At 63.1% G+C, this 56,908-nt stretch carries 53 protein-coding genes, 1 other RNA gene and 1 pseudogene (2 of these 55 running past the window's edge); 40 read left to right on the plus strand and 15 right to left on the minus strand.

From position 1 onward, the window contains the following. Together NKJ04_RS03470 and NKJ04_RS03475 are read left to right on the plus strand one after the other, a co-directional pair. Positions 1-35, plus strand: partial view of a hypothetical protein gene (locus NKJ04_RS03470; RefSeq protein ID WP_023811449.1) — the final stretch only. The gene continues 328 nt to the left of window position 1, outside the view; only the last 35 of its 363 coding nucleotides appear in the window; the start codon falls outside the window, past its left edge; it ends in the stop codon at positions 33-35. Between the two features lie 63 nt (positions 36-98). Then, the gene (locus NKJ04_RS03475; RefSeq protein WP_352673530.1) at positions 99-626 is read left to right on the plus strand and encodes a P-loop NTPase family protein; all 528 of its coding nucleotides are present in this window, start codon (positions 99-101) and stop codon (positions 624-626) included. A gap of 11 nt (positions 627-637) precedes the next feature. Here the strand turns inward: NKJ04_RS03475 and NKJ04_RS03480 are convergent, their stop codons facing one another. The 7 genes from NKJ04_RS03480 to NKJ04_RS03510 form a co-directional block, all read right to left on the minus strand. After that, the gene (locus NKJ04_RS03480) at positions 638-1,579 is read right to left on the minus strand and encodes a 2-hydroxyacid dehydrogenase (protein WP_352673532.1); all 942 of its coding nucleotides are present in this window, start codon (positions 1,577-1,579) and stop codon (positions 638-640) included. Between the two features lie 29 nt (positions 1,580-1,608). Beyond that, entirely contained in the window at positions 1,609-3,240 is a 1,632-nt protein-coding gene (locus NKJ04_RS03485) for an ABC transporter ATP-binding protein (protein WP_352556144.1), read from the minus strand. Continuing rightward, positions 3,237-4,382, minus strand: coding sequence for an ABC transporter permease (locus NKJ04_RS03490; RefSeq protein ID WP_352673534.1), 1,146 nt, complete (start codon positions 4,380-4,382; stop codon positions 3,237-3,239). The genes NKJ04_RS03485 and NKJ04_RS03490 overlap by 4 nt, the downstream gene beginning before the upstream one ends. Then, positions 4,382-5,479 (minus strand): microcin C ABC transporter permease YejB, encoded by a 1,098-nt coding sequence (locus NKJ04_RS03495; protein ID WP_013527941.1) that lies wholly within the window; start codon positions 5,477-5,479, stop codon positions 4,382-4,384. Before NKJ04_RS03495 ends, NKJ04_RS03490 begins: the two co-directional genes overlap by 1 nt. A 30-nt stretch (positions 5,480-5,509) precedes the next feature. Beyond that, positions 5,510-7,378: an extracellular solute-binding protein gene (locus NKJ04_RS03500; protein ID WP_352673536.1), complete on the minus strand. Its 1,869-nt coding sequence runs from the start codon at positions 7,376-7,378 to the stop codon at positions 5,510-5,512. Next, entirely contained in the window at positions 7,378-9,255 is a 1,878-nt protein-coding gene (locus NKJ04_RS03505; protein WP_352673537.1) for an extracellular solute-binding protein, read from the minus strand. The genes NKJ04_RS03500 and NKJ04_RS03505 overlap by 1 nt, the downstream gene beginning before the upstream one ends. Positions 9,256-9,411: 156 nt before the next feature. Then, positions 9,412-10,104, minus strand: a complete 693-nt coding sequence (locus NKJ04_RS03510; RefSeq protein ID WP_352439668.1) for a c-type cytochrome — start codon at positions 10,102-10,104, stop codon at positions 9,412-9,414. A 193-nt stretch (positions 10,105-10,297) separates the two neighbouring features. On the opposite strand from NKJ04_RS03510, the gene NKJ04_RS03515 reads away from it, so the two are divergent. Together NKJ04_RS03515 and NKJ04_RS03520 are read left to right on the plus strand one after the other, a co-directional pair. Then, positions 10,298-11,026, plus strand: coding sequence for a 3-deoxy-manno-octulosonate cytidylyltransferase (locus tag NKJ04_RS03515; RefSeq protein WP_128305649.1), 729 nt, complete (start codon positions 10,298-10,300; stop codon positions 11,024-11,026). Positions 11,027-11,035: 9 nt separating this feature from the next. Then, positions 11,036-11,899 carry a prephenate dehydratase gene (locus NKJ04_RS03520; RefSeq protein WP_352673539.1) on the plus strand — a complete coding sequence of 288 codons (864 nt, stop codon included), beginning with the start codon at positions 11,036-11,038 and terminating at the stop codon, positions 11,897-11,899. 56 nt (positions 11,900-11,955) lie between these two features. Here the strand turns inward: NKJ04_RS03520 and NKJ04_RS03525 are convergent, their stop codons facing one another. The 3 genes from NKJ04_RS03525 to NKJ04_RS03535 are packed head-to-tail and all read right to left on the minus strand — an operon-like array spanning position 11,956 to position 13,704. Beyond that, the gene (locus tag NKJ04_RS03525) at positions 11,956-12,261 is read right to left on the minus strand and encodes a Dabb family protein (RefSeq protein WP_127293984.1); all 306 of its coding nucleotides are present in this window, start codon (positions 12,259-12,261) and stop codon (positions 11,956-11,958) included. A gap of 37 nt (positions 12,262-12,298) precedes the next feature. Next, on the minus strand, positions 12,299-13,243 hold the full coding sequence (gene nudC / locus NKJ04_RS03530; protein ID WP_352439667.1) for an NAD(+) diphosphatase: 945 nt from the start codon (positions 13,241-13,243) through the stop codon (positions 12,299-12,301). 41 nt (positions 13,244-13,284) lie between these two features. Beyond that, a complete protein-coding gene (locus NKJ04_RS03535) occupies positions 13,285-13,704 on the minus strand; it encodes an HIT domain-containing protein (protein WP_127807981.1) in 420 nt (139 codons plus the stop codon). 171 nt (positions 13,705-13,875) lie between these two features. On the opposite strand from NKJ04_RS03535, the gene ffs reads away from it, so the two are divergent. The 13 genes from ffs to NKJ04_RS03600 all read left to right on the plus strand — a co-directional run bounded on the left by ffs (position 13,876) and on the right by NKJ04_RS03600 (position 26,237). Next, positions 13,876-13,972: signal recognition particle sRNA small type (gene ffs / locus NKJ04_RS03540), an RNA gene on the plus strand. A gap of 105 nt (positions 13,973-14,077) precedes the next feature. Next, complete coding sequence (locus tag NKJ04_RS03545) at positions 14,078-15,895, plus strand: DNA polymerase III subunit gamma/tau (RefSeq protein ID WP_352673541.1); 1,818 nt, start codon at positions 14,078-14,080, stop codon at positions 15,893-15,895. A gap of 30 nt (positions 15,896-15,925) precedes the next feature. Next, positions 15,926-16,249 carry a YbaB/EbfC family nucleoid-associated protein gene (locus NKJ04_RS03550; RefSeq protein ID WP_013527931.1) on the plus strand — a complete coding sequence of 108 codons (324 nt, stop codon included), beginning with the start codon at positions 15,926-15,928 and terminating at the stop codon, positions 16,247-16,249. An 18-nt stretch (positions 16,250-16,267) separates the two neighbouring features. Then, positions 16,268-16,666 (plus strand): hypothetical protein, encoded by a 399-nt coding sequence (locus NKJ04_RS03555; protein WP_502895825.1) that lies wholly within the window; start codon positions 16,268-16,270, stop codon positions 16,664-16,666. A gap of 271 nt (positions 16,667-16,937) precedes the next feature. Next, positions 16,938-17,870, plus strand: coding sequence for a cell wall hydrolase (locus NKJ04_RS03560; RefSeq protein WP_352631015.1), 933 nt, complete (start codon positions 16,938-16,940; stop codon positions 17,868-17,870). Positions 17,871-17,971: 101 nt separating this feature from the next. Beyond that, a complete protein-coding gene (recR, locus tag NKJ04_RS03565) occupies positions 17,972-18,577 on the plus strand; it encodes a recombination mediator RecR (protein ID WP_013527928.1) in 606 nt (201 codons plus the stop codon). 194 nt (positions 18,578-18,771) lie between these two features. After that, positions 18,772-20,049, plus strand: coding sequence for a lytic murein transglycosylase (locus NKJ04_RS03570; protein ID WP_128304321.1), 1,278 nt, complete (start codon positions 18,772-18,774; stop codon positions 20,047-20,049). A gap of 262 nt (positions 20,050-20,311) precedes the next feature. After that, positions 20,312-21,955, plus strand: a complete 1,644-nt coding sequence (locus NKJ04_RS03575) for an ABC transporter substrate-binding protein (RefSeq protein ID WP_128304322.1) — start codon at positions 20,312-20,314, stop codon at positions 21,953-21,955. Between the two features lie 18 nt (positions 21,956-21,973). Beyond that, positions 21,974-23,041, plus strand: a complete 1,068-nt coding sequence (locus NKJ04_RS03580; RefSeq protein ID WP_128304323.1) for an ABC transporter permease — start codon at positions 21,974-21,976, stop codon at positions 23,039-23,041. Between the two features lie 298 nt (positions 23,042-23,339). After that, entirely contained in the window at positions 23,340-24,266 is a 927-nt protein-coding gene (gene nikC, locus NKJ04_RS03585; protein WP_023811431.1) for a nickel transporter permease, read from the plus strand. Further along, on the plus strand, positions 24,263-25,108 hold the full coding sequence (locus NKJ04_RS03590; RefSeq protein ID WP_031213315.1) for an ABC transporter ATP-binding protein: 846 nt from the start codon (positions 24,263-24,265) through the stop codon (positions 25,106-25,108). The genes nikC and NKJ04_RS03590 overlap by 4 nt, the downstream gene beginning before the upstream one ends. Continuing rightward, the gene (locus tag NKJ04_RS03595) at positions 25,105-25,854 is read left to right on the plus strand and encodes an ABC transporter ATP-binding protein (RefSeq protein ID WP_352554666.1); all 750 of its coding nucleotides are present in this window, start codon (positions 25,105-25,107) and stop codon (positions 25,852-25,854) included. Before NKJ04_RS03590 ends, NKJ04_RS03595 begins: the two co-directional genes overlap by 4 nt. A 44-nt stretch (positions 25,855-25,898) precedes the next feature. After that, the gene (locus tag NKJ04_RS03600) at positions 25,899-26,237 is read left to right on the plus strand and encodes a hypothetical protein (RefSeq protein WP_128304325.1); all 339 of its coding nucleotides are present in this window, start codon (positions 25,899-25,901) and stop codon (positions 26,235-26,237) included. Positions 26,238-26,249: 12 nt separating this feature from the next. On the opposite strand, the gene NKJ04_RS03605 is transcribed toward NKJ04_RS03600, so the two are convergent. The 3 genes from NKJ04_RS03605 to NKJ04_RS03615 are packed head-to-tail and all read right to left on the minus strand — an operon-like array spanning position 26,250 to position 31,557. Then, complete coding sequence (locus NKJ04_RS03605) at positions 26,250-29,345, minus strand: efflux RND transporter permease subunit (protein WP_352673545.1); 3,096 nt, start codon at positions 29,343-29,345, stop codon at positions 26,250-26,252. Further along, entirely contained in the window at positions 29,342-30,421 is a 1,080-nt protein-coding gene (locus tag NKJ04_RS03610; protein WP_023811426.1) for an efflux RND transporter periplasmic adaptor subunit, read from the minus strand. Before NKJ04_RS03610 ends, NKJ04_RS03605 begins: the two co-directional genes overlap by 4 nt. Further along, positions 30,418-31,557 carry an efflux RND transporter periplasmic adaptor subunit gene (locus NKJ04_RS03615; RefSeq protein WP_023811425.1) on the minus strand — a complete coding sequence of 380 codons (1,140 nt, stop codon included), beginning with the start codon at positions 31,555-31,557 and terminating at the stop codon, positions 30,418-30,420. Before NKJ04_RS03615 ends, NKJ04_RS03610 begins: the two co-directional genes overlap by 4 nt. Before the next feature lie 243 nt (positions 31,558-31,800). Between NKJ04_RS03615 and NKJ04_RS03620 the strand changes: the two genes are divergently transcribed. Beyond that, complete coding sequence (locus NKJ04_RS03620; protein WP_352439662.1) at positions 31,801-33,078, plus strand: 4-aminobutyrate--2-oxoglutarate transaminase; 1,278 nt, start codon at positions 31,801-31,803, stop codon at positions 33,076-33,078. A 116-nt stretch (positions 33,079-33,194) separates the two neighbouring features. On the opposite strand, the gene NKJ04_RS03625 is transcribed toward NKJ04_RS03620, so the two are convergent. Beyond that, positions 33,195-34,448 (minus strand): NAD(P)/FAD-dependent oxidoreductase, encoded by a 1,254-nt coding sequence (locus tag NKJ04_RS03625; RefSeq protein ID WP_023811423.1) that lies wholly within the window; start codon positions 34,446-34,448, stop codon positions 33,195-33,197. A gap of 433 nt (positions 34,449-34,881) precedes the next feature. Here NKJ04_RS03625 and NKJ04_RS03630 point away from each other — a divergent pair, with 433 nt between their 5' ends. From NKJ04_RS03630 to trmB, 18 genes and pseudogenes are all read left to right on the plus strand, one after another. Next, a complete protein-coding gene (locus NKJ04_RS03630) occupies positions 34,882-36,171 on the plus strand; it encodes an imelysin family protein (protein WP_023811422.1) in 1,290 nt (429 codons plus the stop codon). A 114-nt stretch (positions 36,172-36,285) separates the two neighbouring features. Then, complete coding sequence (locus NKJ04_RS03635; protein ID WP_023811421.1) at positions 36,286-36,597, plus strand: (2Fe-2S)-binding protein; 312 nt, start codon at positions 36,286-36,288, stop codon at positions 36,595-36,597. After that, positions 36,563-37,048 (plus strand): bacterioferritin, encoded by a 486-nt coding sequence (gene bfr, locus NKJ04_RS03640; protein WP_013527914.1) that lies wholly within the window; start codon positions 36,563-36,565, stop codon positions 37,046-37,048. The genes NKJ04_RS03635 and bfr overlap by 35 nt, the downstream gene beginning before the upstream one ends. Positions 37,049-37,060: 12 nt before the next feature. After that, entirely contained in the window at positions 37,061-38,662 is a 1,602-nt protein-coding gene (locus tag NKJ04_RS03645; RefSeq protein ID WP_352673548.1) for a di-heme oxidoreductase family protein, read from the plus strand. After that, entirely contained in the window at positions 38,662-39,741 is a 1,080-nt protein-coding gene (locus tag NKJ04_RS03650; RefSeq protein WP_352673550.1) for an imelysin family protein, read from the plus strand. The genes NKJ04_RS03645 and NKJ04_RS03650 overlap by 1 nt, the downstream gene beginning before the upstream one ends. 352 nt (positions 39,742-40,093) lie before the next feature. Further along, entirely contained in the window at positions 40,094-41,200 is a 1,107-nt protein-coding gene (locus NKJ04_RS03655) for a DUF1513 domain-containing protein (RefSeq protein WP_352673552.1), read from the plus strand. A gap of 95 nt (positions 41,201-41,295) precedes the next feature. Beyond that, complete coding sequence (tsaB, locus tag NKJ04_RS03660) at positions 41,296-41,973, plus strand: tRNA (adenosine(37)-N6)-threonylcarbamoyltransferase complex dimerization subunit type 1 TsaB (RefSeq protein WP_352673553.1); 678 nt, start codon at positions 41,296-41,298, stop codon at positions 41,971-41,973. Beyond that, complete coding sequence (gene rimI, locus NKJ04_RS03665; protein WP_024503455.1) at positions 41,974-42,468, plus strand: ribosomal protein S18-alanine N-acetyltransferase; 495 nt, start codon at positions 41,974-41,976, stop codon at positions 42,466-42,468. It begins immediately after the preceding gene. A gap of 21 nt (positions 42,469-42,489) precedes the next feature. After that, positions 42,490-43,290, plus strand: a complete 801-nt coding sequence (olsA, locus tag NKJ04_RS03670; RefSeq protein WP_352554676.1) for a lyso-ornithine lipid O-acyltransferase — start codon at positions 42,490-42,492, stop codon at positions 43,288-43,290. A gap of 74 nt (positions 43,291-43,364) precedes the next feature. Then, a complete protein-coding gene (gene miaB / locus NKJ04_RS03675; protein ID WP_023811414.1) occupies positions 43,365-44,786 on the plus strand; it encodes a tRNA (N6-isopentenyl adenosine(37)-C2)-methylthiotransferase MiaB in 1,422 nt (473 codons plus the stop codon). An 83-nt stretch (positions 44,787-44,869) separates the two neighbouring features. Then, positions 44,870-45,862 carry a PhoH family protein gene (locus NKJ04_RS03680; protein ID WP_023758127.1) on the plus strand — a complete coding sequence of 331 codons (993 nt, stop codon included), beginning with the start codon at positions 44,870-44,872 and terminating at the stop codon, positions 45,860-45,862. A gap of 18 nt (positions 45,863-45,880) precedes the next feature. Then, the gene (gene ybeY / locus NKJ04_RS03685) at positions 45,881-46,381 is read left to right on the plus strand and encodes an rRNA maturation RNase YbeY (protein WP_352673555.1); all 501 of its coding nucleotides are present in this window, start codon (positions 45,881-45,883) and stop codon (positions 46,379-46,381) included. A 28-nt stretch (positions 46,382-46,409) separates the two neighbouring features. Next, positions 46,410-47,540 (plus strand): hemolysin family protein, encoded by a 1,131-nt coding sequence (locus NKJ04_RS03690; protein ID WP_352631043.1) that lies wholly within the window; start codon positions 46,410-46,412, stop codon positions 47,538-47,540. Between the two features lie 16 nt (positions 47,541-47,556). After that, positions 47,557-48,026: pseudogene (locus tag NKJ04_RS03695) on the plus strand (VOC family protein). 102 nt (positions 48,027-48,128) lie between these two features. After that, complete coding sequence (gene lnt / locus NKJ04_RS03700) at positions 48,129-49,721, plus strand: apolipoprotein N-acyltransferase (RefSeq protein WP_352673557.1); 1,593 nt, start codon at positions 48,129-48,131, stop codon at positions 49,719-49,721. Positions 49,722-49,862: 141 nt separating this feature from the next. Further along, complete coding sequence (locus NKJ04_RS03705; RefSeq protein ID WP_023811410.1) at positions 49,863-50,282, plus strand: helix-turn-helix domain-containing protein; 420 nt, start codon at positions 49,863-49,865, stop codon at positions 50,280-50,282. Positions 50,283-50,451: 169 nt separating this feature from the next. Further along, on the plus strand, positions 50,452-51,717 hold the full coding sequence (gene metK / locus NKJ04_RS03710) for a methionine adenosyltransferase (RefSeq protein WP_023811409.1): 1,266 nt from the start codon (positions 50,452-50,454) through the stop codon (positions 51,715-51,717). A gap of 23 nt (positions 51,718-51,740) precedes the next feature. Next, positions 51,741-52,442: a tRNA (guanine(46)-N(7))-methyltransferase TrmB gene (trmB, locus tag NKJ04_RS03715; RefSeq protein ID WP_352673560.1), complete on the plus strand. Its 702-nt coding sequence runs from the start codon at positions 51,741-51,743 to the stop codon at positions 52,440-52,442. Positions 52,443-52,508: 66 nt separating this feature from the next. Here trmB and NKJ04_RS03720 read toward each other — a convergent pair whose 3' ends face one another. Continuing rightward, positions 52,509-52,676 (minus strand): hypothetical protein, encoded by a 168-nt coding sequence (locus tag NKJ04_RS03720; protein WP_352673562.1) that lies wholly within the window; start codon positions 52,674-52,676, stop codon positions 52,509-52,511. Positions 52,677-52,975: 299 nt separating this feature from the next. On the opposite strand from NKJ04_RS03720, the gene rimP reads away from it, so the two are divergent. The 4 genes in view from rimP to infB are tightly spaced (at most 49 nt apart) and all read left to right on the plus strand, a layout consistent with a single transcriptional unit that may run on beyond the window. Continuing rightward, entirely contained in the window at positions 52,976-53,620 is a 645-nt protein-coding gene (gene rimP / locus NKJ04_RS03725; protein WP_352673563.1) for a ribosome maturation factor RimP, read from the plus strand. Positions 53,621-53,669: 49 nt separating this feature from the next. Beyond that, positions 53,670-55,265 carry a transcription termination factor NusA gene (nusA, locus tag NKJ04_RS03730; RefSeq protein WP_013527896.1) on the plus strand — a complete coding sequence of 532 codons (1,596 nt, stop codon included), beginning with the start codon at positions 53,670-53,672 and terminating at the stop codon, positions 55,263-55,265. 38 nt (positions 55,266-55,303) lie between these two features. Continuing rightward, positions 55,304-55,954 (plus strand): RNA-binding protein, encoded by a 651-nt coding sequence (locus tag NKJ04_RS03735; protein ID WP_352673565.1) that lies wholly within the window; start codon positions 55,304-55,306, stop codon positions 55,952-55,954. Continuing rightward, positions 55,951-56,908, plus strand: the 5' end (the start) of a protein-coding gene (gene infB, locus NKJ04_RS03740; protein WP_352610752.1) for a translation initiation factor IF-2. The gene runs 1,613 nt beyond the window's last position; only the first 958 of its 2,571 coding nucleotides appear in the window; its start codon is at positions 55,951-55,953; the stop codon falls past the right edge of the window. Before NKJ04_RS03735 ends, infB begins: the two co-directional genes overlap by 4 nt.

Here is a 56,908-nt window from a genome sequence, read left to right on the forward strand (position 1 = left end):
CGGACAAGCAGAAGAAACTCGCCCTGCCTGGCTAAAGATCCGAGGCCGCCACGGGTTGAGAATCGCAGGCAACAAACCACCTCGTAGGGCACGATCGGATGCATCTCTCGGAGCTAGGGGACCGCATATGTATCTTGGGGCCGTCCAACAGCGGCAAGTCGACCCTTGCCGCTGCGATTGCCCGCAAACGTGATCTGGCGACTATTCATCTAGATCAACTCTTCCATCTCCCTAACACGGATTGGGAAGCGCGCCCAAGGGACGAATTCATTGCTTTGCATGACGCCGCTATCGCCGGCGAGCGTTGGGTGATGGATGGAAATTATTCGGTTTGCATGCCCCAACGCTTTCTGCGAGCGACGGGATTGATCTTGTTGGATATATCGACGCCGACAAGCCTGCTGCGCTATATCAGGCGAACACTGTTTGAGATTGAGCGGCGCGGTGCCTTGGAGGGCGGGCACGACAGCATCAAATGGGATATGATCCACCATATCACCGTGGCCACACCGAAAAATCGCAACCGGTACCGGGCAATGTTCGAACAACTCGATCTGCCAAAGGTCCAGTTGTCGTCACTGCGGGCAATCAAGAAATGCTTCCGGGAGTGGGACCTGGCCCGATGAGGCTGTCCTGGCTAGTATCCCGCCTTGCGGTCCACCAGATTGTCGAGCTTTTCACCGCGTTCGAAGGCGTCCATCTGGCGCAGCATGATCGGCGCCAGATGCACCGGGTCGGAGGTCGCTGCCGCGTGCGGCGTCACGAACACTTTTGGATGCCCCCACAGCGGACTGGTCTTCGGCAACGGTTCGACCTCGAACACGTCGAGGCTTGCCTCCTTCAGCGTGCCGTCATCCAGTGCCCGCAAAATGTCGGCATCCTTCTGCAGGCGGCCGCGCCCGGCATTGATCAGCACAGAGCCGCCGAGGCCGTTGCGTTTCCGCAGCTCCTTCAGCACGCCGTAGTTGACAATGCCCTTGGTCTCCGGCGTCAGCGGCAAAAGCACCACCAGGATGTCGGTTGCCTTGAGGAAGGGGATCAGTCCAGCCTCGCCGGAATAGGTCGCGACGCCTTCCATGGCCTTGTCGGTGCGCGACCAGCCATTGACGGCAAAGCCGAGCGACAAAAGCACCGAGGCCGCGGCGCGGCCGAGACTGCCGAGGCCCATGATGCCAACCGAAATGTCACCGGCAGGCCTCTGCTGCGGCTCGTGCCAGATCTTCTTCGGCTGCTGCGACCGGTAGAGCAGGCCCTGGCGGTGATGGTCGAGAACCCGCCAGACGACATATTCGGTCATGTACTGGGTGAGGTTGTCGGCGACGACCTTGACGATCGGCACATCGGGCAGGCCGGGATCGGCGAAGATATGATCGACGCCGGCGCCGATCGAGAAGATGGCGCGCAGATTGGGCAGCGACGACAACAGGTTCGGCTTCTGCTTCCACACCACGGCATAGGTGATCGAGGGGTCGCTGGCGCCGTCGGGCTCCAGCACCACCTCGCGCTCGGCCGACAGGAGCTCGCGCCAGCGCTGCGGATGAAAGCCGGTGACGGCAAGCAGGATACGGCCTTTTTCCATTGCGGTCTTTTAGTCCCTCTCTACGCAAATCACTCGCTGACGATGCCGACCGGTGCCGTCTCGATTTTGAAGGCGGCCGAGATCAGCGCCCGAGTATAGTCGGTTTGCGGATTTTCAAAAATCTGCTGGGAAGGACCGGCTTCGACGATCCGGCCATTGCGCATGACGATGACGTCGTTGGCCAGCGCCCGGATGACTTTCAAATCATGGCTGATGAAGAGATAGGCGAGATCGTGCTTGGCCTGCAGGCTGCGCAGCAGATCGACGACCTGCGCCTGCACGCTCATGTCAAGTGCCGATGTCGGCTCGTCCAGCATGACGAAGCGCGGGTTGAGCACCATGGCGCGTGCGATGGCGACGCGCTGGCGCTGGCCGCCGGAAAACTCGTGCGGATAGCGGTTGCGTGTCGCAGGGTCTAGCCCGACCTCCTTCAGCACGGCGGCCACCTTGTCGTCGCGCTCGTCGGGCGACAGCTTCGGCTCGTGGATCTTGAGGCCTTCTTCGATGATCTCTGCGATCGACATGCGCGGGCTGAGCGAGCCGAACGGATCCTGGAAGACGATCTGCAATTCGCGCCTGAGCGGCCGCATGGCGTTGAAGGTCAGCTGGTTGATATCGCGGCCGTTGAACTGGATGGTCCCGGTCGACGAGATCATGCGTGCCAGCGCCAGGCCGAGCGTCGTCTTGCCGGAGCCGGATTCGCCGACCACGCCAAGCGTCTGGCCGGCGCGCACGGTGACATCGATGCCGTCGACCGCCTTCACATTGTCGACAGTGCGGCGGAAGAAGCCCTGCTTGATCGGGAACCAGACCTTTATGTCCTTGCCGGTCATGACAGGCTTGGCACCGGCATTGGCGGCCGGCGGCTTGCCCTTCGGCTCGGCCGCCAGCAGATGCCGCGTATAGGCATGCTGCGGATTGGCGAAGATCTCCTTGGTCGGCCCGGTCTCGACGATCTTGCCCTTGGTCATCACGCAGACGCGGTCGGCAATCTTGCGCACGATGCCGAGATCATGGGTGATGAACAGCATCGACATGCCCTTGCGGCTCTTCAAGCCGGCCAGCAGTTCGAGGATCTGCGCCTGCACGGTGACGTCGAGTGCCGTCGTCGGCTCGTCGGCGATCAGAAGTTCGGGCTCGTTGGCCAGCGCCATGGCGATCATCACGCGCTGACGCTGGCCGCCGGACAACTGGTGTGGATAGGCATCGAGGCGCTTGTGCGGATCGCGGATGCCGACCTCCTTGAGCAAGGCCAGTGTGCGTTCCTTGGCCGGGCGGTCGGCCATGCCCTGATGCAGCTTCAGGATCTCGACGATCTGCTGCTCGATCGTGTGCAGCGGATTGAGCGAAGTCATCGGCTCCTGAAAAATCATGGTGATCTTGTTGCCGCGCACCTGCCGCAACTGCTTCTCGCTCATCGCCAGCAGGTCGGCGCCCTGGAACAGGATCTTTCCCGAGGGGTGGCTGGCGCTTGGATAGGGCAGCAGCTTCAGCACCGAAAGCGCCGAGACCGATTTGCCGGAGCCGGATTCGCCGACCAGCGCCACCGTCTCGCCCTTGGCGATGTCGAACGAGATGTGGTCGACGGCCGTCGACTGGCTACCGCCCTGGCTGAAGGCGACGCTGAGGTCCTGTACGCTGAGCAAGGGGGCTTCGCTCATCTGAACGTCTTGCGCGGATCGAAGGCATCGCGCGTCGCCTCGCCGACGAAGACCAGCAGCGACAGCATCAGCGAGATGACGACGAAGCCGGAAATGCCGAGCCACGGCGCATTGAGGTTGCGCTGTGCCTGCTTGAGCAGTTCGCCGAGCGAGGCGGAGCCGGGCGGCAGGCCAAAGCCGAGGTAGTCGAGCGAGGTCAGCGTCGAGATCGAGCCTGAGAGCAGGAAGGGCATGAAGGTCAATGTCGCCACCATGGCGTTGGGCAGCAGGTGCCGGAACATGATGGTGCGGTTGGGCACGCCGAGTGCCCGGGCCGCGTTGACATATTCGAAATTGCGGGCGCGCAGGAACTCGGCCCGCACCACGCCGACCAGCGCCACCCAGGAGAACAGCAGCATCAGGCCGAGCAGGATGAAGAAGCCCGGCGGCAGGATGGCGGCGACGATGAGCAGGAGATAGAGCACCGGGATGGCGGACCAGATTTCGATGAAACGCTGGAACAAGAGATCCGTCCAGCCGCCGAAATAGCCTTGCACGGCGCCGGCCGCGACGCCGATCAAAGCCGAGCCGGCGGTCAGGATCAGGCCGAACAGCACCGAAATGCGGAAACCGTAGATGACGCGCGCCAGCACGTCGCGCGCCTGGTCGTCGGTGCCGAGCCAATTCCAGTTGCCGACCATGCAGGCCGGGTCGGCGGCACCCTGCGGATACTGGTTGCAGCGCTTCGTGGCGTCATACTGCCACGACGGCTTGGCCGGCGCTGCTTCCGGAATGGCGTTGTTGACGGTCTGATAGGAGTAGCGCACCGGTGGCCAGATCATCCAGCCATTGGCGTTGATCTCGTCCTGGATGACCGGGTCGCGATAATCGGTGACTGCATAGAAACCGCCGAATTTTTCCTCGGGGTAGGCGACCAGCACCGGAAACAGGATTTCGCCCTTGTAGGAGGCGATGATCGGCTTGTCGTTGGCGATGAACTCGGAAAACAGCGACAGCACGAACAGGACGAGGAAGATCCACAGCGACCAGTAGCCGCGGCGGTTGGCTTTGAAGTTCTGCAGGCGCCGCTTGTTGAGCGGCGACAGAAACGGCCGCTTTATCCGCGCGGGTGCCGCGTCCACGGGGACTGTAGCCTCCGACATCAGACGTCTCTCCGCTCGAAATCGATGCGCGGATCGACCCAGGTGTAGAGCAGGTCGGACAAGAGACCGACGAACAGCCCCAGCAGCGAGAAGATGTAAAGATTGGCGAACACCACGGGATAGTCGCGCTCGACCACCGACCGGAAGCCGAGCAGGCCGAGGCCGTCGAGGGAGAAGATGTTCTCGATCAGCAGCGAGCCGGTGAAGAAGGCCGAGATGAAGGCGCCGGGAAAGCCGGCGATGACGATCAGCATGGCATTGCGGAACACGTGGCCGTAGAGCACCTGCCGTTCCGACAGGCCCTTGGCCCGCGCCGTCACCACATACTGCTTGCGGATTTCTTCGAGGAACGAGTTCTTGGTCAGCAGCGTCGTGGTGGCGAAGGCCGACAGCACCAGCGCGGTCAGCGGCAAGGTCATATGCCAGAAATAGTCGACGATCTTTCCCCACCAGGACAATTGATCCCAATTGTCCGAGGTGAGGCCGCGCAACGGAAACCAGTCCCAGAAAGACCCGCCGGCAAACAGCACCATCAGCATGATGCCGAACAGGAAGCCCGGAATGGCATAGCCGACAATGACGACGCCGCTGGTCCAGACGTCGAAGGGAGTGCCGTCCTTGACCGCCTTGCGGATGCCGAGCGGGATCGAGATCAGGTAGGACAACAGCGTGATCCACAGCCCGATCGAGATCGACACCGGCATTTTCTCCAGGATCAGGTCGAGCACCGAAATGTCGCGGAAATAGCTGTCGCCAAAATCAAAGCGGGCGTAATTCCAAAGCATCATGCCGAAGCGCTCGAGCGGCGGCTTGTCGAAGCCGAACTGTTTCTCCAGCTTCTTGATGAATTCCGGATCGAGCCCCTGCGCACCGCGATATTTCGAACTGACGTCACCGGCGGCGTCGAAATTGCCGCCAGCGCCCGCGTCGCCACCACCGCCGCCGAGGCGGTCGCTGCCGCCCTGATTGGTCAGCCGGGCGATGACCTGTTCGACCGGACCGCCGGGGGCGAACTGGATGACGGCGAAGGATATCGCCATGATGCCGAACAGCGTCGGGATCATCAAAAGGATGCGGCGCAGGATATAGGCGCCCATCAGGCCTTCTGCCCTCGTTGAGCGAACATCTCAGCCTTTGCCAATTCTTGCCGCCTTGCCCTTATCGAACCACCACAGCGTCTCGACCGGAAAGCCGAAATCGGGCTTCTGTTCGACAAAGCCGAACATGTCCCAATAGGCGACGCGGTGATTCGCCAGATAGTATGTTGGAATCCAGTCGAGCCGCGCGCGCAAGACCCGGTCGAGCGCTCTGAGCGCCGTGACGAGTTCTATACGGTCTTTCGCCTTGCCGGCTGCCGCGATCAGGGCGTCGATGGCCTTGCTTTCCGTGCCCGGATAGTTGCGCTGCCCCGGGATTTTAGCCATCCGGGAATTATAGAGCATCTGCAGGCTGTCGTCGGTCGGCGTCGCCCCGATCGACCATGCGAGCACGATGAGGTCGAAGTCGAAATCGCTCTGCCGCTGTTCATATTGCGCCGAATCGACTTGCCGGATCGAGGCGTCGATCCCGATCGCCTTCATACTTTCCGACCATGGGGTGAAGATGCGAACCATGCCGTCGTCTTCGGCCAGCATTTCCACCCGCAGCCGCTCGCCTTTGTCGTTGACGACGAAACTGCCTGTACGCTTCCAGCCGGCTTGCGCAAGCAATCTCGAAGCCTCGCCCAGCAGCTTGCGGTCATGGCCCGAACCGTCGGAAAGGGGCTGCGTCACCGCTTCACCAAAGACCTCTGGCGGCAACTCGGCCCGGAACGGCTCCAGCAGGTTCAATTCGTCAGGTGAGGGCAGGCCTTCGGCCTTGTAATCCGACCGTTCGAAATTCGAATGAGAGCGCTCGTAGGAGCCGTAAAACAGCGCCCGCTTCATCCATTCGAAATCGAAGCATCTGGCGATCGCCCGCCGCACCCGCTCATCGCGGAACTGCGGTCGCCGCTGGTTCACTGCGGCAGCCTGCATGGAGGGCGTTTTTTCGCCGGGAAATTCCCGTTTGACGACCTTGCCGTCCTTCAGCGCCGGAAAGTCGTAGCCGGTCGCCCATACCCGCGAGGTGAATTCCTCGCGAAAATGCGTGTCGCCTTTCTTGAAGGCTTCGAACGCCGCCTGCCGGTCAAGATAGAAGTCGATGCGGATGCGGTCGAAATTGTAGAGGCCGCGGTTCACTGGGAGATTGCGGCCCCAATAGTCGGCCACGCGGTCATATTCGACAGTCTGTCCGGCCGCCACGCGTCCAATCTTGTAGGGACCCGAGCCAAGCGGCGGTGTCATGGTCGAGGCATCGAAATCATTGGCCGTGTAAAACGCCTTGGAGACGATCGGCATCCCCACGATCGCCAGGATGTTTTGCGCTGACTGTTCGCCGTTGAAAGTGAGGTTGACGGTGGCGGGATCGACCGCAACCGTGTCGGTCATGTACCGCAACGCCTGGGAAAGGTTCGGATGGCCCTTGTCTTTGTAAAGCTTCAGCGCGAAGACAACGTCCTCCGCGGTCAGCGGCGAGCCGTCGTGGAAACGCGCTTGCGGTCGAAGCACGAAGCGGAAGCCGTTGCGGTCCGGCGACAGGGAAACGGTTTCTGCAAGCAGGCCATAGACCGCATCCGGCTCATCGAGCGCGCTTGTCATCAGCGAATCGAAACAGAGTTCGGTGCGCGGCGGCGCCTCCCCCTTCAACACCAGTGAGTTCAATGTGTTGAAGGTCAGGAAGCTCTGATTGAGGGTCGAGTTCGGCGGCGCGAAATTCATCTGGCCGCCCTTTGGGGCGTCCGGATTGACGTAGTCGAAATGCGCGAAATCGGGCTTATATTTGAGGTCGCCGAAGGCTGACAGGCCATGCAGCTTGGTGCCGGTCGCAATGTCGGCGAAGGCCCTGCCGGGCAGCAAGGCGGCGGCTGCCGCGGCACTGCCCAGGGCGAGAAAGTCGCGGCGGGCAAGGGCCGCCATCAATTGCCACCCTTGTATTTGGCCGCCAGCGCCTTCTCCTTGTCCGGGTCGATCCACCAGGAATCGATGTCGGCTCCGATATAGGCAGGCTGCTTGTCGGGGAATTTGAACTTGTCCCAATAGGCCAGCCACACCGCCGACCGGTAATATTGCGGCAAGACATAGAAGTTCCACAGCAGGATGCGGTCGAGCGCATGGGTGGCGGCGACGAGATCGTCTCGATCGGTCGCGAAGATAATGCGATCGACCAAGGCGTCGACGGTCGGGTCCTTGATGCCCATCAGATTGCGCGAACCGGGCGAATCGGCAGCTCTAGAGCTCCAGAAGTCGCGCTGCTCGTTGCCCGGCGAATCCGACTGCTGCAGAATCCCGGTCACGACATCGAAATCGAAATTATTGACGCGGTTGATGTACTGCGTCTGGTCGATGATGCGCAAAGTGGCGTCGATACCGATCTTGCGCAGATTGGCGATGTAGGGGCTGGCGATCACCTGGTCTGTGTCGTTCCAGCCGAGGATTTCGAACTTGAACGGCGCGCCGGTCTTGGCATTGACCATCTTGCCGGCCTTGATCACCCAGCCCGCCTTGGCGAAGAGATCGACCGCCTGTTTCAGGTACTTCCGTTCCGCCTGCGGCGAATCATAGACCGGCAGCTTGAATTCCTGGGTGAAAAGTTCGGGCGGCAGCTTGTCGCGGTATTTTTCCAGGATCTCCAGTTCCTTGCCTTGCGGCAATCCGCTCGACGCCAGTTCGGTGCCCTGGAAATAGCTCGACGTTCGGGTGTTGAAGCCGAAGAACAGGGTGCGGTTCATGCTCTCGAAATCGAATGGGATGGTCAGCGCCTCGCGCACCAGCCGGTCCTGGAACAGCGGGCGCCGCTGGTTGAGGACGAAGCCCTGCATCGGTTCCGGCGCCTGGGTCTGGAAATCCTTCTTGATGACATCGCCGGCTTGGAATGCCGGGAAATTGTAAGCCGTCGCCCATTTGCGCGAACTGTATTCGCGGTTGATGTCTTCCAGCCCGCCCTTGGTGAAGGCGAGCCAGGCGGCGTTGTCGTCGAGGATATAGGTGTAGCGCCGCGTGTCGAAGTTCTCGCGGCCGATCTTCACCGGCAGCTTGGCCGCCCAGTAATCCGGCACACGCTGCCAGATGATCTCCGAGCCCGGCTTGAAGCTGGCGATCTTGTAGGCCGCCGAACCGAGCGGGATTTCCAGGGTCGGCTTGGTCACGTCGCGTTTCTTGCCGTTGGCATCGGTGCCTTCCCACCAATGTTTCGGCAGTACGGCGAGGTCGCCGATGATCTTGGGCAGTTCGCGATTGCCCTTCTGGTTGAAATGGAATTCGACCTCGCGATCCGAAATCGCCACCGCATCGGTGACATTCTCGAAATAGCGGCTGTATTGCGGGCTGTTGGCCTTGAGCACCTGGAACGACCAGATCACGTCATCGACGGTGATCGGCTGGCCGTCATGCCATTTGGCGCGCGGATCGAGCCGGTAGGTCGCGGAGGAATAGTCGGCCGGATATTTGTAGGCATCGGCGATCAGCGGATGGCTGGTGCTGCCTTCATCGGTCGCCTGCTCCATCAGCGTGTCGTAGAGCAGACCGCCACCGAACCCGACGAGGCCGGCAGCCGGCGACCCCTGGACGACGTAGGGATTGAAGCTGTCGAATGTGCCGGGCACCACCGAATTCAGCGTGCCGCCCTTGGGCGCGTCGGGGTTGACGTAGTCGTAGTGCTGGAAATTGGCGCCGTATTTGGACTCGCCGATCAGCGATGACGTGGTGCGCCATTCATCGGCGAGGGCAGCCTGCAATCCCGCCGCCAGAAGGGCTGCCGCCAGCAACGACCTGAGAAGCGTTCGGCCAACCGTCATGCACTATCCTCTTCGCAATGCCCGTTCATCGGCAATCTAGATGATTTGGCGCTCGTGAAAACCGCCATGCGCGGCTTTGTCGCCGCCTATGCGGTTTTCCCAACAAAAAAGCCGGGCTGAACCCGGCTTTTTCAAGGTCGTCGAGATGATATCTGGTTATTGGGCAGGCGCCGGTGCGGGTGCGGCCGGAGCCGGGGCGGCAGGAGCGGCCGGTTTCGCGGGCGCGGCACCATCAGCCGGCTTTGCCGGAGCGGCCGCATCGGCAGGCTTGGCGGGCGCGCCTGCATCGGCGGCGGCACCCGGTGCCGGCAGCGGCTTGGGATTGTCGGACAGCGTGCGCAGATAGGCGATGACGTTGGCGCGGTCTTCTTCCTTCGGCAGGCCGGCAAAGCCCATCGCCGTGCCTTTAACGTCCTTCTTGGGCGACGTGATGAAGTGGTTGAGGTTATCGTAGGTCCACTTCTCTGTGCCGCCCTTGGAATATTCCTTCATGCCCGCCGAATAGGCGAAGCCCTCGTGAGAGGCGACCGGACGGTCGACGATGTCCCACAGATCGGGGCCGACCTTGTTAGGACCGCCCTTTTCGCCGGAATGGCAGGCCTGGCACTTCTTGAAGATGGCAGCGCCCTGTTCGGCATTTGCATTGGCCAGAAGATCTGCGATCGGCTTTTCGGCTGCGGCAGGAGCGGCCGGGCCGCCTTCGGCGGGCTCCGCGGCCTCGATGGCGAAGCCGGGCTTTTCCGGCGCAGGCGAGGCAAACAGCGCATCGGACACAATGCCGACCGAGAAGACGACGAAAACGGTTCCGAGCAATCCGGCGAGCAGTTTGTTGACTTCGTTGGAATCCATACGCCCCTTGCTCCCTTTTCCGGCGGACAGAACCGTCCACTCCGTCCGTCGGTATCGTGACCCGTCCTGCCAGGGCGGTCAAATCGGGCGGAAACTAGGTCTTTTGCTGCGGCGTTGCAACACCTATAAGGGCGCTTCCAGTGAGACCTTTTGCCACTTTCCCTGTCCTCTTTCGAGACGCCTTGCACCCGAAATGTCCACGCTGATCCTGATCCCGGCCCGCATGGCCTCGACCCGCCTGCCGGGCAAGCCGCTGGCCGACATCGCAGGCGCCCCGATGATCGTCCATGTCGCCCGCCGCGCCGCCGAAGCCGGCCTTGGCCGGGTGGTGGTGGCGACCGACACGCAAAGCGTGGCGCAAGCGATGCGCGCGCACGGGTTCGAGGCCGTGATGACGCGCACGGATCACGAATCCGGCTCCGACCGCATCCACGAGGCGCTGATCGCGCTCGACCCCGGGCGCAAGGTCGAAACCATCGTCAATGTGCAAGGCGACCTGCCGACCATCGATCCGCAGATTATCGCCGCGTCGCTCAGGCCTTTCGAGGACAGTGCGGTGGACATCGCCACGCTCGGCGTCGAGATCGTCCGCGACGAGGAAAAGACCAATCCCAATGTCGTCAAGATCGTCGGTTCGCCGCTTTCCGGCAGCAGGCTGAGGGCGCTCTATTTCACCCGTGCCACGGCGCCTTGGGGCGAGGGGCCGCTCTATCATCATGTCGGCCTCTACGCCTATCGCCGCGAAGCACTTGAGCGTTTCGTCGCGCTGAAGCCGTCGCCGCTCGAACGGCGCGAGCGGCTGGAACAGTTGCGGGCGCTGGAAGCCGGCATGCGCATCGACGCCGAGATCGTCCAGTCGCTGCCGCTCGGCGTCGACACGCCGGAAGACCTCGAACGCGCCAGACAGATCCTTTCAACCTGAGATATCGGCATGCCTGAAAAGACCAACAGAATATCCTTCCAGGGCGAGCCGGGCGCCAATTCCGACACCGCCTCCCGCAACGTCTATCCATCGATGGAGCCGTTGCCGTGCCCGACCTTCGAGGATGCGTTCAACGCGGTCGAGACCGGCAAGGCCGATCTCGCCATGATCCCGATCGAGAACACCATTGCCGGGCGCGTCGCCGATATCCATCATCTCTTGCCGGAATCGAAGCTGCACATCATCGGCGAATATTTCCTGCCGATCCATTTCCAGCTGATGGTGCTGCCGGGCGTCAGGCGCGACGAGATCGAGACGGTGCACAGCCACATCCACGCGCTTGGCCAGTGCCGCAAATACATCCGCAAGAACGGCTGGAAGGCGATCGTCGCCGGCGATACGGCTGGTGCAGCCAAGATGGTCTCCGAGGTCAAGGACCGCACCATGGCGGCGCTGTCGCCGGCGCTGGCAGCGACCCTCTACGGGCTCGACATCATCGAGCAAAACGTCGAGGACACCGACAGCAACGTCACCCGCTTTGTCGTCCTGACCAAGAACAAGCAATGGGCCGAGCGCCCATCACCCGACGTCAAGATGATGACGACCTTCATCTTTCGCGTCCGCAACGTGCCGGCCGCGCTCTACAAGGCGATGGGCGGTTTTGCCACCAACGGCATCAACATGACCAAGCTGGAGAGCTACCAGTTGGGCGCTTTCACGGCGACGCTGTTTTATGCCGACATCGAGGGCCATCCCGACGACCCGCTGGTCAAGCTTGCGCTGGACGAGCTCCGTTTCTTCTCCCGCGAAGTGCGGATTCTGGGCGTCTATCCGGCCAGTGAGTCGCGTGAGCAGTGGAAGGTTGCGGACTGATCGCTACTGGGCATGATCTTGTCCAAAAACCGGTTTCCACTTTTCGGGACCATGCCCTAAATCACCGCGCCCAGCGGCACGTAGTCGATCTCCATGAAGGCCTCGACCTCCGGCACCCAGCGGTCGCGCACGAAGGCGACATGGTCCGGATGGTCGTTGTACCTGTTGTAGGCGGCCTGGTCGGCGAACTCCATCGAGAAGCCGAAATGATAGTCGTTCTTGGGGCTGATCTGCCGCAATTGCTCGAAATGCGTGACGCCTCTGATCGCGGTTAGGATTTTCTTGGCGTCGACCAGGAACCGCTTTTCCTCCAGCGAATGCGGCGGATGCTTCAGCGTGAAAACGACGGTGTGACGGATCATGTCCTGCTCCTGCAATGTCTTTCGGTGTTCGCTGCCATCATTCTGAATCGACCCAGGCGCGGATGAGGTGATGCGCAATGGCGCCTTTCGGCGGCGTGACCAGATTGTCCTTGTGCGTCCTTTCCAGCATCAGGCGCACCTCGTCGCGAAAAAACCAGCGGCAGTCCTCAAGCTCGTTGAGGTCGGCCTGGATATCGTCATTGAGCGGCTCGCCGAAGCAGCCGATCATCAGCGAATAGGGGAACGGCCAGGGCTGGCTGGCGTGGTAGACGACGCGGCCAAGCCGGATACCGGCCTCTTCCAGCGTCTCGCGGCGCACCGCCGCCTCGATCGTCTCGCCCGGCTCGATGAAGCCGGCAAGGGCCGAGTACATGCCCGGCGCGAAATGCCGGCCGCGTCCGAGCAGGCATTTTTCCCGCGTCGCCGTCAGCATGATCGCCACCGGGTCGGTGCGCGGAAAATGCTCGGTGCCGCAATTCGGGCAATGGCGCTTGTAGCCGCCGGCCCGCATCTGCGATTCCGTACCACATTTGCTGCAGAAGCGATGGCTGGCATGCCAGGCAAGCAGGGCCGCCCCTTGCGCCATCGCGCCAGCCGCCGCCTCGTCGATCAGCCCTTGCATGTAGACCGAGCGGTAGTCGATGGCCTTGACTGCTTCCGGAAGCTGTTCGGGTTCGAAGCCGGCGGGCACGGCCAGCACCGGTCCTCGTTCGGAAAAGCCGAGCAGAATGCCTTGCGCCAGGGAAACCTTGAAGGGCTCGCTCTCGGTGGCGCCGAACCAGGGATCGAGAGCGCCGCTATCGCCGAGCTTCAAATAGAGCCGGCCGCCATGCATCAGAAGCAGCCGCGTCGCCGGATCGGCCAGCGCCTTGTCGACCGAATCGTCGGCGCGGTTCTCGGACTGCCGGTCGATCATGTTGCCGGCAAAGCCGACGAACTGGCTCGGCTCGCGCAAAGGCGCGTCAAACAGGCGGAAGCTCATGGGGACTCTGGAATATGTTGAGGGATGGACACTGGGAACGCTTATAGCGCCGCCTTGATCGTTTCGGCAAACCGTCGCAAGTCGGAACGTTGATAGGGCTCTCGCAGACCATGTCCCCATACGGGGCCGGGCCAGCCGGGATCACCTTCCGAACGCGCGATGACATGGATGTGCAGCTGGCGCACGATGTTGCCGAGCGCGCCGGTGTTGATCTTGGCGCAGCCGGTCGCCTTCTTCAGCGCCTGCGCCACCATATTGGTCTCGAAGGTCAGCATCGCCTGGTCGAGCGGCGTCATGTCATGGATTTCCTCCGCGCCGGGCCGCTGCGGCACCAGCAGCAGCCATGGCCAGCGGCGGTCGTTCATCACCCGCAATTCGCACAGCCCAAGCCACATCAACTGCTCGCTGTCCGCCTCCAGCCGTGCGTCCAGCGTGAATCCGGCCTCCAGGCCCGGCAGCATCGGCGTTTCCCTTGCTTTTCTTGGTTTGCTCAACACATGAAGGCTAGAGCGGCGGCAAGGGGGCTGCAAGCGAATCATTGCGCCCCTCACGCATTGGTGCGCCAATTCCATATTTTTGCGATTTCTTCGGCGGACTTGCATTTCGTCGCGCAATTGCCGATATGGAAAGCGGGAGGTTGGTGGTGGACGATCCACTCGCCAACCGGGTCAGGTCCGGAAGGAAGCAGCCCTAACGAGCCCGGAACGGGTCATTGTTCCAGCCTCCCACCTCATCGGCCCCTCTCGCGACATTGACGACGCATTGCAGCGCGGGCGAGACTATGCGCAGGAATCGGCCGCCTTCGGGCGCGGTCATTTGGAGCTTTACGGGCGTATGAGCGAAGCCGGAAATTCGGGACCAAAAAGCCTGGAGATAGGCAAGGCCGCCGCCTATCGCGTGTTGGCGCGCAAGTACCGTCCTTCGAACTTCTCCGAGCTGGTCGGCCAGGAGCCCATGGTGCGCACCCTCACCAATGCCTTTGCCACCGGCCGCATCGCCCAGGCCTGGATGCTGACCGGCGTGCGCGGCGTCGGCAAGACCACGACGGCGCGCATCCTCGCGCGGGCCCTGAATTATAAAACCGCTGATATCGACCAGCCTTCGGTCGACCTCGCGGTGCTCGGCGAGCATTGCCAGGCGATCATGGAGGGCCGCCATGTCGACGTCATCGAGATGGACGCCGCCTCGCATACCGGCATCGACGACATCAGGGATATCATCGAGCGCGTGCGCTATGCGCCGGTCTCGGCCCGCTACAAGGTCTATATCATCGACGAAGTGCACATGCTGTCGACGCAGGCCTTCAACGGCCTGCTGAAGACGCTGGAAGAGCCGCCGCCGCACGTCAAATTCATCTTCGCCACCACCGAAATCCGCAAGGTCCCGATCACTGTCCTGTCGCGCTGCCAGCGCTTCGACCTGAGGCGCATCGACGCCGGCGCGCTGGTCGCGCATCTCGGCTCGATCTCGGCCCAGGAAGGCATTTCGGTCGACGACGACGCGCTGGCGATGATCGCGCGCGCCGCCGAAGGCTCGGCCCGTGATTCGCTTTCCATCCTCGACCAGGCGATTGCCCATGGCGCCGGCACTGTCGGTGCCGCGGCTGTGCGGGCGATGCTGGGACTTGCCGACCGCGCCCGCATCGTCGATCTGTTCGAACATGTGATGAAGGGCGATGTGGCGGCAGCGCTCGGCGAATTCCGCGCGCAATACGACACCGGCGCCGATCCGGCCGCCGTGCTGACCGACCTTGCCGAATTCAACCATCTCGTCACCCGGCTGCGTTTCGTGCCGACGGCCATCGAGGATGCCTCGCTGTCGGAGGACGAGCGGCAGCGCGGCGCCGATTTCGCCAGGACGCTGTCGGTCAGGGTGCTGTCACGGACATGGCAGATGCTGCTCAAGGGCATTCCCGAAGTGCAGTCCTCCAACCGGCCGGTGAGTGCCGCCGAAATGGTGCTGATCCGGCTGGCGCATGCCGCCGATCTGCCGACGCTGGATGAGGCGTTGAGATCGCTCGAGGGCGCTGCGCCTATGCAGAATGGCGCGCCGCGCCCGAATGGGACGTCGGCAAGTTCCGGCAATGGCGGTGGTGCCAGCGCGGTGGCGCAGACGCGCATGCCATCCGGATCGGGCGGTGCGCAGACCATGCGGCTGGTCGAAGCCTCGCCTGCTGCCGTTGCCTACGTCGCTCCGCCGGAGCCGGTCATGGAGGCGCAATCGGCGCCGCTGAAATCGCTGGCCGACATCATTGCGCTCGCCGACGCGCAGCGCGACATCGCCTTCAAGGTGCTGGTCAAGAGCTGCATCCGGTTTGTGCGCATCGAGCCCGGCCGCATCGACGTCGGCCTGACCGGCGATGCTCCCAAGATGCTGCTCAACGACCTGACGACGAAATTGCGCGCCTGGACCGGCCGCAGCTGGCTGGTCTCGCTGTCGAAGGAAGAGGGTGGCCAGACGCTCGCCGAAATTGAATCGGCCAAGCGCGAGACGGCTTTTCTCGATGCCAAGAGCGACCCGACCGTGGCCGCCATCCTGGCGCGCTTTCCCGGCGCCAAGATCATCGACGTGCGCATTCCAGACGCGCCGGAAGCCGAAACGACAGAGGCTGAAGTGCCGGTCGAGCCGCCGGCTGACGACGATGAACCCTGATCCAGCCACAAATCCGCAAAGGACCCGACCATGAAAGATCTTCTCGGCCTGATGGGCAAGGCGAAGGAAATGCAGGCCAAGTTCCAGGCCATGCAGGACGAGATCGCCACGTTGGAAGCGTCCGGCCAGGCCGGCGGCGGCCTGGTCAACGTGACGCTGACCGGAAAATTCGAGATGAAGTCGCTGAAGATCGATCCGTCTCTGTTCAAGGAAGACGATGTCGAGATCCTGGAAGACCTGGTGTTGGCCGCTCACAACGACGCCAAGACCAAGGTCGAGCAGATCATGCAGGAAAAGACCAAGGCGCTGACCGCAGGTCTGCCGATCCCGCCGGGAATGAAACTGCCCTTCTAGCATTCGGCGCGCGCGCCCATGATCGCCATGACCGAAGAGCCCTCCGAAAGACTGATCGAGCAGCGTATCCGCAACCGGATCTACGAGATCCTGGAAATCCTGGCCGATTGTGACGACGGCGTCGATCTCGTCGGCATCAAGGGTTATTTCTATCTGTTCGAGGATTTCGTCCATCGCCCTTCGATCGAAGCCGGCACATCGGCGCTTTCGAAGGACGAGCGCGCGATCGTGCTGGAGATCGCCGAATTCCTGGAGGCGGCAAGCGAGACAAATCCGGACTTCACCAAGGCTGAGTTCATTGACAGCGACTGGCCGGGAAAGATCGCCCCGACGGCCAGGGAGGCGCGGACGCTGTTCCTCCGGCGCGGCCTGTTTTCGGAGAAGGTCGAGGAGCTTGAGCCTGGCCAGCGGCCGTGATTGCGGCCGGGCTGCAGGCCGGTTCCAGGAGAAAGGAACAGCGTTTGCCCGGGAAAAGCGCGTAGCGCTTTCCCTTGGGGCAATTGCGGCGAAACAAAGAGAGAGGGGTCATCGCTTTTGTGAAATGATGGCCCGATCTATCTGGAAAGCCACGAAATTGTGCCAATTTGGCAACAGTGCATTGTTAATAACGTTTTGGCCATCATTTTGCCCGAAAGTGTCTCATTCTTGCCGCAGCCTGGGGGCGGGCACGAAGTGAGAGGGTTACCTGTTGATTTCTACCCGATGGAAGACGCCGCTGTTGCTCGGCGCCGTCATTTCACCCCTGTTTTTGGCTGCCTGTAGCCAGACCACTTCACACGGCATGTCCGTCGCCAGCCTGACCGACGCCATCACGCCGGGTTTCCTGAGCTCCCGGGCGTACAGCCACACGCCGAAGGACAAGGAATGCCTGGAACGGGCGATGTTCTTTGAATCCAACCGCTCGAGCCGCGACGGCATGATCGCGGTCGGCACGGTGGTGATGAACCGGCTGCGCTCCGGCAAGCACGGCAGCACCATCTGCGCGGTGGTGGGCGAGCGCGGGCAGTTTGCCCCCGGCGTCATGACAAGGCCGATGAATTCACGCGCAATGCCCGATGTCGAGGAAGCCGCCGACGCGGTGCTGAAGGGGGAGCGCAAGTCCAAGCTCAAGAACACCATGTTCTTCCACACCGCCGGCCTACGCTTCCCCTACAAGAACATGCACTACACCATGGTTGCCGGCGGCAATGCCTTTTACGAGAAGCGCGGCCGCAACTGGCAGCCGCTGCCGGACGAGCCGCAGGTCGCCATTGCCTCGGCGGCGCCGCAGAAGCCAGCGGAGCCGGTGACGATGGTCGCGTCCGCCGAGCCGGTGCGTCCGGCCAAGCCGGCCACCGTCCGGTCCGCTCCTGCCCAACAGACCTATATGACTGCGGCCGCCGCGCCGGCCGCGAAATCCGCGCGGGTCTCGGCGGAGCCGACGGTGGTGGCGATGCAGGAGCCGATGGAGGAACCGGATGCCGCCCGTTTTGGCGGAACCTTGAACACAAGGACAAGGGTCATCTCCTCGGTCGAGGAAGCGCCGCAAGAGGCGTCTATGGGTTTCCAGTCGACGCCTGAGAACACCGACGCTGTCGGCGCGATGATCGTCAGCCAGGGCCGGCCGCTCGAAGCCAACTGATCTGCGCTCCATGCTCCACCCAATGGTCCACCAAGCCAATATGGCGGGTCATGCGGATGCGGGATGTTCCAAAGCGCTCTGAAAAATCCTAGATCAGAGCGATGTCGAAGCGAATCGCCGGTCCCGAGATCGAACGTCTGATCCAGCTCCTGGCCAAGGTGCCGGGGCTGGGTCCCCGTTCGGCCAGGCGTGCCGCCCTTCATCTGATCAAGAAGAAGGAGCAGCTTTTGTCGCCGCTGGCCGCCGCCATGGCCGAGGCGGCCGACAAGGTGCGCATCTGCTCGACCTGCGGCAATGTCGATACATCGGACCCTTGCATGATCTGCACCGATCCGCGCCGCGATGCCGGCACCATCATTGTCGTCGAGGACGTCTCCGACCTGTGGGCGCTGGAGCGCGCGGCGGCGATGAATGTGCGTTACCACGTTCTCGGCGGCACGCTGTCCCCGCTCGACGGCATCGGCCCCGAGCAGCTCAACATGCGCTCGCTGGTCGACCGCGTCGCCGGTGGCGAGGTCAAGGAGATCATCCTCGCCGTCAATGCTACGGTGGAGGGCCAGACGACCGCGCATTACCTCACCGATCAGCTGTCCGGCTTCGATATCAAGGTGACACGACTGGCGCATGGCGTGCCTGTCGGCGGCGAACTCGACTATCTCGACGAGGGCACGCTGGCCGCGGCGCTGCGCTCGCGGACGGCGTTTTGACAAAGTTACGGGAGAGGGTGCGGATCATGATTGTTGCGCATCCGTCGAGGCTGGTGCCAAACACCCCCCTCTGTCCTGCCGGACATCTCCCCCGCAAGGGGGGAGATCGGATGTCATCTTTGTTTTCGCAAATCGCCGACATTGCAACAAGAGCGCCGCCGATGAAGCGGCCAATCTCCCCCCTTGCGGGGGAGATGTCCGGCAGGACAGAGGGGGGTGTGAAGGAACGCAAACCTCTCAGATTGGCTCTGTTTTCCTTTTTTGCAGTTCTTCTCGCGGTCCTCCTTTCCACCCCCGCCTCCGCCGCAAAGATCGACGACCAGTTTCGCGCCTGGCTGCAGAACGACCTTTGGCCGCAAGCCAGGGCGAAAGGCATTTCCAAAGCCACCCTCGATGCCGCCTTCGACGGCATCAATCCCAATCTGAAGCTGCCCGACCTGGTCAAGCCGGGCGATAAGGCGACCACGCCGCAGAAGCAGCACCAGGCCGAATTCGGCTCACCCGGCGCCTATTTCGCCGAGAAGACGGTTCGCGCGGTGACGGCGGGCGGCCGGGCGCGCGAAGCCACCAATGCCAGGACACTTGCATCTATCGAAAAGCGCTACGGCGTGCCGGGCGAAGTGCTGCTGGCGATCTGGGGCCGCGAGACCGGATTCGGCGCGGCGAAGATGCCCTACGACGCCTTCGAAGTGCTGGGCACCAAAGCGTTCATGTCGACCAGGAAGGACTTCTTCCGCACCGAACTGCTTGCTGCACTCGAGATCGTCGAGCGCGGGCTGGCTCCGGTCGGCGCGATGAAATCGTCCTGGGCCGGAGCGCTCGGCCAGCCGCAATTCATGCCGACCTCGTTCCTGAAACATGCCGTCGATTTCGACGGCGACGGCCGCGCCGACATCTGGAACTCGACGCCGGACGTGCTGGCCTCGATCGCCAATTATCTCGTCCACTATGGCTGGGTAAAGGGCCGTGGCTGGGGTTTCGAGGTGATGGTGCCGGAAAGCGTTTCCTGTTCGTTGGAAGGCCCGGACCAGGGCAAGAAAATCTCCGAATGGGCGGCAATGGGCGTTAGGCGCGTCGGCGGCAAGCCGTTTCCAGCGAGTGAGATGAAGGCCGAAGGCTTCCTGCTGATGCCGGCAGGGCGCAGCGGTCCGGCCTTTATCGCCACGCCCAATTTCTACGTGCTGAAGCAGTACAACACCAGCGACCTCTACGCGCTGTTCATCGGCCATGGCGCCGATCGCATCGCCCATGGCGATTCGAATTTTGCCGGCAGCTGGGGCGCGGTCGGCGGGCTCCACCGTTCGGACATAGCCGCTCTGCAACGCGCGCTGGAAGCCAAGGGCTATGACGTCGGCAGCGCCGATGGCCTGCCCGGCTTCAAGACCCGCCGTTCGATCGGCATTTGGCAAGCCAAGAACGGCCGCGCCGCCACCTGCTTCCCTGACACCAGCCTGGTCGCGGCGCTGAGATAGCCGCGACATTCGCCAGATTATCCTCGATCGGCAGCCTCGATTGGCTGGCCGATGCGTCGACATCCCACCGGCCTTTCTGGCCCATTGAGCCATCGTATAAATGCTCGTTGCCCGCCACGAGGCTGCCGGATATGGTGTTGACCAACTGGACAAAAACCGCAACGGTAAGAGATCACTGGGGCCTTCTCCAGGCCCGAAAAGAATTGCACAACCCTGAGCCGGGAACTCAGGTCAACAAACAACAAAACAGGGAACAATCACGATGATGATGGAAAAGTTTGCTCTACGCTCTCGCTTCCTGCTGGCGGGTGCAGCCATGTCCGCGCTGCTTCTGGCCGGCGCGCCCGCCGGTGCGGTCACGCCCGCCGACACGCTGGTCGAAGGTTTCGCGATCGACGACATCATCTCCATGGATCCGGGCGAGGCGTTCGAGCTGTCGACCGCCGAGGTCACCGGCAACACGTATGATCTGCTTGTCCGTCTCGACCTCAGCGACACCTCCAAGGTCAAGGGAGACCTTGCCGAAAGCTGGACCGTCTCCGATGACGGCCTGACCTACACATTCAAGCTCAAGCCCGGCCTGAAATTCGCTTCCGGCAATCCGATCACCGCGGCCGACGTCGCCTGGTCGTTCGAACGCGCCGTCAAGCTCGACAAGAGCCCGGCCTTCATCATCGGCCAATTCGGCATCAGCGGCGACAACGTCGCCGAGAAGGCCAAGGCGGTCGACGAGACCACCTTCCAGTTCACCGTCGACAAGGCCTATGCGCCGAGCTTCGTGCTGAACTGCCTGTCGGCAACGGTTGCATCGGTGGTCGACGCCAAGCTGGTCAAGGAACATGTCGCTGCGGTGACGCCGAGCGCCGACTACAAATGGGACAATGATTTCGGCAATGCCTGGCTGAAGACCGGCTATGCCGGCTCCGGCGTCTTCAAGCTGCGCGAATGGCGGGCCAATGAGGTGGTCGTTCTCGAGCGCAACGATAATTACTACGGCGAGAAGGCCAAGCTTGCCCGCGTCATCTACCGCAACATGAAGGAAAGCTCGGGCCAGCGCCTGGCGCTCGAGGCCGGCGACATCGACGTTGCCCGCAATCTCGAGCCGAACGACCTCGACGCCATCGCCAAGAACGCCGATCTCATCTCGACCAGCGCGCCGAAGGGCACGGTCTATTACATCAGCCTCAACCAGAAGAATGCCAACCTCGCCAAGCCCGAGGTCCGCCAAGCCTTCAAATACCTGGTCGACTACGATGCGCTGAGCTCGACGATCCTCAAGGGCATCGGCGAAATCCACCAGACCTTCCTGCCGAAGGGTGTGCTCGGCGAATTGGATGAGAATCCGTTCAAGTTCGATGTCGCCAAGGCCAAGGAATTGCTGGCCAAGGCCGGTCTGCCCGACGGCTTCAGCGTAACCATGGACGTACGCACCGGCCAGCCGACGACCGGCATGGCGGAATCGATCCAGCAGACGCTCGGACAGGCCGGCATCAAGCTCGAGATCATCCCGGGCGACGGCAAGCAGACGCTGACCAAGTACCGCGCCCGCAACCACGACATCTATATCGGCCAGTGGGGCCAGGATTATTTCGACCCGAATTCCAACGCCCAGACCTTTGCCTCGAATCCGGACAACTCGGATGCGGGTAAGTCCAAGACGCTGGCCTGGCGCAACGCCTGGGACATTCCGGACCTGACCAAGGAGACGGAAGCAGCGCTGCTCGAGAAGGACGCCGGCAAGCGCGCTGACATGTACAAGGATCTCGAGAAGAAGATCCTGGACACCAGCCCCTTTGTCGTCATCCACCAGCAGCTGGAAGTGGCCGGCCTGCGCAAGAACCTCAAGGGCTTTGCCCTCGGCCCGAGCTTCGACAGCAATTTCGTCGGGCCGGTGTCCAAGGAATAGTGCTCGCGGACACGCCGCATGAGCACGGTTGAAAAGGAAGTGGCGGCGGGGCGCGGCAGCGCCCGTGCCGTCGCTATTGCATCATCGCTTGGCCGTTTCCTGGTCATCGCGATCACGACCTATCTTGGTCTGCTCGCGGTCACCTTCTTCATCGGTCGCGTCATCCCGATCGACCCGGTGCTGGCGGTGCTCGGCGACCGGGCGCCGGCCAATGTCGTCGAGCGCACGCGCCGCGAGATGGGCCTCGATTTGCCGCTGGTCGAGCAGTTCTACATCTATGTGAAAAATGCCCTGAACGGCAATTTCGGTGTCTCTGTGCTGACCACCAATCCTGTCATGACCGACATTCGCCGGGCGCTTCCGGCCACGACGGAACTGGCGACGCTGGGGACGCTGATCGGCGCGCTGTTCGGCGTACCGCTTGGCGTGCTGGCCGCGGTCAGGCGCGGCAGTTTCATCGATCAGATCGTGCGTATCATCGGCCTGATCGGCTATTCCGTGCCGATCTTCTGGCTGGGACTGCTGGCGCTGGTGCTGTTTTACGCCAAGCTGCAATGGGTTGCCTTCCCCGCGCGGCTCGACATCGTCTACGAATACACCTTTACGCCGATCACTGGCTTCTATCTCCTCGACTCTGCGATGCAGGGGCAGTGGGACGTTTTTTACGACGCCTTCCGCCACATCATCCTGCCGGCCTCGCTGCTCGGCTATTTCTCGCTCGCCTATATCAGCCGCATGACGCGCTCGTTCATGCTCAACGAATTGTCGCAGGAATATATCGTCGCGGCGCGCGCCAAGGGCCTGTCGGAAACCCGCATCATCTGGGGCCACGCGCTGCGCAATGCGGCGGTGCCGATGGTGACGGTGATCGCGCTCTCCTATGCCGGGCTGCTCGAAGGTTCGGTGCTGACCGAGACCGTCTTCTCATGGCCGGGCATCGGCCTCTACATCACCAACTCGCTGCAGAACGCCGACATGAATGCGGTGCTCGGCGGCACCATCGTCATCGGTTCGGTCTTCATCGCCATCAACCTTCTGTCCGACCTTCTGTATCGGGTCCTCGATCCGAGGACGAAGGTTCAATGAGCAGAGGTATTCCACTTTCGGGCCTAGAGCAGTTCACCGTTTCACGGAAACGGCTACCCGCTCTAACTCCTTGTTTTTACGCAATTCCGGACGGAAAACCGTTTCACACTTTTCCTGGAATTGCTCCAGCTGCGGCCAATCACCCCCACTCCGGCCCTTCGGGTCACCTCTCCCCCTGCCCGGGGGAGAGGAAAAGCCGGTCGCACGCTTCGCGCCTTTCCTCTCCCCCGTCGAGCGGGGGAGAGGTGGTCTGCGAAGCAGGCCGGAGTGGGGGTCGACAGCTCCAAGAGGCATCATCATGACCGCCTCCGACGCCCGTCCTCTCTCTCGTCGCGACTGGCTGCTCAGCGAGCGGCCGGCCTCGCGCACCCAGGCGAGGCTCGGCCGCGCCTATGTGGCGTGGCGGCGCTTTTCCGCCAACCGGCTGGCCTTTCTCGGCCTGCTCATTATCATTGCCTTGCTGATCGTTGCCGCCCTTGCCGGTGTGCTGGCGCCTTATTCTCCGACGTTCGGCGACCTGAAGAACGCGCGCCTGCTGGCGCCGAGCACCGAGCACTGGTTTGGCACCGACGATCTCGGCCGCGATATCCTGTCGCGCATCCTCTACGGCTCGCGCTGGACCCTTTATGTGGTCATCCTGGTCGCCATCATCGCGGCACCGATCGGCCTTCTGGTCGGCACGGTGGCCGGCTATGCCGGCGGCTGGACCGATGCCATCCTGATGCGCATCACCGACATCTTTCTCGCCTTTCCCAAGCTGATCCTGGCGCTGGCGTTTGTTGCAGCACTTGGCCCCGGCATCGAGAATGCGGTGCTGGCCATCGCCATCACCTCATGGCCGCCCTACGCCCGCATCGCGCGGGCAGAGACGCTGACGGTGCGCAATTCCGATTACATCAAGGCGGTGCAGCTGATGGGCGCCTCGCCCTTCCGCATCGTGCTGCGCCATATCATGCCGCTTTGCATTTCGTCCCTGATCGTCAGGGTGACGCTCGACATGGCCGGCATCATCCTGACCGCCGCCGGGCTCGGTTTCCTCGGCCTCGGCGCGCAACCGCCGCTGCCGGAATGGGGCACGATGATCGCGTCGGGGCGCCGCTTCGTGCTCGACCAGTGGTGGGTGGCCGGTGCGCCGGGCTTCGCCATCCTCATCGTCAGCCTCGGCTTCAACCTGCTCGGCGACGGCCTGCGCGACGCGCTCGATCCCCGCAGTGGTGACCAATGAGCAGGGAAACGAAGACGCTGCTCGAGGTCGACGATTTGCGCGTCACCTTCCCGACCCGCACCGGGCTGATCGAGGCGGTTCGCGGCGTCTCCTTCTCGCTCGGCCGCGAACGGCTCGGCATCGTCGGAGAATCCGGCTCCGGCAAATCGCAGACCGGCCGCGCCATCATGGGCCTGACGCCGCCGCAGGCGCGGATATCGGCCAACAAGCTCGCCTTCGACGGCATCGACCTGCTCAGCGTCTCGCCGCGCGAACGCCGGGCGCTGCGCGGCAAGCGCATCGCCATGATCCTGCAGGATCCGAAATACTCGCTCGACCCGGTGATGAGCATCGGCCGCCAGATCGTCGAAACGCTGCGCACGCATGAAAAGGTCGGCAAGGCCGAGGCGCGCGACCGCGCATTGGCCATGCTGGAGGCGGTGCAGATCCGTGATCCCTCTCGCGTCTTCAACCTGCATCCGCATGAAGTGTCCGGCGGCATGGGCCAGCGCGCCATGATCGCCATGATGCTGATCGCCGGTCCGGAAATGATGATCGCCGACGAGCCGACCTCGGCGCTCGACGTCACCGTGCAGCTTGATGTGCTCGGCATTCTCGACCGGCTGGTCAGTGAGCGCGGCATGGGGCTGATCTTCATCTCGCACGATCTGCGCCTGGTCTCATCCTTCTGCGACCGCGTCATCGTCATGTATGCCGGCAAGGTGGTCGAGCAGCTCAAGGCGTCCGAACTCGGCCATGCCCAGCATCCCTACACGCGCGGCTTGCTCAATTGCATGCCCAAGATCGGTGCCGACCGCCACCCGCTGCCGGTGCTCGACCGCAAGCCGGAGTGGGCGGCATGACTTCTGCGATTGCCGTCGACAGGCTGGAAGTGATCTTCGACCGTTTTCGCGCACTGAAGGGCGTCAGCCTCGACGTGCAGCCGGGTGAATCCTTTGGCCTGGTCGGTGAATCCGGCTCCGGCAAATCGACGCTGCTTCGGGCCATCGCCGGCCTTGCGCCGGTCGCATCGGGCAGCATCGCCGTCAACGGCAAGACGCTCGGGCCACGCCGCGACAAGGCCTTCTACCGCGAAGTGCAGATGGTCTTTCAGGATCCGTACGGCTCGCTGCACCCGCGCCAGACCGTCGACCGCCTGCTGCAGGAGCCGCTTGCCATCCACGGCTTCGCCGATGGCGAAAAGCGCATCCAGCGGGCGCTCGACGAGGTCGGGCTGGGAAACGGCTTTCGCTTCCGCTATTCGCACCAACTATCGGGCGGCCAGCGCCAGCGCGTGGCGATTGCCCGTGCCCTGATCCTCGAACCTTCGATCCTGCTGCTCGACGAGCCGACCTCGGCGCTCGATGCCTCGGTGCAGGCGGAAGTGCTCAACCTGTTGGAAGAGGTACGCAAGCGGCGCAAGCTGACCTTCCTGATGGTCAGCCACGACCTCGCCATCATCACCCATATGTGCGAGCGGCTGATGGTGATGCAAAGCGGCGAGGCGGTTGAGAACCTGGCGGCGGCGGATCTCGTCGAACGTCGCGTGACGAAGGACTATACTCGCAACTTGCTGAGAGCGAGCGACGGGTTTGTGAGAACCGCCTGAATTCGTCTTCCTGTGTGCAGAACCAACCGTCTTCAGGGATTCCGATGGAGGAATGGAAGTTTGCGGATCCGCCCAACCTCGCGGTGTTGTCGGACAAGAGCCTATTTAAACGTGGCGACTGGATCGCATACGTTGTGCATGAAGATGACGACGACGACAGCTACAACGACGAAGGTGGCAGTTGGCAATTCTACAGCAGCGACACTCGAGATTGGGATGAACGCGAGGTAATGCTCGTAGGCCTGCAAGAGGTGGTTCAACTGGATGAAACCATCGTGGAGTTGGCCGATTTGCCGAAAGGTTGGCATGCCTGGCGCACCTCAAAATCGTCGCCGTGGCAACGCGCCAAGTCACGCCCCGTACCCTCCAACGACAACGAATGACCCGGCAAAGCCTTAAGTCTGAGCTTGCACCGGTTCGCCGCTCTCCACGGGTAGCTCTTCCTGGGCTTTCGGCTCCTTGATCCTGAACCACGTCACATAAAGCGCTGGCAGGAACAGCAGCGTGATCGCCGTGCCGGCGATGATGCCGCCCATCATGGCATAGGCCATCGGGCCCCAGAACACTTCGCGCGCGATCGGGATCAGGGCGAGACTTGCGGCCGCCGCCGTCAGCGCGATTGGCCGCATGCGGTGTTCCGTCGCCTCGATGACGGCCGCCCAGCGGTCCTTGCCTTCCCGGACGAGATCCTCGATCTGCACGATCAGGATGACCGAGTTGCGGATCAGGATGCCGATCAGCGCCAGCACGCCGAGGATGGCGACGAAGCCGAGCGGCGCGCCGCTCGGCACCAGGGCCGCCACAACGCCGATCAGGCCGAGCGGCGCCACCGCCACCACCAGGAACAGGCGCTGGAAACTCTGCAATTGCACCATCAGGATCGTCGCCATGACGAACAGCATCAACGGCACGACGGCGGCGATCGGTCCTTGGCTTTTGGCACTCTCCTCGACCGAGCCGGCGGTGGCGATCGAATAGCCCGGCGGTAGCTTGGCGGTGAAGGCATCGACCGACGGCTTCAATTCGTTGACGACGGTGGCCGGCAGCACGTCGCCGACCAGTCCGGCGCGCACGGTGATGGTCGGGATGCGGTCGCGTCGCCACACCGTTGGCTGCTCCAGATCGTAGCGGAAGTTGGCGACGGCCGCGAGCGGGATCGCCTCGCCGGTACTGGTCGGCAGCTGCATGTTCTGCAACGTTTCGATCGAGCCGCGTTCGGACCCACGCGAGCGCGCCACGACATTGATCAGGTAGGTGGCGTCACGCACCTGCGTGATGGTAGCGCCGCCGACGGTGCTGTTGAGCGCGCTGGCGATGTCGGAAGAGGTGATGCCAAGCTGGCGTGCCTTGTCCTGCAGCACGTCGACCCTCAGCACGCGTTGCGGCTCGTTCCAGTCGAAGGTAGGCGCGGCAAGCTTTGGATTGGCGGAGATGACACCGGCGAATTGCTGCGCCAGTTCGCGCACCGTCTGGATGTCGGGACCGCCGATGCGATACTGCACCGGGCGGCCGACCGGGGGCCCGAGTTCGAGCGGCTTGACGAAGGCGTCGGTGCCGACGAACTCCTCGCGCAGCAGTTTTTCAAGCGCCGGCTTGACCCGGTTGCGGGCCGCGATGCTCTTGGTGACGATGACGGTCTGGCCGAAATAGGGGTTGGCCGGCTGCACGTCATAGGCGAGCACGAAACGCACCGCGCCCTGGCCGATATAGGACGAAAAATGGTCGATGTCGGGATTGCCGACCAGCGCCCGCTGCTCGAACCGCTCCATCTGGTCGCGCGTATCGGCGATCGAGGCATTCTGCGGCAGGTTCCAGTCGACGATCAGCTCCGGCCGGTCCGATGGCGGAAAGAACTGCTGCTGCACCAGCCCGAAGCCGGCGATCGAGCCGGCAAACAAAAGCACGGTGACGATGATGGTCAGCCAGTGATGGCGCACCGAGCCGACAAGCACGCGCCGGAAAAGCGAGGTGAAGCGGCCGGGCTGGTCGTGATGCTTGGTTTTCATCGTCGCCGGCAGGATGGTGACGCCGAGCAGTGGCGCAAACAGCACCGCCACGACCCATGACACCAGCAGCGAAACGGCGATGACCACGAACAGGGTGAAGGTATATTCGCCGGCGGCGCTGTTGTTGAGGCCGATCGGGATGAAGCCGGCGACCGTCACCAGCGTACCGGTCAGCATCGGAAAGGCGGTCGATGTGTAGACATAGGTCGCCGCCTTGCGCAGATTGTCGCCGACCTCCAGCCGCGCCACCATCATCTCGACCGCGATCATCGCGTCGTCGACCAGAAGCCCGAGCGCGATGATCAGCGCACCCAGGGAAATACGCTGCAGCGAAATGCCGAGATAGGCCATGACCGTGAAGGTGATGGCCAGCACCAGCGGGATCGACAGCGCCACGACGAAGCCGGCGCGCATGCCGAGGCTGATGAACGACACCGCGAGCACGATGGCGACCGCCTCGAACAGCGCGCGCGTAAAGCCCGAGACGGCCTCCTCGACAATGACCGGCTGGTCGGCCACCAGATGCACGCCGACACCGACCGGCAGGTCGGCCAGCACCTTGTCCATCTCCTTGTGCAGCGCCTCGCCGAATTCGAGCAGGTTGGCGTTGGGTTTCATGCCGATGGCGAGCCCGATCGCGTCCTGGCCGTTGAAGCGGAATAGCGCCGTAGGAGGATCGACATAGCCGCGCGTGATCGTCGCCACGTCGCTGAGGCGGAAGAAGCGGTCATTGACGCGCAGATTGATGGCGCGCAGGCTGTCCTCGGAGGTGAACTGCCCGCCGACACGCACGCTGATGCGCTCCGGCCCGGACTGAATGACGCCGGACGGCGTAATCGCGTTCTGCGCCTGCAGGCTCGCCACGATCGCTTGCTGGTTGAGGCCGAGGGCGGCGATCTGGCGGGTCGAGAATTCGAGATAGATCGCCTCGTCCTGGGCGCCGACCAGGTCGACCTTGCCGGCGTTGGGCACGGTCAGGATTTTTGTTCTGGCGTCCTCGACATAGTCGCGCAACTGGCGCGGCGTCAGCCCGTCCGATGTGAAGGCGTAGATGTTGCCATAGACGTCGCCGAAGCGGTCGTTGAAGAACGGTCCCTGCACCCCCTGCGGAAACTGCGCCCCGATGTCGTTGACCATGTTGCGCACCTGAATCCAGTTCGGCACGACATCGCGTGCCTTGGTGGTGTCCTTCAGGTTGACGAAGATGACGGTCTGGCCGGCCGTGGTGACGGACTTGGTGTAGTCGAGGCTGTCGAGTTCCTCGAGTTTCTTCTCGATACGGTCGGTCACCTGCTGCACGGTTTCCTTGACCGAGGCGCCCGGCCAGTTGGCCTGGATGATCATCGTCTTGATGGTGAAGTTGGGGTCTTCTTCACGGCCGAGATTGAGGTAGGAGAACACGCCAGCCACGACGAAGACCAGCATGAAATACCAGACCATGGAGCGGTGGTTGAGCGCCCAGTCGGAGAGATTGAAGCCTTTCATGAGGCGCCTCCCTCGAGCACTTTCACCTTCTGGCCTTCGCTCAGGCTGTGGACGCCCGCCGTGACGACACGCATGCCCGCGTCAAGCCCTTCGGCCACGGTGAAGATAACGCCATTCTTCGACGCGATCTTGATGTCGCGTGCGTTCACGCTGGATGTCTGCGGGTCGACGATCCACACTTTCGCGGAACCGTTCTTTTCGAACAGCGCCGACATCGGCAGTTCGATCGTCGGTGCCACCTTGGTCACGCGGGTCGCCGTCACCGTCGAGCCGAGCCGGAAGGCCTGTGGCGGATCCGTGAGCGTCAGCTTGACGCGCCGCGTGCGGGTCGAGCCCTCGGATTGCGGTGCGATCTCGCGCAGCTTGGCCCCGGTCTGGATCGTCGGCAGCGACTGCAGGATCACCTGGAAGGGCGTGCCGGCCTCAAGATCACCGGTCAATTGATCGGGAATGTCGACCACCGCCTCGCGCAGGTCCGAACGCGCCACGGTGACGATGGTCTGGCCGGGCGAGACCGTCTGGCCAACTTCGGCGCCCACCGCGGTGACGACACCGTCGAAATCAGAGAACAGCCTGGCATAGCCGAGTTGCTCCTGCGATTTGGCAAGCGAAGCCTTGGCCCGCTCGACACCTGCCTCCGCAGCTTTGCGCGCCTGCTGCGCGGCATCGAAGACAGCTTGCGTGGCGTTGGCCGAGGCGAGCAACTGGCGCTGCCGTTCCTCGCTGGCGGCGGCGTTGGCGAGCTGCGCCTCGGCATTGGACAGTTCCGCCTTGGCCGCCTGCAGGCCCAACTCCAGCGCGGTCGGATCGAGTGCCGCTATCGTCGTGCCCTTGCTGACGATGTCGCCGACCTGGACGTCGCGCGAGACGACCCGCCCAAGCAGGCGGAAGGCCAGGTCGGCGCTGACCTGCGGTTCGACGGATCCGGCAAAACCGAAGATTTGCGTGGTGCGCGGCTCGATCACCATCGACAGCACCGGTCGGATGATCTCTGGCGGCTTTTCCTCCGACTTGGAGCAGGATGCCAGCGCGCCGAGCATGAGCACGCCGAGCAGGATGCGTGGCGTTCGGCTCATTGGCCCGCTCCCGATATTTCGATCGTCTGTCCAGGGCTGAGCAGCTGTCCTCCAGCGGTGACGACGCTCTGGCCCGCGTCCAGCCCCTTGGCGATCACGACCGTGCCCGAATTGAACGCCAGCACTTCGACCGGCGCCATCGTCACCGCCTTGGTCGAGGGATCGACGATCCAGACCGCCGGCTTGCCGCCGCTGGACGTCAGCGCCTGCCAAGGCAGCAGGATTGCCTTCGCCGGTTTGGCGCTTACCGAGCCGATGACGGCTGCCCCCAGCGGCATGCCGGCGGGCGTGTCGGGAATGGCGACTTTGACCCGGATCGAGCCCGAAGCCGGGTCGACCGCAGGCGAGATTTCGCGGACCTTGCCCGTCGCCCTGACCTGCGGATCGGACAACAGCGTGATCGTCACCGCAGGCGATGCCGGTGTCTTGGCGATCAGCGTCTCCTGCACGTTGAATACCGCGTCGCGGTCCCCGTCCTCGGCGACGGTGAAGACGGTTTGCGCGGCTTGCACCACTTGGCCGGTTTCGACTTGGCGGGCGGTAATCACGCCGGCGGCACCGGCCTTGAGTTCGGTGAAGGACAGGTTTTGCTGGGCGTTGGAGAAAGCGCTCTGCGCGGCATCGACGCTGCCTTGTGCCATCTTCAGGGCCTGGTCCGCGGCGTCATAATCGCGCCTGGTGGTGAAACCCTGGGCGAGCAGCGTCTTCTGCCGTTCGAAGGCGGCGGCGGACTGGGTCAATTGCGCCTGTGCCGCGTCGAGATCGGCCTGCGCCGAGCGCAAATCGGATTCCTGCTCCTGCGGATCGATCCGGGCAAGCACCGTGCCTTGATCGACATGCTGGCCGACATCGACAAACCGTTCGGCGACGCGACCGCCGACCCGGAACGACAGATTGTTCAGCGTACGCGCCGCGATCACCCCGGTCAGCGAGGTCCTTGGCGCATAGTCGGCCATCGCCACCGTTTCGGTGCGCACCATGATCTGCAGTTTCTTGTCCACCGCTTCCTGCTTCTGGCAGCCGACCAAAAGCAGCGCAGCCGTGCAGGCGAAAAGCGCCGGGGCGGCTGGAAAAGACAAAAGACCGGGAGCTTGGACCGACGGCTGCGAGACGGGCGAAGTCACGTTCCTGCTCATGGGCTCCCCCGGCCGCGGCGGCTCGCTGGTCGCGATGCCTCGTGGACATCCAGAGGATAGTCGATCCCCGGGAAAAGGAAACCGGTCTCGTACGTGTATCGCCTGACTGGTTAAGCGCCGGGATCTGCCCACCGCAGGCCCAATCGCCTGTCGGTGGTGCCGACTTGAGGAAAACGTGAAATAAGGTCAGAAGATGTCTCAACGGCATCAAACAGGACGGGCGCCGGCCCGGTGAGGGATACGATGAAGAATTCAGCCATTTCCGAACGCAAGAACCAATCGATTTCCCGCGGTGTCGGCATGACCACGCAGATCTATGCCGACCGGGCTGAAAATTCGGAAATCTGGGATGTCGAGGGGCGTCGCTATATCGATTTCTCGTCGGGCATCGCCGTCGTCAACACCGGGCATCGCCATCCCAGGGTGATCGAAGCGGTCAAGGCACAACTCGACCGCTTCACCCACACCTGCCACCAGGTGGTGCCCTATGAGAGCTATGTGCGCCTGGCCGAACGGCTGAACGGCATGCTGCCCGGCAAGTTCGAGAAGAAGACGATCTTCGTCACCACCGGGGCGGAGGCGGTAGAGAACGCCATCAAGATCGCCCGCAATGCCACCGGCCGTCAGGCGGTCATCGCCTTCGCCGGCGGTTTCCATGGCCGCACCTTCATGGGCATGGCACTGACCGGCAAGGTCGTGCCCTACAAGGTCGGCTTCGGCGCCATGCCGGGCGATGTCTATCATGCGCCGTTCCCGGTGCCGCTGCACGGTGTCTCGGTCGCCGACTCGCTGGCGGCGCTCGACCGGCTGTTCAAGGCCGATGTCGATCCGGCCCGCGTCGCCGCCATCATCATCGAGCCGGTTCAGGGCGAGGGCGGCTTCTACGACGCGCCGCGTGACTTCCTGGTTGCGCTGCGCAAGCTTTGCGACCAGCACGGCATGCTGCTGATCGCCGACGAAGTGCAGACCGGCTTTGCCCGCACCGGCAAGATGTTTGCGATGGATCACCATGAGGTGGCCGCCGACATCACCACCATGGCCAAGAGCCTTGCCGGCGGTTTCCCGCTGGCGGCGGTCACCGGCCGCGCCGAAATCATGGATGCGCCCGGGCCCGGCGGGCTCGGCGGCACCTATGGCGGCAGCCCGATCGGCGTTGCCGCCGCGCACGCCGTGCTCGACGTGATCGATGACGAAAACCTGTGCGACCGCGCCAACACGCTGGGCGCAAGGCTGAAGCAGCGGCTGCAGTCGATCCGCGACGACGTGCCCGAGATCGTCGACATCAGAGGCCTCGGCTTCATGAACGCGGTCGAGTTCAACGACGTCAAGAAGGGCCTGCCGTCGGCCGAGATCGCCAATGCGATCCGGTTGAAGGCGCTCGACAAGGGCCTGATCCTGCTGACCTGCGGTGTCTACGGCAACGTCATCCGCTTCCTGGCGCCGATCACCATCCAGGACGAAGTCATGAACGAAGCACTCGACATCCTGGAAAGCTCGATCCGCGAAGTCTGCGCCGCCTGAACTTCTACCTCCCCCCTGTGGGGAGGTCGGACCGAAGGTCCGGGTGGGGGCCTCGCACAGACCCCCACCCCGCTGCTTCGCAGCGACCCTCCCCACAAGGGGAGGGTAAGCGGGGGCTAGCCCGCAGCCCTGGCAGGCTCATCCTGCTGAAACGCGGCCAGCGCCGCCTTCAAACCGTCAGGTCCCTCAGCAACCGTTTCCTGCGTCGGCGAAAAGCCGGCGCCGAGCATCTTGCGGCCAAGCATGTGGTCGCCGGGGCGGTTGACCGATTCGATGCCGAGCAGCCGGTCGCCGGCATAGTGGTAGATCGAGAATTTGTTTTCGGGCAGGTCGCCCAGCACGACATGGCTGTCGCCGCCGGCGGTCAGGCCGACCATCTGCAATTTCATGTCGCCGATGTCCGACCAGAACCATGGCACCGCCGAATAGGCGTCGGTGTGGCCTGATATCGTGCGCGCGGCAAGCCGCGCCTGATCGGTGGCGTTCTGCACCGATTCCAGCCGCACGTCGCCGCCGGTGAACCAGTGACGGTAGGAGGCAGCATCGCCAATGGCGAGAATCTCCGGCATCGACGTGCGCATCTGATGATCGACGCGGATGCCGTTGGCGATGCCGAGGCCTGCAGACTGCGCCAGTTCGACATTCGGCATGGCACCAATGCCGACGATGACCATGCGCGCCGGCAGCCTTTCGCCTGACGAGGTGATGGCGGCCGTGACATGACCGTTTTCGCCATCGAGCCTGGCGATCGAGGTGCCGGTGAGAATGCGCACGCCTGTCGCTTCCAGCCGTTGCCGGACGTGGCTCGCCACCACCGGCGCCACGGCGCGGCCGAGTAGCCGGTCCACGGCCTCCACCACTGTCACCGTGCGGCCGGTGGCCCGCAGTGTGGCTGCTATCTCCAACCCGATGAAACCGCCGCCGAGGATGACGATTTCGTCGCTTTGCGCGCTGAGGTCGCGGATCAGCCGCGCATCGGCCAGCGAGCGCAGCGACAGCACACCGGACAGGTCGGCACCGGGCAGCGGCAGCGTGCGCGGGCGCGAGCCTGTCGCCAGGATCAGATGGTCAAAGGCCAGCGCACCACCGCCGGCAATATCCAAACTGCGGCGTCGGGTATCGATCCGATCGATCCTGACGCCAGGCCGGTAATCGATGGCGCTGCCGGTGTAAAAGGCCTCGCCGCGCAAGGGTTGCGGCTTGGCCTCGGCATCCTTGATGAAAGTCTTCGACAGCGGCGGCTTGTGATAGGGAAGTTCGTCCTCATCCCCGACGAGGATCACCGGCCCGTCATAGCCGTCTTCGCGCAGACTGGCGGCCGCTTGCACGCCCGCATGACCCGCGCCGACAATGACCACACCGTTCTTCATCGCATTCCAATCCCGCTTCTATCCTAGGATGTCTCGCCAAGTGGCAATTGTCTGGTGCCGCCGCAAGAGAGCTTTTGCGGGTCGCACCCGGAATGGCAGCTGTCAATCGTACAGTTCAACGGCAAGACCGGTGCAGAAAGACGCATAAGTTGACAGTCGTAGTTTAGAATAATTCTAAACTGTTGTTTCAATTGACTTTTCCTACGGATTGTCATTGACATCCGACGATGTCGCAGCTTTATGGAAGCTCGCGCGTCAGCGCATCCCTTTAATGTCTGGGCCTTGAACCCTTTCGATTGGAGGCATTTTGGTGTCTTTCTTCCGCGAACCGCGCGCTAGCGCGGCATCTCTTGCGCCCAATGGCCCGCAGATGGCCTGGCGCCGGTTGCTGTGCGCGCCGTTTACAGAATTTCCGAGAAACTGGAGAGTGATTATGACAGCACGATATGGCAGCAGGCTTGCGGCGATCGGCGCCACTGCCCTGCTGACGGCGGCGGTATTCGTGTTGCCGGCAAAGGCGGAAACCGATGCAAAGGCCGTCATCAAGACCTATTCCGACATCGCGCTCGCCAAATATGAGGATTCGCTGACCACCGCGCAGGCGCTCGACAAGGCGGTCGACGCGCTGCTCGCCACGCCATCGGCGGAAACCCTCAACGCTGCCCGTGACGCCTGGAAGGCATCGCGCGTTCCCTACCAGCAGACCGAGGTCTACCGCTTCGGCAACAAGATCGTCGACGACTGGGAAGGCAAGGTGAATTCCTGGCCGCTGGATGAAGGTTTGATCGACTACGTCGCCAAGAGCTACGGCACCGAATCGGACGCGAATGCGCTCTACACGGCCAATGTGATCGCCAACAAGGAGATCGAGATCAACGGCAAGAAGGTCGATGCATCGAAGCTTTCGCCGGAATTCCTCTCCGGCACGCTGCAGGGAGCCGGCGGCATCGAGGCCAATGTCGCCACCGGCTACCACGCCATCGAATTCCTGCTCTGGGGCCAGGACCTGCATGGCACCGGGCCGGGTGCCGGCGAGCGCCCCTATACCGACTACGACCTCCAGAACTGCACCGGCGGCAATTGCGATCGCCGCGCCGAGTATCTGAAATCGGCCAGCGACCTTCTGGTTTCGGATCTTCAGGAGATGGTCGGCAACTGGAAGGAAGACGGCGCCGCCCGCAAGGCTCTCGTCGATGGCGAGCCGAACACGGCGATCTCGACCATCTTCACCGGCATGGGCTCGCTGTCCTACGGCGAACTGGCCGGCGAGCGCATGAAGCTCGGCCTGCTGCTGCATGATCCGGAAGAGGAGCACGATTGCTTCTCCGACAACACGTACAATTCGCATCTCTACGACGCCATCGGCATTCGCGCGGCCTATCATGCGAGCTACACGCGTCTCGACGGCACCGTCGTTTCGGGTCCCTCGGTGGCCGATATGGTGAAGGCGGCCGATCCGGCGATCGACAAGGAACTGTCTGACAAGCTCGATGTTTCGGTCGCCAAGATGGAGGCGATCAAGGCGCGTGCACTGGCCGGCGAGGCCTATGACCAGCAGATCGCCGAGGGCAACATTGAGGGCAACGCCACCGTGCAGGCGGCGATCGATGCGCTGATCGATCAGACCAAGTCGATTGAGCGCGCCGTCGGCTCCTTGAAGCTCAGCACCATCGCCTTCGAAGGGTCCGATAGCCTCGACGCGCCGGACAAGGTGTTCAAGTAAGGGTCGAAAGACAGGAGACTGATCCGGGAGCCGGAAAACCGGCTCTGGAACGGCCTCCGCTAGAAAATCAAGCCACACGGCGCGGGAGACGCCGTCAGCCAGCCGAGCAAGCCAATGCTGATTTGTCATTGCAATATCATCACCGAGAAGGAGATCGAGCAGACGATCGTCGGGCTGCTGGACCAGGATCCCTGGCAGTTGATCGTGCCGGCGAAGATCTATCATGCCATGCAAAAGCGCGGTCGCTGTTGCGGCTGCTTCCCAAATGTGGTGGAAACGATCATTCGGGTCACCGAAAATTACCACGCCCGCTCGGAGGCGAGCGGCGTGGATGTCGTTTCACACCTGGATCGCGTCAGAGGCCTGCGCGTCCAATACGGGAGCAGAATTCATGAAAGGCGATCCGCAGATCATCGAGCGGCTTAACGAGGCCCTTTTTCTGGAACTCGGGGCCGTCAATCAGTACTGGGTGCATTTCCGTCTGCTTGAGGACTGGGGGTACGCCAAGCTGGCAAAGAAGGAGCGGGCGGAATCGATCGAGGAGATGCACCATGCCGACAAGCTCGTCGCCCGCATCATCTTCCTCGAAGGCCATCCGAACCTGCAGTCCGTGGCGCCGCTGCGCATCGGGCAGAACGTCAAGGAAGTGCTCGAATCCGACCTTGCCGGCGAATATGACGCACGTACCGCCTACAAGCGTTCGCGCGAAATCTGCAACGACGCCGGCGACTACGTGACGATGAAGCTGTTCGAGGAATTGCTCGCCGACGAGGAGGGCCACATCGACTTTCTCGAGACGCAACTCGACCTGCTTGCCTCGATCGGCGAGGAGAAATACGGCCAGCTCAACGCCGCATCGGCGGACGAGGCGGAGTAAGGGCATGCGGGAATGCGGCGCCTGCTAGAATTCGTGCGCCGCTCGCGGCGGGCCGATGGCTCGCCGTCCCTTCCAAAGACGTCAGCCGGATTGGCGCGTCGGCACTATGTCATGCTCGTGTTGGCACTCACCTCTTCGGCGATGGCGGGTGATATTCAGCCGGCCGGCCTCGCCGTCACGCGCACCGACCTCAATGCGAAGGATCAGGCGCGCGTCATCGCCGTCACCAGGCCGACCACGGATTTTTCCAGGCCAGAGCAGTTCGAACTGATGCAAGGTGGCGCCGGCACGTCCCGAAAGGACGTCAGCCGCGATTCCTTCTCGCAATCCTCGGCCAACATCACCTTCGAGGAAGAGGGCGACTTCAAGCTCGGCAATGCCCTTTTCCGCAAGAACTGGGTCTCGTCGCCATCCTCGACGCAGGCTTCGGACGGGCTCGGCCCGCTGTTCAACGAACGTGCCTGCCAGAACTGCCATCTGAAAGATGGCCGCGGCCGCCCGCCGCTAGGCGACGCCGGCACCACGTCGATGTTCCTGCGGCTGGCCCGCGACGCCAGCAGCGCGCAAGAGAGGGCGGCGCTTGCCGACCACGAGGTGCCTAACTTCCCCGACCCGGTCTATGGCAGGCAATTGCAGGAGCTCGCCGTGCCCGGCCTGCCCGGTGAAGGCAGGATGCACATCGACTATCAGGAACGTAAGGTGGAGCTGACGGACGGCACAGTGATCTCCTTGCGCAAACCGAGCTATTCGGTTGACGGCCTTGGCTACGGGCCGCTTGACCCACGCACCACGCTGTCGCCGCGCCTGACGCCGCCGATGGTCGGCCTGGGCCTGATCGAACAGATCGCGCCGGCTGATATTCTCGCCCACGCCGATCCGGACGACAGGGACGGCGACGGCATTTCCGGCAGGCCGAACATCGTGCGCGATAGCCTGAACGGAGAACTGACGCTTGGCCGTTTCGGCTGGAAGGCGCAGACCGCGTCGATCCGCCAGCAGGCAGCGGATGCCTTTGCCGGCGACATCGGCATCTCGACGCCCGAAGAGCCGAAGCATTGGGGCGATTGCACTGCTGCGGAGGCAAAATGCCTCGCCATGCCGAACGGCGTGCAGCAGCGCCTTGGCCCGGTCGAGGCGCCGCCGCCGGTGATGGATCTCGTCACCTTCTATTCGCAGAACTTGGCCGTGCCGGCGCGCCGCGACCTAGACACGCCGCAGGTGCTCATTGGCAAGAAAATCTTCTACGAGATCGGCTGCATCGCCTGCCATACGCCGAAATTCGTCACCCGTCGCGGCACGCCCCACAAGGCGCAGGCCTTCCAACTGATCTGGCCCTATTCCGACTTTCTGCTGCACGACATGGGGCCTGATCTGGCCGACGGCCAGGCCGTGGGAGATGCGACGGGCAATGAATGGCGCACGCCGCCGCTGTGGGGCATCGGCCTGACCGAGACGGTCAACGGCAATTCCTTCTTTCTGCATGACGGGCGCGCGCGCAGCTTGACCGAGGCGATCCTGTGGCATGGCGGCGAGGCGCAGAAAGCGCGCGACCGCTTTGCCGCAGCCAATGCGACCGACCGCAATGCGCTGCTCAAATTCCTGGAGTCACTGTGATGTTCAAGCGTTCTGCATTGTTTCTCGTTCTTCCGCTGGCTCTGCTGGGCGTTGTCCCTGCGTCTGCGGCGGTCAAAGCCTCCGATATCATCCAGCGCGCGATCGATGGCTTCGTCCGCCCGGCCTATGCCGGCCTGCACGAGCATGCGGAAGCCTTGACCGGATCCATGCGCGAGCTGTGCGTCACGCCCTCGCAAGGAGAACTCGATGCCGCACGCGCCGAATTCTCCGCCACCGTCTATGCCTGGTCGTCAGCCGAAATCATCGGCTTCGGACCGATCAAGGAGAACAACCGGCTGGAACGCATGCTGTTCTGGCCGGATCGCAAGAGCATCGGCCTGAAACAGGTACAGGCGGCGCTGTCGGCCAAGGATCCGACCGCGACCGATCCGGCACAACTGGCTGGCAAGAGCGTTGCCATGCAGGGGCTGGGCGCGCTCGAATTCGTTCTTTACGGCGACGGTGCCGATGCACTTGCCGGCAAGGGTGATCCCTACCGTTGCGCTTATGGCACTGCTGTTGCCGGCAACATCGAAACCATGGCCGGCGAGGTCAGCGCCGCCTGGAACAAGCCGGACGGATTTGCCGCGCTTTGGGCCAATCCGGGGCCGCAGAACGCGCTCTACCGCGACGGCAACGAAGCGGTGACGGAACTGGTCGGCGTCTTCATCAACGAACTGGAAATGGTCCGCGACGTGCGCCTGAAAGGGTTTTTCGGCGGCAAGCCGGATGCGGACAAGCCGAAACAGGCAATCTACTGGCGCTCGCAAAACACCACCGCGTCACTGGCCGGCAATCTCTCCGGCATCGATACGCTGTTCCAGGCCTCGAAACTTGGCGACGCTCTGCCGGCCGATGCACGCTGGATGGCCGAATCGATCCATATCCAGCTGGTCAACGGTGTCGCCACCGCCAAGGCGGTCAGCGGTCCAATCGACAAGGCGCTTGCCGATCCGGCGCTGCGTAACAAGCTCGATCATTTCGCGCTGATCACCTCCAGCCTGTCGGCCTTGATCGGCACCAGGCTGACCGCTGAATTCGGCCTGACCGCAGGCTTCTCCTCGCTGGATGGGGACTGAGCATGACCTTGAGATTGGCCGATACGCCCATAGCTTCGTCATCCTGGGGCGAAGCAAGGAGCGAAGCGACGCAGCGCAGACCCCGGGATCCATGCCGCGACTTCAAAGCGCTGCCGCGGTCCAGAATTTTGCTCCGTTGCACCCGACGGTCAAGGTCACGGCATGGATCCTCGGGTCTCCGCGACGGAGCTTCGCTCCTGCTCCGCCCGTGGATGACGAAGTTCCGGAGGCTTCGGCCAACTTCCAATGTCTGCGATGGATTATTCCAAGAATCGGTAGGTGCCAAGCGTCAGCTCCGATCCGTAATAATCACCGTGTCCTGGAGCGAGCCAGTGCAGGGGAGGATAGTCTCTTGAAAACCTCCCTCATCGATCGCCGCGATTTCCTGAGGGCTGCGGGTATCGGCTTTGCCGCGGCAATGGCGCCGTCGGCCTGGGCAACGACGCTTGCGGCCGACGCCGTCTTCGCCACCGCTTTCGTCAAACGCGACGGCAGCTTTGGCGCTGCCGTCCTGTCCGAGGCCGGCAAGGTCCTGCATGCGATCGACCTGCCCGATCGCGGCCACGATGTCACCTTCGATCCCATATCGAAACGCTCGGTGGTCTTCGCGCGTCAGCCCGGCACCTTCGCCGTGGTTTTCGATCACTCGGGCCGTGACGCGCCGCTGACCATCGCCAGCATCGCCGGCCGGCATTTCTTCGGCCATGGCGTGTTTTCGGCCGACGGTGCGCTGCTCTATGCCACCGAAAACGACTTCGACAACGCCGCCGGCGTCGTCGGCGTCTACGATGCGCGGGCGAAATTCAGCCGCATCAGTGAGTTCCCGACCTATGGCATGGGTCCGCACGAGCTTCTGCTCCTGGGCGATGGCAGGACGATTGCGGTTGCAAATGGCGGCATCGAGACTCATCCGGACTACGGCCGCGCCGAGCTCAACATCGCCACCATGAAGCCGTCCTATGTGCTGATCGACCGCGTCACCGGCTATGTCATCGAGAAACACGAATTGCCGGCCGCACTGCATCAGCTGTCGATCCGCCACATGGACACCGATCCGGCCGGAACCGTCTGGTTCGGCTGCCAGTACCGGGGACCGGGCAGCGATCGTCCATTGCTGGTCGGTCGCGCCGCGCGCGGCAAGGATCTGCAGTTGCTCGACATGCCGCAGGACGTTTTGTCCGGCTTCCGCAACTACATAGGCTCGGTCGCGGCCAATCGGGCTGCCGGAACCGTCGCCGTTTCCTCGCCGGAAGGCAACTCGCTTGTCGTGATCGATGCGGCCAGCGGCCGGGTCGTTGCGAACAGCGCGTTGGTCGAGGTCTGCGGCGTGGCCCCCGATGGAACCGGCTTCATGGCCACCACCGGCGCCGGCGAGATCGTCGAGGGCAGCGGCGCGACACGCTCCGAACCGGACTATGTCTGGGACAACCACATGCTGCGCATCGAACAGGCCGCATAGTCTACCAGCGAAGCCGTTTAACGAATTATGCACTATCCCCTTGCGGTGGCGGGCCGTGGCGGGCACAGGGAATTGTTTTTCGAACCGGTTGCCTCATGAAATTGCTTGCCATCGACTGTGCCGCCAACCTTTGCGCCGCTTGCGTCTATGATGCTGTGGCGAAGCGGGAGCTTGGCCGCTCGGTGCTCGATCTCGGCAAGGGCCATGCCGAGCACCTGATGGCGGTCATCGCCGAAGCGCTGGAGGCAAGCGCAACCGACTATGCGGGTCTTGGCGCCATTGCCGTCTCTGTCGGCCCCGGTTCCTTCACCGGTCTGCGGGTCGGCGTCTCGACCGCGCGTGGCCTGGCGCTGGCGCTGAAGATACCGGCAATCGGGGTGACGACACTGGAGGCGCTGGCCGCCGAAGCAGCAGCGGTATTTCCCGGTCGCGCCGTGCTGGCGGCGCTCGATGCCGGCCGTGAAGAGATCCACGCGGCCTTTTACGATGAAATGTCAGCCTTGGCTTACGGTCCGGCCGCGGCCACGCTGGCTGACGTGGTGGCCATGGCGAAGGAAACGTCTCCGGTGCTTGCCGGCACCGCGGCAGCGCTCATCAGCGCATCGGCCGGGCGCGAATTCGATGTCGGCCCTCGGACAGCCACCGCCGACATTGTCACCTACGCCCGCCTGGCTGCCGCCAAGGGCGCAGGCGAACGGCCGAAACCACTCTATATGCGCGGCGCCGACGCCAAGCCGCAGGCTGGCTTTATTCTATCAAGGCAAGAAAGATAAATGCGCATACCTTTTCTCCAACCACGCCGCAGGGACTACGCGCTCGAGCCGCTGAGGATCGCCGACAGTCCGGCGGTCTCGCTGCTGCATCGCGAGGACTTTGTCCGCCCCTGGACCGATGGCGAATTCGCCGCCCTGCTCGAACAGGACACCGTATTCGGCTATGCCGCGCGCGAAACCGGACAGGGCTCCAAGCCGCCCGTCGGCTTCGTACTGGCGAGGCTTGCGGCAGGCGAGGGCGAGATCCTGACCGTCGCGGTGGCGCGATCGCATCGTCGCCAGGGGTTGGGCTGGCAATTGATGGACGCGGTGTTGCGCGAACTGCACGCGCAGCGCGCCGAAGCGCTGTTCCTCGAGGTCGACGAGACCAATGTCGCGGCGATCGCGCTTTATCGTCGGCTGGGCTTCCGTGAGGTCGGCAAGCGGCCGAATTACTACAGATCGGCCGAACACGGACCGACCGGCGCGCTTGTCATGCGCCGCGATCTTCGCTAGCGAGACGGCCGGGATGGGGCGATGATCAAGAAAATCAGGATTCTCCTGGCGCTGGGCCTCGTTGTCGCCGGTTCGCTGGTCCTCGTGCCGTTACAGATACTGTCGATGAAGACTGGCTGGTGGCCGGAAACCTTCATCCTCAAGGTCTGGCACAGGCTGATCGTCAGGGCGCTCGGCATGCGCATCCATGTCAAGGGAGCGCTGTCCGACAAGCGCCCGCTGCTGGTTGCGTCCAATCACATCTCCTGGACCGACATCATGGTGCTCGGCTCTTTTGCCGACGTAAAGTTCATCGCCAGGGCGGATATGGAAGGCTGGCCGCTGATCGGCATGCTGTCGAAGCTGCAGCGCACCGTGTTCATCGAGCGCGAGCGCAAGCGATCGTCGGGCGACCAGGCAAGCGAGATTGCCAGCCGCATGGCCAAGGGCGATGCGATGGTGCTGTTTGCCGAGGGCTCGACCGGCGACGGCAATATGGTCCTGCCGTTCAAGAGCACGCTGTTCGGCGCCGCCTCGATGGCGATTTCCGAAGGCGCGGCGGAACAGGTGTTCATCCAGCCGGTGGCGATCGCCTATACGCGTCTGCACGGCGTGCCGCTCGGCCGCCGGCATCGCCCGCTTGCCGCCTGGATCGGCGATGAGGATTTGATGCCGCATCTCAAGGTATTGCTCGCTGAGGGCGCGCTCGACGTCGAGGTGCATTTCGGCGAGGCAATCGCCTTTTCCAAGGGTTCGAACCGCAAGGAGACGTCGAAACTGATGGAAAGCCAGGTGCGTGAGATGATGCAGGCGGCGCTTGCCGACCCGCGGCCGAGCCGGTAGCTCCGGCACGCCCTTGCTGGCGCGGGCCGAGAATCGTCTGTTTTTTGTCACGGAAAGGCGTTAGAAGCCGCCTTATGGACTTGAACACGATAGAAAGCGACGACATCGGCACTACGGCTGGACAGCCGGCGGTGCTTCCCGCGGCAGCGAGAAAAGTCTTCATCAAGACCTATGGCTGCCAGATGAACGTCTATGATTCACAGCGTATGGCCGATGCGCTGGCTGCCGACGGCTATTCCGCGACCGATGCCATTGGCGAGGCGGACCTGGTGCTGCTGAACACCTGTCATATCAGGGAGAAGGCTGCCGAAAAGGTCTATTCCGAGCTCGGCCGTATCCGCGACATGAAAGCCGAGCGTGCCCTGGCCGGCCGTGAGATGCTGGTCGGCGTCGCCGGCTGCGTGGCGCAGGCTGAAGGCGCCGAGATCATCCGCCGTTCGCCGGCCGTCGACCTGGTCATCGGTCCGCAGACCTATCACCGGCTCCCGGACGTGCTGGCGCGGGTGCGCGGCGGCGAAAAGATCGTCGAGACCGACTACGCCATCGAGGACAAGTTCGAGCATCTGCCGCAGCCCAAGCGCGCCGAGGTCATCAAGCGCGGCGTCACCGCCTTCCTCACCGTGCAGGAAGGCTGCGACAAGTTCTGCACCTTCTGCGTTGTGCCCTACACAAGGGGCTCCGAAGTCTCCCGGCCGGTGGCGCAGATTGTCGCGGAGGCTGAGCGCCTGGCCGAAGCCGGCGTGCGCGAAGTGACGCTGCTTGGCCAGAACGTCAATGCCTGGCATGGCCGGGGCGAGGCCAAAGGGGGCAAGACCGAGGAGTGGGGCCTTGGCCGCCTGCTCTTCAGGCTGGCCGAAATCCCCGGGCTGGCGCGTCTGCGCTACACCACCAGCCACCCGCGCGACATGGATGACGAACTGATAGCGGCCCATCGCGATCTGCCGGCGTTGATGCCCTATCTGCATCTTCCGGTGCAATCCGGCTCCGACCGCATCCTCAAGGCGATGAATCGCCGGCACACGGCGAGGGATTATCTGGCGCTGCTCGACCGTATCCGTGCCGCGCGGCCTGACATCGCGCTCTCCGGCGACTTCATCGTTGGCTTCCCCGGCGAGACAGAAGCGGATTTCGAGGCTACGATGGAGTTGGTGCGTCAGGTGAATTACGCCTCGGCCTTCTCGTTCAAATATTCGCCGCGCCCCGGCACGCCGGGCGCCGAAATGTCCGATCATGTGCCCGAAACGGTCAAGGACGAGCGCTTGCAGCGGCTGCAGGCTCTGCTTGTGAAGCAGCAGCAGGATTTCGGCTTGAGCCTCGTTGGAAGCACCATCGACACGCTGATCGAGAAGCCCGGCCGTCAGGCCGGCCAGAAGGTTGGCCGCTCACCTTGGCTGCAGCCGGTTATTGTTGATGAAAAGGCCGGCGAAATCGGTGACATTATCCAGGTGCGAATCACGAAGACGGGCTACAATAGCCTGTTCGCCGAATTGGCCTGAGGGTCTCGGCAGATGAGGAGAGACGGTTGAGCGCAGCAGAGCTGAAGAACCTGCCCCCGGTACCGGCATCTGGGGCTTCTGACATGGCGCACATCGTTCTGACTTTCGACAACAACAAGCTTGCCAGCGCCCTTTATGGTCAGTTCGACGAAAACCTCGCCAGGCTGGAGCAGAAGCTTGGCGTCGACATCCGCTCACGCGGCAACCAGCTGACCATCAAGGGTTCGGCGTCGGCCGCCGAGCAGGCGCGCCGCGCGCTCGACAATCTCTACGGCATTCTCCAGAAGGGCGTCGATATCGGCCAGTCCGACGTCGATGGCGCCGTGCGCATGGCGATTGCCGCCGACGATCAGCTGACCCTGCCGACGCTGGAGCGTAAGGGCAAGGTTTCCGCCGCCCAGATCGCCACCCGCAAGAAGACGATCTATGCCCGTTCACTCAACCAGGACGCCTATATGCGGGCGCTGGAACGGTCGGAACTGGTGTTCGGCATCGGCCCGGCCGGCACCGGCAAGACCTATCTGGCGGTGGCGCATGCGGCGATGCTGCTCGAGCGCGGCATGGTCGAGCGCATCATTCTCTCGCGGCCTGCGGTCGAGGCCGGCGAACGGCTGGGCTTCCTGCCCGGCGACATGAAGGAGAAGGTCGATCCCTATCTGCGGCCGCTCTATGATGCGCTCTACGACATGATGCCCGCCGACAAGGTTGAGCGCGCCATTGCCGCCGAAGTGATCGAGATCGCGCCGCTCGCCTTCATGCGCGGCCGCACGCTGGCGCATGCCGCCGTCATCCTCGACGAGGCGCAGAACACCACGCCGATGCAGATGAAGATGTTCCTGACGCGTCTGGGCGAAAATTCGCGCATGATCGTCACCGGCGACCCGACCCAGATCGACCTTCCCTCCAACACCAAATCGGGCCTGGTCGAAGCCTTGCGGGTGCTGGACGGTGTGGCGGGCGCGGTCACCGTGCGCTTCAACGACGGCGATGTGGTCCGCCATCCACTGGTGGCGGAAATCGTCAGGGCCTACGACCGGGACGCCAAGCTGGCGCGCGGCCTCGGCGCCGAGAATTGATGTTGACGATGCGGCTTCATGCCTGAGGACATAATATCCGGCGACGGGAATGTTCCCGTCGACATCGACATATCGGTTGAGGCGGGCAACTGGCCCGACGAGGTAAGCCTGACGCGGCTGGTCGATGGCGCGGTCAAGGCGGCTTTTGCCGAAACCGGCGTGGCGGGCCGTTCCGAACTCAGCCTCGTTTTTACCGACGACGCCCATGTCCAGCTCCTCAATGCCGGCTGGCGCGGCAAGGACAAGCCGACCAACGTCTTGTCTTTCCCGGCTTTGCCGTTTGCGCAAGGCGGTCCGTTGCCGCCGATGCTGGGCGACATCGTGCTGGCCGCCGAAACGGTCGCCCATGAAGCGGCACTGGAAGACAATCCGGTCGAGAACCATATCACCCATCTCGTCATCCACGGCCTGCTGCATTTGCTGGGCTACGATCACGAGACCGAGGCCGAGGCCGAGGCGATGGAAGCCGTCGAACGCGCGGCGCTTGCAAGGCTTGCCATTCCCGACCCCTACGCGTAACTACATCTGATCAATTGACCGGACGACGATGAACGACAAACCAGAGACTGCCGCCCGCCCCGACGCCGGCAGTGCGACCAAGGCTTCCGACACGTCGGAAGAGGGATCAAGTCCGAGTACCGTTACCTCTGGTGCTAACAGTACCTCTGGCGCTAGCAGTACCTCTGCTGCTGCCGGTGCTGGCAGCGCTGCCAGCGAGACGTTGCCTGCCGGTCCCTCCCTGTTCGACCGCGTTCTGGGCCTGTTCAAGCAACGCAACGGAACCAGCCTGCGTGAGGAAATTGCCGGCGCGCTAGCCGAGACGACGAGCGATGCCGGCGCCTTCTCGCCCGGCGAACGCGCCATGCTCAACAACATCCTGCGGCTGCGCGAAGTGCGCGTCGAGGACGTCATGGTACCGCGCGCCGACATCCAGGGGGTCGAAATCACGACGACGCTCGGCGATCTCCTGGGCACTTTCGAACAATCCGGCCATTCGCGCATGCCGGTCTATTCCGAGACGCTCGATGATCCGCGCGGCATGGTCCATATCCGTGACGTGCTGGCCCACATCACCAAGATCGCGCGCGTCAAGAAGGGCCGCACGACCAGGAAAACCCCCGCTGCCACGGTTCTCGATCTTGCCCAGGTCGACCTCGCACGCACCATTGGCGACCTCAATCTGATCCGCCCGGTGCTGTTCGTGCCGCCGTCGATGCTTGCCTCCGACCTGATGGGCCGCATGCAGACGACGCGCACCCAGATGGCGCTGGTCATCGACGAATATGGCGGCACCGACGGCCTCGCCTCGCTGGAAGACATCGTCGAGATGGTGGTCGGCGACATCGAGGACGAGCATGACGACGACGAGCCGATGATCACCCAGAGCGGCGACGGCGTGTTCATCGTCGACGGCAAGGCCGAGATCGACGACGTCGCCAAGATGATCGGCGGGGATTTCGCCGCCGGTGAACATGGCGAATATGTCGACACGATCGGCGGCATGATTTTCAACACGCTTGGCCGTGTTCCGGCCCGCGGCGAGGTGGTGCAGGCCATACCCGGCTTCGAGTTCCACGTCCTCGACGCCGATCCGCGCCGCGTCAAGCGCGTGCGCATCGTGCAGAGCCAGAAGGGTGAGCGCCGCCGGCGCGCCACCGCGCGCACCGAACAGGCGTAAGCGTTACGCTCGCCCGATGACTGTCGACGACCCGTTCAAGCATCCAAGTCTGGGTTCCGGTGTTTTCTATAAGGACCCTCGTGCCGCGCTGGACTGGCTGGAAGCAGCCTTCGGCTTCGCGCGCAGCATGGTGGTCAGCGATACCGAGGGAAACTCGTCCATGCAGAGATGCGATTCGGCGACAGCTACATCATCGTAGATTCCGAATGGAGCGATTATGTTGCCAGCCCGGCTTCGGTCTTGGGCAAGAACACGCAGTCGATCTATGTCAGGCTGAAGCGCGGCCTGGATGCGCATTGCGAGCAGGCGCGGGCGGTCGACGCTGATATAATCCAGGAGCCGGCGGATCAGTTCTACGGCGAGCGCCAGTATCGTGCACGCGACCCCGAAGGCCATGTCTGGACCTTCACGCAGACCATCCGTTCGGTTCCGCGCGAGGAGGCCGAGCGGCTGGGCGGCGTCCAAATCGAGGGTTGGCACCGGTAGGGCAGGGCCGAAGCTGTGCATCTCAGCCAGCCCATCCGCCGTTTGGAGCGCGGAGCGCAGCCTGTTAAATCTTGTGTCCTGATTCGCGACTCGGAAGTATGCATGGAGCGCCTCACCGGCCGGATAATTCTGCTTTGGGGTTGGCGGCGTGCGCTCGTGGCGTTTCTCGCAGGCGCTTTTGCCGTGCTTGGGCAGGCGCCTTACGATTTCTTCGCCGCCTGTTTCGTCTCGTTTTCGCTGCTGGTCTGGCTGCTCGACGGCGCCACCGGCGAAGCTTCCGGCAGCCTGTTCCAGCGCCTGCGGCCGGCTTTCGCCGTCGGTTGGTGGTTCGGTTTCGGCTATTTCCTCGCCGGCCTCTGGTGGATCGGCTCGGCGCTGCTGGTCGAGGCCGACAGTTTTGCCTGGGCGCTTCCCTTCGCGGTGGTCGGCATTCCTTTCATGCTCGCCTTTTTCTACGGCTTTGCGGCAATCGTTGCCCGGCTGCTGTGGAGCAACGACATTGGCCGCATCGCCGCCCTTGCCTTCGGCTTCGGCCTGGCGGAATGGCTGCGCGATTTCCTGTTCACCGGTTTTCCCTGGAATGCCGTCGGCTACGCGGCCATGCCCGTGCCGCTGCTGATGCAGAGCGTCTCGGTGACGGGCATGATCGGCATGAACGCGCTCGCGGTGTTCGTCTTCGCATTGCCGGCACTGCTGGCGGCACGTCGGCATCTGCGCCTCGGCGCGGCACTGTTTGTCGTGCTCGCCGCCGCCCATGTCGGCTTCGGCTATGTCAGGCTTGCCGCTCCCGAACCGCCAGCTTCACGCAGCCTGGATGTCCGCATCGTCCAGCCGGCCGTTGACCTGTCGGAAAAATGGGATGCCTCGGTGCGCGACCGCATCTTCGCGGTCCTGATGGGGCTCTCGGCCAAGGCGCCGGACCCAGGCCATCAAAAGCCGCAACTGATCTTGTGGCCCGAAACCTCGGTGCCGTTCCTCTTCACCGAGCGTCCGGACGCATTGACGGCGCTGGGGGACATGCTCGGACCCGGCCAGATGCTGATTGCCGGCGTCGTTCGCGAGGAAGGCGGTTCGGCCGCGAATGCCGACAGCCGTTACTACAACTCCGTGGTGGCGATCGACGACAAGGGTGAAATCGCTGACGCCGTCGACAAGGTTCACCTGGTGCCGTTCGGCGAATACCTGCCTTTCGCCGATCTGCTCCAGCGTTTCGGCATCGAGCAACTGGTTGCCGGGCCGATGAGTTTCGCGGCCGGCAATGAGCGCCACGCCATCACGCTGCCCGATGGCATCCGTGCGCTGCCATTTATCTGTTATGAGGTGATCTTTCCCGATCTTGTGGCAGTTGACGCTGCGTCAGCGCAGCTTATTGTGAACGTTACCAACGATGCGTGGTTCGGCGACACGCCGGGTCCGTATCAGCATTTCAGGCAGGCCCAGATCCGTGCGGTGGAAAATGGATTGCCATTGGTGCGTGCTGCCAACAACGGCATCTCGGCCGTCGTCGATCCGCGTGGGCGCATCGTCGATGCGCTTGCGATCGACGCACGCGGCGCCATCGACGCCCACATACCGATTTCCGGACAGGCGCTCATATCTCCCGGCCAACGGCGCATTAACGGAATGCTGATCATGTTGCTGTTTGCCGTTGGGGCAGCGCTGTTGAACGTAAGGCAAAGGCTACGGGTGAATTGACAGCCCACACATTAGAAACTCATACTGTAAGTGCCTGAAAATTTCTCGAAGCCGGTGGATCGTTCTGTTGGGGCAGTTGCCTCCGGCTTTGTTTGGGCAGGAAAAAAATAGAGAAAGCCGAAAAAATTCGGCGAGGAAAAAATGACAGAAGACAACAAGAAGAAACCGAATCCGATCGACATCCATGTTGGCAGTCGCATCCGGCTTCGCCGCAACATGCTGGGAATGAGCCAGGAAAAGCTGGGAGAAAACCTCGGCATCACATTTCAACAGATTCAGAAATATGAAAAAGGCACCAACCGCGTCGGCGCCAGCCGATTGCAGGCGATAGCGTCCATACTCGGCGTGCCTGTCGCCTTCTTTTTCGAGGATGCGCCCGGCCAGGAGCCCGTGGCGGGCCGTGGATTTGCCGAGGACGCGTCGATGGCTTTCGCCGTCGAATTCTGCGGCAGTCCCGAAGGACTCCAACTCAACCGGGCCTTTGTCAAGATCGCGGATGCCAAGGTGCGCCGCAGGATCATAGACCTAGTCAAGTCCCTCTCCACCGACGATCCCGACTGATCGGCAATCACGCCAGGACTGGCGGCGTCTTGCCGCCGGTGGCACAAGATAACTGCATCGACATTCATGCCAGAACCGAAGCACCGCTTGACGAGCGGCGCTTCGCCCCGCTAACACGTGGCGCGCCAAAATCGGCAGCCTGCCGATCGTTTTTCAAGAGGGGACACCCGTGACGCGGCAGAACTACTTCTTTACCTCGGAATCCGTTGCCGAGGGCCATCCCGACAAAGTCTGTGACCGGATTTCCGACGAGATCGTCGATCTGGTGTATCGCGAAGCCAAGAAGACCGGCATGGACCCGTGGAAAGTCCGTGTCGCCTGCGAGACGCTGGCCACCACAAACCGTGTCGTGATCGCCGGCGAAGTGCGTGTTCCCGACACGTTGCTCAAGCGGGACAAGGCCGGCAATATTCTCAAGGATGCCGCCGGGCATTCGGTCGTCAATCCGGCCAAGTTCAAATCGGTCGCCCGCAAGGCGATCCGCGAAATCGGCTACGAGCAGGCCGGCTTTCATTGGAAAACGGCGAAGATCGAGGTTCTGCTGCACGGCCAGTCGCCTGACATCGGCCAGGGCGTCGACAATGCCTCCGACCGTCAGGGCGAAGAGGGTGCCGGCGACCAGGGCATCATGTTCGGTTACGCCTGTCGCGAGACGCCGGATCTGATGCCGGCGCCGATCTACTACAGCCACAAGATCCTCGAACTGCTGGCTGCCGCCCGTCACGAAGGCAGCGGTGAAGCCGGCAAGCTCGGGCCGGATGCCAAGAGCCAAGTCACCGTTCGCTATGTCGACGGCAAGGCCGCCGAGGCGACGCAGATCGTGCTGTCCACACAGCATCTCGATGCGAGCTGGGATTCGAAGAAGGTCCGCAAGGTCGTCGAACCCTATATCCGAGAGGCGCTGGGCGACCTCAAGATCGCCGACGATTGCATGTGGTACATCAATCCGACCGGCAAGTTCGTCATTGGCGGGCCGGACGGCGATGCCGGACTGACCGGCCGCAAGATCATCGTCGACACCTATGGTGGTGCCGCACCCCATGGCGGCGGCGCCTTCTCCGGCAAGGACACCACCAAGGTGGATCGTTCGGCGGCCTATGCGGCGCGCTACCTGGCCAAGAACGTCGTGGCGGCGAAACTCGCCGACCGCTGCACCATCCAGCTTTCCTACGCCATCGGCGTTGCTCAGCCGCTGTCGGTCTATGTCGACTTGCACGGTACCGGCAAGGTCGACGAGGCAAAGCTCGAGGACGCGTTGCGCACGGTGATGGATCTGTCGCCGTCGGGCATCCGCCGTCACCTCGATCTCAACAAACCGATCTACGCCAAGACGTCGTCCTACGGCCATTTCGGCCGCAAGGCCGGCCGTGATGGGTCTTTCTCCTGGGAAAAGACCGATCTCGCCAAGGCACTCAAGGACGCGGTCGCCGCCTGACAGCGGCACCGCAAAGTCCCGCCATGGATCCGAAGGACAGACCAAGCCGCGCGACCGAAGCCTTTTTCGGTCGCCGGCGCGGCAAGACCATGCGCCCGCAGCAGGCGGCCGCACTGGAAATCGGCTTTGGCACATATCGGCTCGATCTGGCGGCCGAGCCGCCGGCTGATCTCAGCGCTTTGTTTGAGACGGATGTCCGCGCGGTTCGCCTCGAGATTGGCTTCGGCGGTGGCGAGCATCTCCTGCATCGTGCGACCGAGGCCCCAGCGATCGGCTTTATCGGCGTCGAGCCCTTCGTCAACGGCATGGCCAAGATGATGATGGCGGTGCGCGAGAAACCGCTCGCCAATTTGCGGGTTTATGACGACGACGCCACAAGGCTGCTCGACTGGCTGCCGCAAGCCTCGCTCGACGGCATCGATCTGCTCTATCCCGATCCCTGGCCGAAGAAGAAACACTGGAAGCGGCGCTTCGTCAGCCCGGTCAATCTCGAGCGGTTCGCGCGTGTGCTGAAGCCTGGTTCAAAATTCCGCTTTGCGTCCGACATCGACACCTATGTCAACTGGACCCTGCTGCATTGCCGCGCGCATGGCGCGTTCGCATGGCAGGCTTGCGAGGCGGCGGACTGGCACCGGCCCTATGAAGGCTGGCCAGGCACCCGTTACGAGGTCAAGGCCATTCGTGAGGGCCGGCGGCCGGCCTATCTTACCTTCATTCGGAAATAGGCTCGCGGTCTTAGAGCAATTCCAGGAAAAGTGTGAAACGGTTTTCCGTCCGGAATTGCGTCAAAGCTAGAAGCGGCGGCCGATGCGATCGAAGGCGGCAGGCTCGACGCCGAGGTTGCGCAGGTCGTCGGCGCGCGGCCTGCGACCGGCTTCCACGGCCCGTGAAGCGGCCACGGCGCTGCCGAATACGGTGAAGAAGTCGCCTATTGCAGAAAATATCTTGCGGTTGTTCATGATCATGTCCTTTCGTGCACGTGTGACGCACGACCACATTTGTGCAGCGCAACATAACTAGGTGCGTTTCAGCGCCAATCCCATGGGGGTCGCCGCATAGGCGCCATGCGCCCCATGCAACGCTGGCGCGGGCAGCCTCGATGGCGGCGTTACCCTACCAGCATAGCGGGCTTGAAACACAGGCCATGATCGTTTATATCAGCCTCAAATTCTTGGTCGGTATGACGAAGAGTGGGTCCACCCGGTCCCGCTCTTTTTTATTACCTGCCGATAACTTCGTAGAGAACGACAGGGCTTCAATGACCGCAACGGCAAACGAGGGCGACGATCGCATCATCCGCGAAAGCGGCATCGATGCACGCATCGCGCTGATCGTCCAGCCGGTTCTGCGTGGCATCGGCTTCCGCCTCGTGCGGGTGCATCTGTCGGGCCAGAACGGGCTGACGCTGCAGATCATGGCCGAACGCGAGGACGGCACCATGACCGTCGAGGATTGCGAAGAGGTCAGCCGCGCGGTGTCGCCGGCGCTCGACGTCGACGATCCGATCGAAAAGGCCTATCATCTTGAAGTCTCGTCGCCCGGCATCGACCGGCCGCTGGTCCGCAAATCGGATTTCACGACCTGGACGGGTCATCTGGTGAAGATGGAAACATCGATCGTCGTTGCCGACCGCAAGCGTTTCAAGGGCAAGATCGCCGAAGCCGGCGAAGACGATGTGCTGATCGAGCGCGACAAGGCCGCCTATGGCGAGGAGCCGACGGTGCGCGTCCCCTATGATGCGATTGCCGATGTGCGCTTGATCCTGACAGACGATCTTATCCGCGATGCCCTGTCGAAGGACAACAGGGCGCGCAAGGAAGCCAAGAAACGCCGCGGCGAACCGGACGACGACGAGTCGGGTGCGGAAGCGGACGCCACGGAAGAACACGAACAGGAACTATGATTGAGCTGCCGGGCGCAAAGGTCCGGCAAACAGGCTCGGGAGAAAAACGATGGTTGTAAGCGCCAACAGACTTGAATTGCTGCAGATCGCTGACGCGGTCGCGCGTGAAAAGTCGATCGACAAGTCGATCGTCATCGCCGCCATGGCCGATGCGATCCAGAAGGCGGCGCGCTCGCGTTACGGTCAGGAGACCAACATCCGCGCCGACATCAACCCGAACACCGGTGAGATGAAGCTGCAGCGGCTGATGGAAGTGGTCGAGAAGGTCGATGACTACGCCACGCAGATCGCCATTTCCTCGGCGCGCGAGCGCAATCCCGACGCTCAGCTCGGCGACTTCATCGCTGAACAGCTGCCGCCCATGGATTTCGGCCGCATCGCCGCCCAGTCGGCCAAGCAGGTCATCGTGCAGAAGGTCCGCGAGGCCGAACGCGACCGCCAGTATGACGAGTACAAGGACCGCATCGGCGAGATCGTCAACGGTACCGTCAAGCGCGTCGAATACGGCAACGTCATTGTCGATCTCGGCCGCGGCGAAGCGATCATCCGCCGCGATGAGCTGATCCCGCGCGAGAACTACAAATATGGCGACCGCGTCCGCGCTTATGTCTACGATGTGCGCCGCGAGCAGCGCGGCCCGCAGATTTTCCTGTCGCGCACCCATCCGCAGTTCATGGCCAAGCTGTTCACCATGGAAGTGCCGGAAATTTATGACGGCATCATCGAGATCAAATCGGTCGCCCGCGATCCAGGTTCGCGCGCCAAGATCGCCGTCATCTCGCGCGACAGCTCGATCGATCCGGTCGGCGCCTGCGTCGGCATGCGCGGCAGCCGCGTCCAGGCCGTCGTCGGCGAATTGCAGGGCGAGAAGATCGACATCATTCCGTGGTCGCCTTCGGCGGCGTCCTTCATCGTCAATGCGCTGCAGCCGGCGGAAGTCGCCAAGGTCGTGCTCGACGAGGATGCTGAACGCATCGAAGTCGTGGTTCCCGACGACCAGCTGTCGCTGGCCATCGGCCGCCGCGGCCAGAACGTGCGCCTGGCTTCGCAGCTGACCGGTTGGGATATCGACATCCTGACCGAGGCCGAAGAATCCGAGCGCCGCCAGAAGGAATTCGTCGAGCGTTCGTCGCTGTTCATGGAAGCCCTCGACGTCGACGAGATGGTCGGCCAGGTGCTGGCCTCCGAAGGCTTCACCAGCGTTGAGGAAGTCGCTTATGTCGATTCTGGCGAGATCGCCTCTATCGACGGTTTCGATGAGGACACCGCTTCGGAAATCCAGACCCGCGCCCGCGAATATCTGGAGAAGATCGAGGCCGAGCACGACGACAAGCGCAAGGCGCTCGGTGTTTCCGACGAATTGCGCGAAATCCCCGGCGTCACCACCGCCATGATGGTGACGCTTGGCGAGGACGGCGTGAAGACGATCGAGGATTTCGCTGGCTATGCCGCTGACGACCTGACCGGCTGGAAGGAACGCAAGGACGGCGAGACAAAAGTCTATCCGGGCGTGCTCGCCAATCATGGCGTGACCCGCGCAGACGCCGAACAAATGGTTCTGGCCGCCCGCCTCAAGGCCGGCTGGATCACCGAAGACGAGCTTGCAGCCGAAGAAGTCTCGGCTGACGAAGCCGTTGGTGCGTGAGGTGAAACCGCATCGCACCGAACCCGCCCTTGGACGAGATGAACGATCGCACCTGCATCGTTACGCGCAAACAAGCCGAACCGGATGATCTGATCCGGTTTGTCGTCGGCCCGAATTCGGCCGTCGTTCCCGACATCAAGAGAAATCTGCCCGGCCGCGGTTGCTGGGTGAGCGCCGACCGCCTACATATCGACAAGGCTGCGGCGAAGAACCTCTTTGCCCGCGCCTTCAAGGCACAGGTGGTCGTGCCGCCCGATCTTGGCGGCATGATCGACGGGCTACTTTCCAGGCACGCTCTGGGCATGCTTGGTCTTGCCCGCAAGGCAGGCGCAATTTCGCTGGGTGCCACCAAGGTCGAAAGTGCTGTCCGCGGTGGATTGGCGCTTTTCGTGCTCCACGCGACCGAGGCGTCCGACGACGGCGTGCGCAAGATCAGCCAGGCGCGACGGGCGACAGTCCATCTCGGCGGGCCCGCTATCCTTGCCTACAAACTTTTCTCCGAGGCCGAGTTGAGCTTGGCATTGGGGGGTACAAATGTGATACATGCTGCCGTTCTCGCGGGAGACGCGGGCAGGGCGGTCCAGAAGCGCATGGTTGCGCTCGACCGGTATCGGGGCGGTTCCCCGGACGATCTGGCAATGCTTGCGGCTGTTGCTGACGAAGATGATGCCGCAGAGGATATGGAATGAGCGATACGAAATCGGGTGACGACAATACGCTGAGTGTGACGCCGAAGAAGACCTTGACGCTGAAGCGCCCCGGTATGGAACAGGGCACTGTGCGCCAGAACTTCTCGCACGGCCGCACCAAGCAGGTCGTCGTCGAAACCAAGAAGCGCAAGTTCTCGATGCCCGGCGACAAGCCGGAGCCTGTTGCCGCCCCCGTCTTCACACCGAAGCCGGCGGTCGTGGCCGCACCCGTCGTCGTGCCGGAAGCACCGAAGGCGCCACCACCGCCGCCGGCCCCGGTCGAACGCAGCGGTATGGTGCTGAACGAACTGTCGCGCAGTGAAATGGAAGCGCGCCGCAGGGCGCTCGAGGGCTCGAAGGTTCGCGAGGTCGAGGACCGCCAGCGCGCCGCCGAGGATGCCAAGCGTCGCGCCGAGGACGAAGAGCGCCGCAAGCGCGAACGCGATGAATCCGCACGCCGCCAGGCCGAGGAAGAGGCGCGGTTGCAGACCGAGGCCGAATCCCGCCGTCGGGCTGAGGAAGAGGCCCGTCGACGCGCGCCATTGGCCGCCGAACTGGCAACAGTCGATGACGAGGAAGTGGCCAAGCCGAAACGTGTTGGTGCCGGCGCACCGGTGCGCCGTCCGGTCACGCCCGAAGTGGCGCGTCCGGCCAAGCCGACCAAGGCCGAGGAAGACCGCCGCCGCGGCAAGCTGACGCTGAATTCAGCATTGTCCGACGAAGACGCGCGAGCCCGGTCGCTGTCGTCGATGCGTCGCCGCCAGGAAAAATTCAAGCGCGCGATGCACAATGAGCCGCGCGAGAAAGTCATGCGCGAAGTGATCCTGCCAGAGACCATCACCATCCAGGAACTGGCGCAACGCATGTCCGAGCGCGCGGTCGACCTGGTCAAGTTCTTCATGAAGCAGGGCCAGATCCTGAAGCCGGGCGACGTCATCGACGCCGACACGGCCG

This window comes from Mesorhizobium sp. M0618, assembly GCF_040320765.1.
GTDB lineage: Bacteria > Pseudomonadota > Alphaproteobacteria > Rhizobiales > Rhizobiaceae > Mesorhizobium.

Bases quoted from the DNA above. Each gene is read 5' to 3' on its own strand.
- NKJ04_RS03575 (WP_128304322.1), top strand. From the start codon at position 20,312: ATGATGATGGAAAAGTTTGCTCTACGCTCTCGCTTCCTGCTGGCGGGT.
- rimI (WP_024503455.1), top strand. From the start codon at position 41,974: ATGCGCATACCTTTTCTCCAACCACGCCGCAGGGACTACGCGCTCGAG.
- olsA (WP_352554676.1), top strand. From the start codon at position 42,490: ATGATCAAGAAAATCAGGATTCTCCTGGCGCTGGGCCTCGTTGTCGCC.
- NKJ04_RS03650 (WP_352673550.1), top strand. From the start codon at position 38,662: ATGTTCAAGCGTTCTGCATTGTTTCTCGTTCTTCCGCTGGCTCTGCTG.
- NKJ04_RS03625 (WP_023811423.1), bottom strand. From the start codon at position 34,448: ATGAAGAACGGTGTGGTCATTGTCGGCGCGGGTCATGCGGGCGTGCAA.
- NKJ04_RS03580 (WP_128304323.1), top strand. From the start codon at position 21,974: ATGAGCACGGTTGAAAAGGAAGTGGCGGCGGGGCGCGGCAGCGCCCGT.
- tsaB (WP_352673553.1), top strand. From the start codon at position 41,296: ATGAAATTGCTTGCCATCGACTGTGCCGCCAACCTTTGCGCCGCTTGC.
- NKJ04_RS03485 (WP_352556144.1), bottom strand. From the start codon at position 3,240: ATGAGCGAAGCCCCCTTGCTCAGCGTACAGGACCTCAGCGTCGCCTTC.
- NKJ04_RS03510 (WP_352439668.1), bottom strand. From the start codon at position 10,104: ATGGATTCCAACGAAGTCAACAAACTGCTCGCCGGATTGCTCGGAACC.
- NKJ04_RS03600 (WP_128304325.1), top strand. From the start codon at position 25,899: ATGGAGGAATGGAAGTTTGCGGATCCGCCCAACCTCGCGGTGTTGTCG.
- NKJ04_RS03590 (WP_031213315.1), top strand. From the start codon at position 24,263: ATGAGCAGGGAAACGAAGACGCTGCTCGAGGTCGACGATTTGCGCGTC.
- NKJ04_RS03495 (WP_013527941.1), bottom strand. From the start codon at position 5,479: ATGGGCGCCTATATCCTGCGCCGCATCCTTTTGATGATCCCGACGCTG.
- NKJ04_RS03570 (WP_128304321.1), top strand. From the start codon at position 18,772: ATGTCCGGCAGGACAGAGGGGGGTGTGAAGGAACGCAAACCTCTCAGA.
- NKJ04_RS03515 (WP_128305649.1), top strand. From the start codon at position 10,298: ATGTCCACGCTGATCCTGATCCCGGCCCGCATGGCCTCGACCCGCCTG.
- NKJ04_RS03645 (WP_352673548.1), top strand. From the start codon at position 37,061: ATGCGGCGCCTGCTAGAATTCGTGCGCCGCTCGCGGCGGGCCGATGGC.
- NKJ04_RS03680 (WP_023758127.1), top strand. From the start codon at position 44,870: ATGGCGCACATCGTTCTGACTTTCGACAACAACAAGCTTGCCAGCGCC.
- NKJ04_RS03635 (WP_023811421.1), top strand. From the start codon at position 36,286: ATGCTGATTTGTCATTGCAATATCATCACCGAGAAGGAGATCGAGCAG.
- NKJ04_RS03690 (WP_352631043.1), top strand. From the start codon at position 46,410: ATGAACGACAAACCAGAGACTGCCGCCCGCCCCGACGCCGGCAGTGCG.
- NKJ04_RS03735 (WP_352673565.1), top strand. From the start codon at position 55,304: ATGAACGATCGCACCTGCATCGTTACGCGCAAACAAGCCGAACCGGAT.
- rimP (WP_352673563.1), top strand. From the start codon at position 52,976: ATGACCGCAACGGCAAACGAGGGCGACGATCGCATCATCCGCGAAAGC.
- NKJ04_RS03595 (WP_352554666.1), top strand. From the start codon at position 25,105: ATGACTTCTGCGATTGCCGTCGACAGGCTGGAAGTGATCTTCGACCGT.
- nusA (WP_013527896.1), top strand. From the start codon at position 53,670: ATGGTTGTAAGCGCCAACAGACTTGAATTGCTGCAGATCGCTGACGCG.
- NKJ04_RS03615 (WP_023811425.1), bottom strand. From the start codon at position 31,557: ATGAGCAGGAACGTGACTTCGCCCGTCTCGCAGCCGTCGGTCCAAGCT.
- NKJ04_RS03705 (WP_023811410.1), top strand. From the start codon at position 49,863: ATGACAGAAGACAACAAGAAGAAACCGAATCCGATCGACATCCATGTT.
- NKJ04_RS03505 (WP_352673537.1), bottom strand. From the start codon at position 9,255: ATGACGGTTGGCCGAACGCTTCTCAGGTCGTTGCTGGCGGCAGCCCTT.
- NKJ04_RS03525 (WP_127293984.1), bottom strand. From the start codon at position 12,261: ATGATCCGTCACACCGTCGTTTTCACGCTGAAGCATCCGCCGCATTCG.
- NKJ04_RS03490 (WP_352673534.1), bottom strand. From the start codon at position 4,382: ATGTCGGAGGCTACAGTCCCCGTGGACGCGGCACCCGCGCGGATAAAG.
- lnt (WP_352673557.1), top strand. From the start codon at position 48,129: ATGGAGCGCCTCACCGGCCGGATAATTCTGCTTTGGGGTTGGCGGCGT.
- NKJ04_RS03605 (WP_352673545.1), bottom strand. From the start codon at position 29,345: ATGAAAGGCTTCAATCTCTCCGACTGGGCGCTCAACCACCGCTCCATG.
- miaB (WP_023811414.1), top strand. From the start codon at position 43,365: ATGGACTTGAACACGATAGAAAGCGACGACATCGGCACTACGGCTGGA.
- NKJ04_RS03480 (WP_352673532.1), bottom strand. From the start codon at position 1,579: ATGGAAAAAGGCCGTATCCTGCTTGCCGTCACCGGCTTTCATCCGCAG.
- NKJ04_RS03720 (WP_352673562.1), bottom strand. From the start codon at position 52,676: ATGAACAACCGCAAGATATTTTCTGCAATAGGCGACTTCTTCACCGTA.
- trmB (WP_352673560.1), top strand. From the start codon at position 51,741: ATGGATCCGAAGGACAGACCAAGCCGCGCGACCGAAGCCTTTTTCGGT.
- NKJ04_RS03500 (WP_352673536.1), bottom strand. From the start codon at position 7,378: ATGGCGGCCCTTGCCCGCCGCGACTTTCTCGCCCTGGGCAGTGCCGCG.
- NKJ04_RS03620 (WP_352439662.1), top strand. From the start codon at position 31,801: ATGAAGAATTCAGCCATTTCCGAACGCAAGAACCAATCGATTTCCCGC.
- ybeY (WP_352673555.1), top strand. From the start codon at position 45,881: ATGCCTGAGGACATAATATCCGGCGACGGGAATGTTCCCGTCGACATC.
- NKJ04_RS03520 (WP_352673539.1), top strand. From the start codon at position 11,036: ATGCCTGAAAAGACCAACAGAATATCCTTCCAGGGCGAGCCGGGCGCC.
- NKJ04_RS03545 (WP_352673541.1), top strand. From the start codon at position 14,078: ATGAGCGAAGCCGGAAATTCGGGACCAAAAAGCCTGGAGATAGGCAAG.
- nikC (WP_023811431.1), top strand. From the start codon at position 23,340: ATGACCGCCTCCGACGCCCGTCCTCTCTCTCGTCGCGACTGGCTGCTC.
- NKJ04_RS03475 (WP_352673530.1), top strand. From the start codon at position 99: ATGCATCTCTCGGAGCTAGGGGACCGCATATGTATCTTGGGGCCGTCC.
- bfr (WP_013527914.1), top strand. From the start codon at position 36,563: ATGAAAGGCGATCCGCAGATCATCGAGCGGCTTAACGAGGCCCTTTTT.
- NKJ04_RS03610 (WP_023811426.1), bottom strand. From the start codon at position 30,421: ATGAGCCGAACGCCACGCATCCTGCTCGGCGTGCTCATGCTCGGCGCG.
- NKJ04_RS03550 (WP_013527931.1), top strand. From the start codon at position 15,926: ATGAAAGATCTTCTCGGCCTGATGGGCAAGGCGAAGGAAATGCAGGCC.
- NKJ04_RS03535 (WP_127807981.1), bottom strand. From the start codon at position 13,704: ATGCTGCCGGGCCTGGAGGCCGGATTCACGCTGGACGCACGGCTGGAG.
- NKJ04_RS03630 (WP_023811422.1), top strand. From the start codon at position 34,882: ATGACAGCACGATATGGCAGCAGGCTTGCGGCGATCGGCGCCACTGCC.
- nudC (WP_352439667.1), bottom strand. From the start codon at position 13,243: ATGAGCTTCCGCCTGTTTGACGCGCCTTTGCGCGAGCCGAGCCAGTTC.
- NKJ04_RS03555 (WP_502895825.1), top strand. From the start codon at position 16,268: ATGATCGCCATGACCGAAGAGCCCTCCGAAAGACTGATCGAGCAGCGT.
- recR (WP_013527928.1), top strand. From the start codon at position 17,972: ATGTCGAAGCGAATCGCCGGTCCCGAGATCGAACGTCTGATCCAGCTC.